The organism is Nocardioides sp. LHD-245 (assembly GCF_030929495.1).
Taxonomy (GTDB): Bacteria; Actinomycetota; Actinomycetes; order Propionibacteriales; family Nocardioidaceae; genus Nocardioides.
Window position 1 is genome coordinate 113,987 of sequence record NZ_JAVFWN010000017.1, and the last position, 52,074, is coordinate 166,060.

Below are 52,074 nucleotides of genomic sequence, written 5' to 3' on the forward strand. Positions count from 1 at the left end.
CGACGACGAGCTGGTCGAGCTGATGGGCTCGGCCGAGGTCGCGTGCGTCCCGTCCCTCTACGAGGGCTTCTCGCTGCCGACCGCGGAGATGATGGCCTGCGCGACGCCGCTCGTCGTCTCGCGGGCCGGCGCCATCCCCGAGGTCGTCGGTGCGGACGGCGAGTGCGCCGACCTGGTCGCCCCCGGCGATGTCGGCGAGCTGCTGCACGCGTTGGAGCGGATGCTCGACGACCCCGAGCGCCGCGCGCGGATGGGTGCGGCGGGCCGTCGGCGGGTCGAGGAGCAGTTCAGCTGGAAGGCCGTGGCCGTCAAGGTCGCCGCAGCGTACGACAAGGTCATCGCGGACTACGCCGCCGAGACCGCGGAGAAGGGGAACTGAGGATGCTGACCGTTGACTTCGACCGTCTCGGCCTGCGTGCCGGCGACCGCGTCCTCGACATGGGCGCCGGTGCCGGGCGGCACAGCTTCGAGATGTACCGCCGCGGCGCGGACGTGATCGCCTTCGACCTCGACGCCGAGGAGCTCGAGGGGGTCCGCGACCTGTTCGTCGCGATGAAGGAGGCCGGTGAGGTGCCCGCGGGCGCGGAGGCCGACGTCAAGCAGGGCGACGCGCTCGCCCTGCCCTTCGCCGACGGCGAGTTCGACCGGATCGTGTGCTCCGAGGTGCTCGAGCACATCCACGACGACGTCGCCGCGATCCGTGAGCTGATCCGGGTGCTGCGTCCGGGCGGCACCCTCGCGGTGACCGTGCCCCGTTGGCTGCCGGAGGTCGTCAACTGGAGCCTCTCGGCCGACTACCACAACGCCGAGGGCGGCCACATCAGGATCTACACCGATCACGAGCTGATCGACAAGGTCACCAAGGGCGGCCGGCCCAACGACGGTACGCCGGGTGAGGCGATGCTCTTCGAGGGCAAGAGCTACACCCACGGGCTGCACGCGCCGTACTGGTGGATCAAGTGCGCCGTCGGGGTCGAGAACGACACCCACCCACTCGCGAAGGCGTACCACAAGCTCCTGGTCTGGGAGATCATGAAGCAGCCCAAGGCGCTCCAACTCGCCGGCAAGGTCCTCGACCCGATGATCGGCAAGTCGATGGTCCTCTACTTCCGCAAGCCGGACCACGCATGACGGCGGTCCCCGAGGTCGCGCTCGCGCGGCTGCCGTACCTCGACGGCGTCCTCACGGCCCAGCAGGTCGCCGACACCGCAGCAGCCATCGCGGCGATGCAGGAGCCGTGGGGCGCCGTACCGTGGACCACCGGCGAGCACGTCGACATCTGGAACCACGTCGAGGCCGCCATGGCGATGCTCGTCGGCGGCCAGGTCGAGGCGGCCGAGCGCGCCTACGCCTGGGTGCCCACGATGCAGCGGGCCGACGGCTCCTGGCCGATGAAGATCGTCGGCGGCAGGCCCGCGGACGAGCGCGGCGAGGTCAACATGTCGGCGTACTTCGCGGTGGGCCTGTGGCACCACTGGCTGGTGCGCCGCGACATCCGCTTCGTCGAGCGCTACTGGCCCTCGGTGCGTGCCGGCCTCGACTTCGTCGTGTCCCTGCAGGACCCGTTCGGCGGCATCCGCTGGACGCCCGAGGACGACTTCTGCCTGCTCACCGGCAACTCCTCGATCTATCACTCGCTGCGTGCCGGCGTCGCGCTCGCGGACCTGATGGACGACCCGCAGCCCGAGTGGGAGCTCGCCGGCGGCCGGCTCGGTCATGCGGTGCGCACCCACGCCGACCGGTTCGCGGACAAGTCCACCTACTCGATGGACTGGTACTACCCGGTGCTCGGCGGCCCGGTCCGCGGCGATGCCGCGCGGGCGCTCCTGGCGCGCCGGTGGGACGACTTCGTCGTGCCCGGCCTCGGCATCCACTGCGTCGACACGAACCCGTGGGTGACCGGTGCGGAGACCTGCGAGCTCGCGATGGCCCTCGACGTCATCGGCGACCCGGAGTCGAGCCACCGGGCGCTGCGGCTCGTCGCCGACATGCAGCACCTGCGCGAGTCCGACGGTCGCTACTGGACGGGCTGGGTCTACGCCGACCCGAACCGCCCGGCGCCCGAGGGCGAGCCGCGCGACGTGCACTGGCCCCACGAGCACACGACGTACACCGCCGCCGCGGTCGTCCTCGCGGTCGACGCGCTCGGTGAGTCCTTCGGGCACGCGACCCCGGGCTCGGGGATCATGCGCGGCACGTCGGTGGCACCGCACTTCGAGGAGATCGCGCTCGAGTGCGAGTGCGCCTCACAGCGGGTCGCCCGCTGAGCCTCGCGTCCGCCGCAGGACCCGGAGCGAGCCCGTGTGGGCCACCTCGCTGAAGGAGCCGGACGCGAGAGCGGGCAGGTAGATCAGCTCGTAGGGCGGCCGCCCGCCGTCCGCGGGGTCCGGGAAGACGTCGTGGATGGCGAGGTAGCCGCCGGCCTGCACCCAGTGGGCCCACCCCCGGAAGTCGGCGCGTGCCGGCTCCTCGCCGTGGCCGCCGTCGATGAACAGCAGGGAGAGCGGCGTGCGCCAGTGGGCGGCGACGGTCGTGGACTGGCCGACGACCGCGATCACGTGCTCTTCGAGGCGGGCCCGGGCGATGTTCTTGCGGAACCGGCCCAGTGTGTCCATCAGGCCGAACTCGGGGTCGACGACGCTGGCGTCGTGGTGCTCCCATCCGGCCTGGTTCTCCTCGGAGCCGCGGTGGTGGTCGACGGTGAACACGACGGCGGTCGTCCCGGTCGCGCCGGACACCCGCTGCGCGGCCGCGCCGAGATAGATCCCCGACTTGCCGCAGTAGGTGCCGACCTCCAGGCCCGGTCCGTGGGGGAGCCGTTCGAGCGCGATCCGGAAGAGCAGGTCACCCTCGTCGGCGGGCATGAAGCCCTGCGCCGCGCGGGCGAGGTCCAGCAGGTCGGACGGCATCGGGGCCGGGACGGTGTCAGGCACCCCGCCACTCTAGTAGAGTTAGAACGCGTTCTAGTTTCGTACGGCAGGAGAGCATCAAATGTCGATCGGCATCACCGACGAGCAGGTCGAGCTCGCCGACAGCCTGCGCAAGTGGGCCGCGAGCCTGTCCCCGCTGGCGGCGGTGCGGGCCGCCGAGGGCGAGGCGGACGCGGACTTCGCCGCGGCCTGGTCGGCCGCCGAGGAGATGGGCGTCGCGGCGATCGCGGTCCCCGAGTCCGCGGGCGGCGGGGGCGGCACCCTGCTCGACCAGGCGGTCGCGCTCGAGGCGTGCGCCCACGAGCTGGTGCCCGGAGGGCTCCTCGGCGCCACGATCGGGGCCCTGCTGACCGGCCGCCCGGGCCGGTACGGCGTGCAGGTGCATCCCGCCGGTGCCGTGTGGGACGGCGGTGCGGCCGATGAGCTGCTCCTGCTCGACGCCGGGGATGGCGCCGGCGTCGACCCGCAGCGGGGCATCGATCTCAGCGCGAGGCACGCCCGCGTCACCGCGGCGACCGCGGGCGCGCCCGACGACCTGCGGCGCCGTCTCGCGGTCACCCTCGCCGCCTCCGAGGCCGCGGGCGTCACCCGCTGGTGCCTGGAGACCGCGGTCGACTATGCCAAGGTCCGCGAGCAGTTCGGCCAGCGGATCGGGGCCTTCCAGGCCATCAAGCACCTGTGCGCCCGGATGCTCGAGACGGCCGAGGCGGTGACCGCGGCCGCATGGGATGCCGCGGCGGCGGCGCCGGTGCCGGACGCGGGGACGGGGGACGAGGCCCAGTGGGCCTTCGCCGTCGACGTCGCGCAGGCGATCTGCTTCGATGGCGCCGTCGAGGTCGCGAAGGCGTGCATCCAGGTGCTCGGCGGGATCGGGTTCACCCACGAGCACGACGCCCACCTCTACCTCCGCCGCGCGCTGACCCTGCGCGCGCTCGTAGGCCCCTCCGAAGCGGCGGCCGAGCGGATCACCGCCGCGGCCGTGTCCGGCGTACGCCGCCGGGTCGACGTCGACCTCGAGGGCCGCGACGCCGCGGTCCGGCCCGAGGCCCGCGCCACCGCCGAGCGGATCGGAGCGCTGCCGGCCACCGAGCAGCGCGCGGCGCTGGTCGATGCCGGCTACCTGACTCCACACTGGCCGGCGCCCTACGGCCTGGGCGCCGACCCGACCCTGCAGATCGTCATCGACCAGGAGTTCGCCCGCGCCGGGGTCTCTCGCCCCGACCTGGTGATCGCGGGCTGGGCGGTCCCCACGATCCTCGCCCACGGCACCGACGCGCAGCGCGAGCGCTACGTGCGCCCGTCGCTGCTGGGCGAGCTCACCTGGTGCCAGCTTTTCTCCGAGCCCGGCTCCGGGTCCGACCTCGCCTCGCTGCGCACCCGCGCCACCCGGGTCGAGGGCGGCTGGTCGCTGACCGGGCAGAAGGTCTGGACCTCGGTGGCCGAGCGGGCCGACTGGGGGATCTGCCTGGCGCGCACCGACGCCGACGTCCCGCAGCACAAGGGCATCACCTACTTCCTCGTCGACATGCGCGCGGCGGGCATCGAGGTGCGCCCGCTGCGCGAGATCACCGGTGAGGCGCTGTTCAACGAGGTGTTCCTCGACGACGTCTTCGTCCCCGACGAGTGCGTCGTCGCCGAGCCCGGCGACGGCTGGCGACTGGCCCGCACCACCCTCGCCAACGAGCGCGTCGCGATGGCGAGCGCCCGGCTGACCAAGAGTGTCGAGCGGGCCGTCGAGCTCGCCGTCACCCGGGAGCTCGGGCCGGTCGAGCGGGTCGCGGTGGGGCACCAGGTCGCCCTCGCCACGGTGTGCGCCCTGCTCGGGGTCCGCACCACCCTGCGAGCCCTCGGCGGCCACGGCCCCGGCGCCGAGTCGAGCGTGGCGAAGCTCCTCGGCGTCCGCAGTCGCCAGGACTCCTCCGAGCTCGTGGTGCGGCTCCAGGGCGACGACCTCGCGCTGCTCGGCGCGATCGGCAAGGAGTCCGGCGATCCGCTGGCCGCCGACGTCTGGGAGCAGCTCAACACCCGCTGCCTCTCCATCGCCGGGGGGACCACGCAGATCCTGCGCAATGTCGTCGCCGAGCGGATCCTCGGCCTGCCGCGCTAGGTGCGGTCCGAGGTCGGGTACCTCGGCCTGCCGTCGAGCGCGCGGAGGGTGGCCTGGATTCGCTCGACCCGCTGATCGGCCTGGTCGAGTCGTCGGTAGTACTCGGCGAGGCGGCGCTCGCTCTCGAGAACGGCCGACAATGCTCGGGAACGATCGTCGAGGAGGCTGCTGTGCTCGAGCTGGATCTTGCTGCGATCGAGAAAGGCTGCCCGTCGCTCGTCGTAGAGCGCCTCGACCTCGTCGGCATCCATCGTCAGACCGCCGGCGGCAGACGCTTCAGGATCTCGGCGAGCTGTCGGCCATGCTCGATGAGGGTCTCATCGATCGTGGTGACCTTGTTCTCGATCGTGGTGACCTTGTTCTCGATCGTGGTGACCTTGTTCTCGATCGTGGTGACCTTGTTCTCGATCGTGGTGACCTTGTTCTCGATCGTCGTGACCTTGTCTTCGATTACGGCGATCCTGCGGTTCTGATCGGTCAGCAGGCCGTAGAGCGCGACGACGTCATTGGTGTTGCGCTCGACGCTGAGCTCGAGGTCGGGGTTGGGTGCGGGCATCGTTCCTCCGAGGGGTACGGGGTGCTGTGACCCTACGACGACTCGCCACCCCGATCCAGCGAGCCGGCGGCGCCTGTGGACAACCGCGCGCGCCGCCAGCCGTTCCAGTGCCAGTGCAGGAACCGGTCGGTGGCCCGGACCAGGTGCTGGGACCGGATCGACGGGAAGACGTCGAAGGCGTGCTGGGCGCCCGGCAGCTCGGCGTAGGTCACCGTGCGCGTCGAGGTCGCACGCAGTGCCGCGACGAAGGCCCGCGCCTGTCCCGGGTCGACCAGCGTGTCCTGCGACCCGTGGACGACGAAGAAGTCGGGCGCCTCGGGGGTGACCCGCAGCAGCGGGCTGGCCTCCTCGAAGACGGCGCGCTCCGCGCGCGGGGACCGCTTGAACACGATCGGAGCGAGGAACCGGTCCCGCATCAGCTCGGCGCTGCGCAGTCCGCTCGCGCCGGCGAGGTCGTAGACGCCGTAGTAGGGGACGGCCGCCTGCACGCTGGTGTCGGCGGACTCGAAGCCGGGCTGGAACTCCGGGGCGTTCGGCGTCACGGCCGCGAGCGCGGTGAGGTGCCCGCCGGCCGAGCCGCCGGTGATCGCGATGTAGTCGGGGTCGCCGCCGTACTCGGCGATGTGCGCCTTGATCCACGCGATCGCGGCCTTGACGTCGATGATCTGCGCCGGCCACGGGTCGCGGGGCGCGAGCCGGTAGTTGATCGCGACGCAGACCCAGCCCTTGGCGGCCAGGTGCTGCATGAGGGGCAGGCCCTGCTGGTCCTTGTTGCCGATCGTCCAGCCGCCGCCGTGCACCTGGAGCAGCACGGGCGCGCCGCCGGCGGGAGTGACCTCGGAGGTGTAGACGTCGAGCAGGCCCCGGCGCCCGTACGGCGCGAACGGGATGTTCCGGTGCACCTCGACCCCGGCCCTGCGGGCCGCGGCGCGGAAGGCGAACGGGTTGGCGACCCGGCGCCACGGTGTGGCCAGCTCGGCCGGGGTGGGCTTCGCGTCGAGCTGCTCGACGTAGTCCACGCCCAGTCCCTCCACCAGGGCGTCCTCGGCATCGGTGACGGCCTGCCGACTCTGCCGGATCAGGTGGACCAGCCCAGCGCTGGTCAGGCCGGCCAGTGCGAGTCCGCGCCAGTCGCGCCGCGAGCCGGTGGCGTGGGCCGCGGCGTCGGCCGCCGTGAGTCCCAGGAGGTGGGGCGCCAGCTCGCCGGTGATCCAGCCGGCGAAGAAGGCGGGGATCCCGGCCCGGAACCCGGGGAGCGGGCGGATGGCGTTGGCGGTCAGCGCCGCCGTGACGAGCTGGCGGCGTACGAATCCCATGACGCGAGAGTATCCGGATCGTTGTGAGAAACTGGTACTCGTTCTAGTTTTCCATGGGGGTTGGCGGATGGATCGGCTGTCGGGACTGGACGCGAGCTTCCTCTACCTGGAGACGCCCGCCCAGCTGATGCACGTGTGCGCGGTCATGGTGCTCGACCCGGCCACGATGACCGCGCCGTACTCCTTCGCCGCGATGCAGCGTGAGATCGACCTCCGGGTGCGTGACGTGCCGGGCTTCACGCGCAAGGTCCGCGGCGTGCCGCTCGGTCTCGACCACCCGGTGTGGGTGCGCGACAAGGACTTCGACATCGAGCGTCACGTGCACCGTCTGGCGCTGCCCACGCCCGGCGGGTACGCCGAGCTGATGGACCTGTGCGCCCATCTCGCGTCGCTGCCGCTCGACCGCTCGCGCCCGCTGTGGGAGATGTGGGTGATCGAGGGCTATCGGCCGGAGGGGAGCGACGACGAGAAGGTCGTCGTGTTCGCGAAGATGCACCACGCGACCGTGGACGGCGTCTCCGGCTCGAACCTGATCTCGCACCTGTGCTCCCTCGAGCCCGACGCGCCGCCGCTGGTCCCCGAGAACGCGCCGCACCCACGGGACCCGGGGCGTGGCGAGCTGCTGGGCCGGGCCGTCATCGGCACCGCCACCCGCCCGGTGACCCTGGTCAAGGTGCTCAAGCCCTCCGCGCAGCTGGTCACCCGCAGCATCGGCCGCGCCCGGCAGGGCACCGCCATGGCCGCGCCGTTCTCCGCGCCGCGCACCTCCTTCAACGGCACCATCACCTCGCACCGGTCGATCGCGGTGGTCGACCTCGACCTCGAGGAGATCCGCCGGATCAAGAAGGTCACCGGCACGACGGTCAACGACGTCGTGCTCGCCGTCTCCGGGGGCGCGCTGCGGGCCTACCTCGCCGAACGTGACGAGCTGCCCGAGTCCTCGCTGCTGGCCACGGTCCCCGTGAGCGTGCGCGACAGCTCGCGGCGCGCGACGGGCGCCAACAAGGTCTCCGCGCTGTTCACCAAGTTGGGCACCGACATCGAGGACCCACTGGAGCGGCTGCGGATGCTCGCCGAGCGCAACCAGCACGCCAAGGAGCACCACAACGCGATCAGCGCCGACGCCCTGCAGGACTGGGCGGAGTTCGCCGCGCCGCGGACCTTCGGTCTCGCGGTGCGCGCCTATGCCAACCTGCGCCTGGCCGAGCGACACCCGGTCGTGCACAACCTGGTGATCTCCAACGTGCCCGGACCGCCGATCCCGCTCTACTTCATGGGCGCCCGGATCGACGCCCTCTGCCCGCTGGGGCCGGTCTTCCACGGCGCCGGGCTCAACGTCACCGTGATGTCCAACGCGGGGCAGATGCACGTCGGCGCGATCGCGTGCCGCGAGTCGATGCCCGACACCGACGCGCTGGTCCGCCACTTCCCGGCCGAGCTCGAGCGGCTCAGCGCGGCGGTGGAGCATCTCGGCGGAAGTCCCGGCGCCGCGCGTTGACGGTCGCGGCGGCCTCGACGAAGCGCGGCACGAACCTCTCGGCGCCGAGGACGCACCCCGCGTGCCCGTCGTCGACCTCGTGCACGGTCGCGCCGGGGATCGCCCGGGCCAGCGCGAGCTGCCGCGAGGTCGGGATCACCCGGTCGCGCATCATCGCGACCACCGCGGTCGGTACGTCGATCCGGCCGAGCCAGGGCCGCGAGTGGTGCTGTCCCAGGGCGGCCAGTGCCTGCCCGACCGCCCAGGGGCTGGTCGAGCGGAACTCCCGCAGTGCCCACGCGTGCAGGTCCGAGGGCTCGAGGTCGACTCCGCGGGCCGCGGCCCGGGCGGCCCGGAGCGCGGTGCGGGACCGCGACACGCCGCGCAGCGCGAGCATCGTGGTGCCCATCCCGAGGAAGAAGCCGCGCTCGGCCGGGGTGAGCTGGAACCGGTCGGTCGTGGCGCCCAGCACCAGGCCGCGCACCTTCTCGGGGTGCTGGCGCCAGACCCGCTGGGCGACGATCGAGCCCATCGAGTAGCCGCCGACGATCACGTCCGGCAGATCGAGGACCTCGATCAGCGCGGCCACGTCGTCGGCGCAGTCGACGAGGCGGAACTCGGCGCTCTGGATGCCGCGACCGTGCCAGCGCTGGTCGAGCGTGACCACCCGGAAGCGCTCGGACAGTGGCGCGATCGCCGGGAACCAGGTGAGCAGCCCCGTCGTGCCCAGTGCGTGCAGCAGCACGATCGTGGGGGAGGTGAGGTGGGGTCCGGGCGTGTCGGTCACGAAGGTCGCGCCGCCCCGGCCCGGCAGCTCCACCATCCGTCCCGGAGGGATCGAGGTCGGCGGCAGCCGGACGCGGTGGCGTGCGACGTCGACGAGTGAGACGGCCCCCATGCGGACAACACTAGAACACGTTACAGTTTCACTGTGGATGCAGAGGCGATCAACGCAGTCCGCGCCGTCGTCGGCGAGGTCCTGGAGCGCGAGTCCGACGCCAGCGAGTGGTCCGCCTGGGCCGCCGCCGGGCTGACCTCGCTTCCCGTCCCCGAGGAGCACGGCGGCGAGGAACTCGGCCTCGCCGAGGTCTCCGTGCTGCTGCGCGAGACCGGGCGGGCCGCCGTCCGGGTCCCCGTGTGGGAGACGCTGTGCTGCGGCGCGCTCACCCTGGCCGACCACGGCACCGACGCCCAGCGCAAGGAGCTGCTGCCCGGCATCGCCGCGGGCGAGCTGGTCGTGACGCCCGCCCTGCGCGGCGAGGCGGCGTACGCCGACGGCGCGGTCTCCGGGCGCAAGCTCGCCGTGACCTTCGCGGACCGGGCCGCTCGGCTCCTGGTCACCGCGCGCGACGGGGACCGCGAGGTCGTCGTCCTGGTCGACCCCGCCGGGCCCGGTGTCACCCTGCTGTCCGCCAGCGCGTCCGGCGCCTCTCCACAGCACACGGTCGTCCTTGACGCAGCGCCCGCCGAGCCCCTCGCGGACGGGGCGGCGGCACGTCTGCATGACCTGGCCCGCGCCGGTCTCGCGGTCACCGCGGCGGGGGTGCTCGCCGGTGCCCGCGACCTGACCGCCGACTACGTCAAGGGCCGCCGGCAGTTCGGCCGCGCGCTCGCCGAGTTCCAGGCCGTCTCGCTGCAGATGGCCGACGTCTACGTCGCCTCGCGCACGCTCGACCTGGCTGCGGACAACGTCGTGTGGCGGGTCGCCGGGGGACTCCCGGCCGATGACGACCTCGCCGTCGCTGGCTACTGGGCCAGCCAGGTGGCGCCGTACGCCCTCCGCACCTGCCACCACCTCCACGGCGGCATGGGCGTCGACATCACCTACCCGCTCGTCGCGCTCACGACCTGGGGCACCGACCTCGCCCACGCGCTCGACACGACGGCCGCCGACGTGCCGGTCGAGAGCGCGGCGGCCAAGAACCGCGAGCTCACCGACGACCAGCGCGCCCTCAAGGCGCGGCTGCGCGCGTACTTCGGCGGCATCGCGGCCGAGTTCGACGGACTGCACGACCCCGATCCCGTCGAGGGAGCGTGGGACCGCCACGGTCCGACCTACGAGCGGCTGATCCGCCGTCTCGGGACCGACGGCTGGATGGGCGTCGGCTGGCCGGAGGAGTACGGCGGCCACGGGCTCGGCGAGATCGAGCAGACGATCTTCGCCAACGAGGCCCAGTACGCCGACGTGCACCTGCCGTCGGTCACCCTGCAGACCGTCGGCCCCACCCTGATCCGCTACGGCACGCAGAAGCAGAAGGACCTCTTCCTCGAGCGCATCCTCAGGGGCGACGTGCACTTCGCGATCGGCTACAGCGAGCCCGACGCGGGCACCGATCTCGCGTCGCTGCGCACCACCGCGCGGCTGGTCGAAAGCGACGGCGACCCGTACTACCTGGTCAACGGACAGAAGATGTGGACCACCGGCGGCCACCAGGCCGATTACCTGTGGCTCGCGGTGCGCACCGACCCGGACGCCCCCAAGCACAAGGGCATCTCGATCCTCATCGTGGACACGAAGGACCCCGGCTACAGCTGGACCCCGATCATCACCGCCGACGGCTCCCACCACGTCAACGCGACGTACTTCAACGACGTCCGGGTCCCCGTCGACATGCTGGTCGGCGAGGAGAACCAGGGCTGGAGGCTGATCACCACCCAGCTCAACCACGAGCGGGTCATGCTCGGCCCCGCCGGCCGGATCGAGGGCCTGCGCGACCGTGTCGTCCGTTGGGCAGGGGCGGCCGGCGTACTCGACCGTTCCGACGTGCGGGACGCGCTCGGCAGGGCGACGGCGGTCTTCCGCATCAACGAGCTCCTCAACTGGGAGGTCGCGCGCGCCGCGGCCGCCGGCGAGATCAAGGTCGCCGACGCGTCCTCCTCGAAGGTGTTCGCCTCCGACCAGGTGCAGCACCTGCTCGCCGACCTGATCTCGCTCGTGCACCGCCACGGTGACGCGGGGGAACAGGAGACGAAGAAGTTGCTCGACTACCTCGACGCGCAGGCCAAGCGGAACCTCGTGCTCACCTTCGGTGGCGGGGTCCAGGAGGTCCAGCGCGAGCTGATCTCGATGTTCGGCCTCGGCCTGCCGCGGGTGCCGCGATGAGCGCCCCCGTCGAGACCCAGGGGCTGGTCCCCTCCGACGTCCACGAGCACGTGCTCGCGGAGGCCGAGCGGATCAAGGGCTGGGGCGAGGCCGCCGAGCGGGTCGCGCGCGACGAGGTCAACCAGCCGACGATCAACAACTGGCTCGAGGCGATGGGGCTCGACAACCCGCGCTTCACGGCCGGCGAGGCGCCGCCGTCGATGGCCCAGGTCTGGACCATGTACGGCCTGGGAGGAAAACCGTCCGAGGACGACCCGCTGCACGCGATGATGCGGGTGCTGACCGACGCCGGCTTCACCGCCGTCCTCGGCACCAACTGCGAGCAGTCCTACGACCGCTACCTCGCGGTGGGTGAGCGAGTCCGGGTCACCACCGCGCTCGACTCCGTCGTCGGCCCGAAGGCCACCGGCATGGGCGTCGGCTACTTCGTCACGTCGCGCAACACCTGGTACGTCGACCACCCGGACGGACGCAGTGAGCGGGTCGCGACCATGCTGTTCCGGGTCCTGAAGTTCATCCCGAAGGCCAGCGAGGAGCAGGCATGAGCGGCCCGGTACGCCCGGTCGTCAACCGGGACAACGCCTACTTCTTCGAGGGCACTCGCGTCCGCGAGCTGCGGATCCAGAAGTGCAACGCCTGCGGCGTGCTGCGCCACCCGCCTGGCCCGGCCTGCCCGGACTGCGGCGCCTTCGACCGCGGCTACGTCGTCGCCGCCGGCACCGGCACCGTGTTCTCGTACCTCGTCCACCACGCCCCGCAGGTGCCCGGCAAGGAGCTGCCGCTGGTCGTCGCCCTGCTCGACCTCGACGAGGGGGTGCGGATGGTGGCCGAGATGACAGGTCCCGTCGAGATCGGCGACCGCGCAAGCGTCGGCTGGAACGTGGTCGACGACGACCTGACTCTCCCGATCTGGACGAAGGTGGGCCGATGACCAGCCCGATCACGGCAGGGGACAAGCTGCCCGAGTGGAAGCTCCCGATCACGCCGACCCTCGTGGTGTCGACGGCGATCGCGACCCGCGACTTCCAGGACGTCCACCACGACCGCGACATCGCGCAGGCGGCCGGCTCGAAGGACATCTTCGTCAACATCCTCACCTCGACCGCCCTGTGCGAGCGCTATGTCACCGACTGGGCGGGCCCGGACGTGCAGATCCGGGGGATCGCGATCCGGCTCGGCGCGCCGGCGTACCCCTACGACACGTTCACCTTCTCCGGCGAGGTGACCGAGGTCGACGACGGCATCGCCACCATCAAGGTGGTCGGTGCGGTCTCGCTCGGCGACCACGTCATCGGCACCGTGAAGGTGGCTGCCGCATGAGCGACCGCACCCTCTCCGGCAAGGCCGCCATCGCCGGCATCGGCGCGACAGAGTTCTCCAAGGAGTCCGGCCGCTCCGAGCTCCAGCTGTCCGTCGAGGCCGTCCGGCACGCCCTCGCCGACTGCGGGCTCACCCCCGCCGACGTCGACGGCCTGGTCACCTTCACGATGGACACGTCGTCCGAGATCGCCGTGGCGCGCGAGCTCGGCATCCCCGAGCTGCGCTTCTTCAGCCGGATCAACTACGGCGGCGGCGCGGCCTGTGCCACCGTCCAGCAGGCCGCCATGGCCGTCGCCACGGGAGTCGCCGACGTCGTCGTCGCCTACCGGGGCTTCAACGAGCGCTCCGGCGACCGCTTCGGCCAGGTGTCGGCGTGGGCGGCGCAACAGGTCAACACCAACGGCCTCGACAACGCCTGGACCTACCCGCTCGGCCTGTCCACCCCGGCCGCCACGGTCGCCATGCAGGCCCGCCGCTACATGCACGAGTACGGCGCGACGTCGGAGGACTTCGGCCGGGTCGCGGTCGCTGACCGCCGGCACGCCGCCACCAACCCGGCCGCCTTCTTCTACGGCAAGCCGATCACGCTCGAGGACCACCAGGCCTCCCGGATGATCGCCGACCCGCTGCACCTGCTCGACTGCTGTCAGGAGTCCGACGGAGCCGTCGCGCTCGTCGTGGTCTCGGCGGAGCGAGCGCGTGACCTGGCCCAGACGCCTGCGTACGTCGCGGCGGCCGCCCAGGGCTCGGGCCGCGACCAGTTCGTGATGACCTCCTACTACCGCGACGACATCGGCATCCCGGAGATCGGCGTCGTGGGGCGTGACCTGTGGAAGCAGTCCGGGCTCACCCCCGCCGACATCCCGATGGCGGTCCTCTACGACCACTTCACGCCGTATGTCCTCATGCAGCTGGAGGAGCTCGGCTTCTGCGGCCGGGGCGAGGCCAAGGACTTCGTCAAGGACGGCGCCATCGAGGTCGGCGGGCGACTGCCCGTCAACACCCACGGCGGCCAGCTCGGCGAGGCCTACATCCACGGCATGAACGGCATCGCCGAGGGCGTGCGCCAGATACGCGGCACGTCGGTCAACCCGGTCGCCGACGCCCACCATGTGCTGGTCACCGCCGGCACCGGCGTGCCGACGAGCGGGTTGATCCTCTCCGCCTGAGCCGGTCCGACCGCGAACACGCCTCGGACCCCGCCCGGAGGCGGGGTGTGGGGCGGGGTGGCTACTCGTCGGGTGGGTGGGTGGTCCGGATGGGGTGGGTGCCGCGGTGGTCGACCCGGAACCGGTGGCCGGTCGGGCTGGTCCACACATACGACCCCGGCATCACGATGTCGTAGCGCCAGGTGGAGTGGGTCTTCGCGCGATGGTGTCGTCGGCAGAGCGCGACCTCGTTGCACGGACAGGTCGGTCCGCCCTCGCCGTGGGGGCGGGTGTGGTCGAGGTCGCAACGGGTGGCGGGGCGGGTGCAGTGCGGGAACCGGCAGGTGTGGTCCCGCAGGATCACCCGGGTGCGGTGGCGGTCGGGGATCTCGTAGGAGCCGACCGGGAGATGGTCGGCCAGGTCGATCACCGGCCGCACGATGATCGTGGTGTCCTTGGTCCGCAGCCACTCGCGGATCTGCGCCGAGGTGATCGGGCAACGGCCCTCCTCCCACCGGCCGACGGGGTTCCCGAACGGGTTGTCCCCGGTGATCGTGGTGCCGGTGAATGGTGGTGTCGGTGATGTGCACGTTCAGCACGACCTTGCGTCCCGGGACCGTGTCCACGACCTCTCCGGTGTCGGGGTCGGGATCAGCAGGTCCAGGGCGAGGTCCTGGCGGGCGAGTTCGGCTGCGGCCTTGGACCGACGCACGTCCAGCGTCGAGTCGTCGCCGAGTCGGCCGAGGACCTCGGCTCGGCGGGCGACGGCTTGGTCGAGGTCGTGTCCGTCGGCGGCGTCCAGGAGCCCGTCGAGGTGGACCAGCCCGTGCTCGTCGACCTCCCCGACGTCGAAGCGCCGACCATCCGCAGCCTTCTGTCGCTCGACCTCGGCGCGTTCGGGGTCGAACCGGAGCACCGCCTCGGCCACGAGTCGTTCGAGTTGGGCCCACCCGACTCCGGAGGCGTCGAAGAGTTGTCGGTCCACGAACCCCGCCGCCTCGGCCGACAGGGGGTGGGTGAGGTCGGCGATCCGCTCGGCTCGCCACGGCGCCAACCGACCAGTGGTGACGGCGGCGTAGACGTGGGGGAGTCGCCACGCGCACTCGATCACCCGCCCGACATACGCCTTCCCACCATCCGGGGTGCGGCCCAGCACGGCGACGAGCTCCATCAACGCGAACTCTGAGACCAACGGCGCACCCGGCCCGGCGATCGGGACCCCGGTGTCGAGGTGGCCCTCGGTGATCGTCGCTGCACCCTCAGGACCGGCGATCACGTGGTCGCTGGCCCAGGTCGCGATGTCCTCCCACTCCTCGACCACGAGAGCGTCGCGGGAGCGGATCCGGTCGCCGACACGCGACAGCAACACTGCTGTCGAACGGGCGTCGGTGGCGAGATCCATGACTGGATTCTCCCACCCGCCCACGACACTTCAACGCGTCGGAAACCCGCTTGTGGACTAGGGAAACCCGAACGGCGGGGTGTGGACAATCGACGTCACGTTCAGCGACACAAGCGCCCGAAATGCCGACATGCGAACCGCAACCCGACCGCCGAACCCAGCCCCCTCCCCACCCCTCTCGTCGCTGCCGCTTGAAACGCAACCGACTACGCGGCCGAAGCCCACGGACAATTCCGGCAGCACCACCGGGGTCTCGTGACGGGCGCTGCGCGCCCCCTCGCCCGCCGGGGCCGCTGCGCGAGCTCCGCGCCGCCCCGAGCCGGCGACTACTCCTCGACCCACACGTTGTCGTGCTCCCGCATGAACGCGTCGTACTCCTCCGGCGTCCACTCCTCGCCCCGCGCGAGCCGGTCGAGGCCCTCGAAGTACGGCTCGCGGGGAGCGCCGGGAGCGAAGTGCAGCAACATCGACGCCGGGGCGCCCGACTCGTTGCGGAAGCCGTGCAGGCCGCCGGGTGGGACGTGGAGGAAGTCGCCGGGCCGTGCCGTCGTCCAGTCGTCGCCGGTATGGATCCGCACCTCGCCCTCGAGGATGTAGAAGGACTCGGCGATGGTGCGGTGGAAGTGCGGGCTCGGGCCGCTGACCGCCTCCGAGAACTCCCAGCGGTAGAGCCCGAACAGCCCGCCGGTGGCCTCGCCACGCGCGAGATAGTGCACGCGGTTGCCGTTGGGGTAGACGAGGTCGGGGCCGTCGCTGCCCGGTCGCACCCAAGCGGACACCTCGCCGTCGCCGTCGTAGAGAGGAGGGGGATACGACATGCGGCCACCCTATGGCGGCGCGGCGTAGCCTGCGGGGATGGACCTCGACCAGGCGGCCGCTCTCGCCCGCTCCCTGCCGGGTGCCGAGGAGGGCGAGCGGCGCGGTGCCCTGGCCTGGTCGGTCAACGGCAAGGTGTTCGCGTGGGAGCGGCCCTACACGAAGGCCGACATCAAGCGGTTCGGCGTCGAGCCGTACCCGCAGGAGCCGCTGGTCGCCGTACGCACGGCCGGGTTGGTGGAGAAGGAGGCACTGCTGGCGAGCAGTTCGCCGGCCGTCTTCACGATGGAGCACTTCGACGGGTTCGCCGCGGTGCTGGTCGAGCTCGGGCAGGTCGAGGCCGAGGAACTGCGGGAGGTCGTCGTCGACGGGTGGTCGGTGTACGCCTCGCCGGCCCAGCTCGCCGAGCAGGACACGGCGCCCGGCTCCCAGTGACCGGACCCACACGGCGCGGCCGGGCCCCGGTGTGCCACCATGGTCTCCAAGAGCTCGCGTGCTCTGGGGTCGGTGAAAATCCGAACCGGCGGTAACAGTCCGCGACCCGACCACAGCCAGTGGTCGGTTGACCAGGTGGAACTCCTGGACCGACGGTCAAAGTCCGGATGGGAAGTGCACGCACGAGTGTCCGACGGACGGCCGCCGCAGGCCCCGTCGCACGCCAGGCAAGCCCCGGAGTCCGCGTCGAGGACGACGAGAGGCGGTGGCCGATGGCGGAGACCTTCACCCGCGAGTACGACGCGATGCGTCGTGCGCTCGCCCTGGCGGCGACCCCGGGTGTGCCGCTGCACCCCAACCCGCGGGTCGGCTGCGTGCTGCTCGCGCCGGACGGGACGGTCGCCGGTGAGGGCTACCACCACGGCGCGGGCACGCCGCACGCCGAGGTCGAGGCACTCCGGGTGGCCGGTGACCGGGCACGAGGCGCGACCGCCGTGGTGACCCTGGAGCCGTGCAACCACACCGGGCGCACGGGTCCCTGCGCCCAGGCATTGGTCGCGGCGGGCGTCGCCCGGGTCGTGGTCGCCCAGCGCGATCCCAACCCCCGGGCCGCGGGCGGCCTGGAGACCCTGCGCGAGGCGGGCGTCGAGGTGGACGCCGGCCTGCTCGCCGAGGAGGCGGCAGAGGTGAACCGGGCGTGGACGTTCGCCCACCGCACCGGCCGCCCGTACGTCACCTGGAAGTTCGCGACCACCCTCGACGGACGCAGCGCCGCCAGCGACGGTACGTCGCGCTGGGTCTCGTCGCCGCCCGCCCGCCGCGACACCCACCTGCTGCGCGCGCTGTGCGACACGATGCTCGTCGGCACCAACACCGTCGAGGTCGACGACCCGCAGCTCACGGTCCGCGACGACGACGACCGGCCGCTGCCCCGCGAGGCCCAGCCCCTGCGCGTGGTCCTGGGGGAGCGCGATCTGCCCGCGGACCGCCGGGTCTTCGACGACGCGGCCCCGACGGTCCAGCTGCGCACGCGCGACCCCGAGGCCGCGCTCCGCGCGCTCTACGCCGAGCACGACCGGCACCACGTCTTCCTGGAGGGCGGGCCGACCCTGGCCGCGGCCTTCGTCAAGGCCGGCGTGGTCGACGAGGTCGTCACCTACGTCGCCCCGATGCTCCTCGGTGCCGGCCGTTCGGCCGTCGGGAAGCTCGGAATCCGCACCATCGCGGACGCGTTGCACCTCGAGCTCGTCGACAGCACGGTCGTCGGCCAGGGCGCCGAGGCGAACGTGCGGATGATCATGAGACCCACCAGTGAAGGAACGACCATGGGAGGAACGTCCTGATGTTCACCGGCATCGTCGAGGAGCTCGGCACCGTCACCGCCGTCGAGGACCAGGGGGACGCCGTCCGGCTCACCGTCGCCTCCGACCTGACGCTGTCCGACGCCGGCCTCGGGGACTCGATCGCCGTCAACGGCTGCTGCCTGACCGTCGCCGAGCGCACCGACACCACGTGGACCGCCGACGTGATGGCCGAGACGCTCGCCAAGACCAGCATCGGCGGCCTCGCCGTCGGCGACCGGGTCAACCTGGAGCGCGCGGTCACCGCCGAGAAGCGACTCGGTGGCCACATCGTGCAGGGCCACGTCGACGCGGTGGGCGAGGTGATCGCCCGGACCCCCAGCGAGGCCGGCCCCGACAAGCACTGGGAGATCGTCGAGATCGCGATGCCCGCACAGCTCGGCCGCTACCTCGTCGACAAGGGCTCCATCACCGTCGACGGCATCTCGCTGACCGTCGTCGAGGCCAAGGAAGCGAGCTTCACGCTCAGCCTGATCCCCGAGACCCTGGCCCGCACGACCCTCGGCTTCCGTGCCGTCGGCGACAAGGTCAACCTCGAGGTCGACGTCATCGCCAAGCACGTCGAGAAGCTCCTCGGCGCCTACACCAAGGAGACGAGCGCATGAGCGAGAAGGTCCGGCTGGACTCCGCCGAGCGCGCGATCGCCGACATCGCGGCGGGCAAGGCCGTCGTGGTCGTCGACGACGAGGATCGCGAGAACGAGGGCGACATCATCTTCGCCGCCAGCAAGGCGACGCCCGAGCTGATGGCGTTCACCATCCGCCACTCCAGTGGCGTCATCTGCGCCCCGATGCCCGGCGCGATGCTGGACCGGCTGGAGATCCCGCTGATGACACCCCACAACAAGGACGCCTACCGCACGGCGTACACGATCTCGGTCGACGCGCGCGACGGCGTCAGCACCGGCATCTCCGCCGCCGACCGCGCCCACACGGTGCGGGTCCTCGCCGACTCCGCGACCGAGCCCTGGGAGCTCACCCGGCCCGGCCACGTGTTCCCGCTGCGCTACCGGGAGGGCGGCGTCCTGGTCCGCCGGGGCCACACGGAGGCTGCGGTCGACCTGTGCCGCCTGGCCGGACTCACGCCCGCCGGCGTGCTGGTGGAGGTCGTGAACGACGACGGCACGATGAAGCGCGCCCCGGAGCTGCGCGCCTTCGCGGACGAGCACGGCCTGGCGATGATCTCGATCGAGGATCTGGTGCGCCACCGTCGCCGGGTCGAACGCCACGTCGTGCGTGAGGCCGAGACCCGGCTGCCCACCAGCCACGGCGACTTCACCGCGATCGGCTACACGATCACCGTCGACGGCAGCGAGCACGTCGCGCTCGTGTACGGCGACCCGGCCACGCTCGGCGACGACGGCCCGGTGCTCACCCGGGTCCACTCCGAGTGCCTGACCGGCGACGTCTTCGGCTCCAGCCGCTGCGACTGCGGCCCGCAGCTCAACGAGGCGATGGACCGCATCGTGCAGGAGGGCCGCGGCGTGGTGGTCTACCTGCGCGGCCACGAGGGCCGGGGGATCGGCTTGGTGGCGAAGCTGCAGGCCTACCAGCTCCAGGACGGCGGCCGCGACACCGTCGACGCCAACCTCGACCTGGGTCTGCCCGCCGACGCGCGCCACTACGGCGCGGCGACCCAGATCCTCAAGGACCTCGGTGTCGCCGAGGTGCGGCTGCTGACCAACAACCCCGACAAGGTCTCCTCGCTCGAGGACTACGGCGTCGCTGTCACCGAGCGGGTGCCGCTGACCCCGCACCCCAACGGCCACAACCTCGCCTACCTGCTGACCAAGCGGGACCGGATGGGTCACGACCTACCCGACCTGGACCTCGAAGGAGTCAACTGACATGGCCGGACACGGCGCCCCCGACATCGCTCCCGTCGACTGCCACGACCTCCGCGTCGTGGTCGTCGCGGCGAGCTGGCACACCCAGGTCATGGACGGTCTGATCGCCGGCGCGCAGCGGGCCTTCGCGGACCACCAGGTGGAGGCACCGGTCGTGGTCCGGGTGCCCGGCACCTTCGAGCTGCCCGTCACGGCAGCCGTGCTCGCGCCGTCGTACGACGCGGTGATCGCGCTCGGCGTGGTGATCCGGGGCGGCACCCCGCACTTCGAGTACGTCTGCAACGCCGCGACCGACGGCCTCACCCGGGTGTCCCTCGACCACCACACCCCGATCGGCTTCGGCGTGCTCACCTGCGACACCGAGGAGCAGGCGCTGGACCGGGCCGGCCTCGACGGCTCCCGCGAGGACAAGGGCTACGAGGCGGCCTCGGCCGCCCTGCAGACGGCGGCGACGCTCAAGCGGATCCGCAGCCGCGGCTACACGGGCTGAGACCGGCGGAGGTCGGCACCCGGCGACGCCGTAGGCTGACCTCCCGTGAAGACGTTCGACGAGCTGTTCGCAGAGCTCAGCGACAAGGCAGCCACGCGACCGGAGGGATCCGGCACCGTCCGGGCGCTCGACGCGGGCGTCCATGCGATCGGCAAGAAGCTGATCGAGGAGGCCGCCGAGTCCTGGATGGCCGCCGAGCACGAGGGCAAGGACGCCACGGCGCTGGAGATCAGCCAGCTGCTGTACCACGCCCAGGTCCTCATGATCGCGAGCGGACTCTCGCTCGACGACGTCTACGCACACCTCTGAGGCACGTCCTCACGTAGGAAGGCACCATGCTCAAGATCGCCGTCCCCAACAAGGGGGCCCTGTCCGAGTCTGCGTCGGGCATGCTGCGCGAAGCCGGCTACGCCCAGCGCTCCGACTCCAAGCAGCTCACCAAGATCGACCCCGACAACGAGGTCGAGTTCTTCTACCTGCGCCCGCGCGACATCGCGCTGTACGTCGGCGAGGGCACGCTCGACGCCGGCATCACCGGTCGTGACCTGCTCCTCGACTCCCACGCGACCGCCAACGAGGCGCTCCAACTGGGCTTCGGTCGCTCCAAGTTCCGGTTCGCCGCGCGCCCGGGCACGGCCGAGAAGGTCGAGGACCTGGCCGGCAAGCGGATCGCGACGTCGTACGACGGGGTGGTCAAGCGCTATCTCGTCGAGCGCGGCATCGACGCCTCCGTCGTCCGCCTCGACGGCGCCGTCGAGACCAGCATCCAGTTGGGCGTCGCCGACGTGATCGCCGACGTCGTCGAGACCGGCAGCACGCTGCGCAACGCCGGCCTCGAGGTCTTCGGCGACGTCATCCTCGAGTCCGAGGGCGTGATGATCACCCGCGACGGCGCCGACCCCGGCGCGCTGGAGGTCTTCACCCGCCGGCTGCAGGGCGTGCTCGTGGCCCGCGCGTACGTGATGATGGACTACGACATCCGTGCCGAGAAGGTCGAGCAGGCGATCGCGCTGACCCCCGGCATCGAGAGCCCGACGGTCAGCCCGCTCCACCGCGAGGGCTGGGTCGCCGTGCGCTCGATGGTGCCGCGGGCCACCGCCCAGCGGGTGATGGACGAGCTGTTCGCGCTGGGCGCACGCGCGATCCTCACCACCGACATCCACGCCTGCCGGCTCTGACGTGACCACCGACGACGGCGGGCTGCCCCCGTTGCCGCGAACCTGGCGCCCCCTCGGCCCGAGGATCGCCGCGGCCACCTTCGGGGTGGTCCTCATCGGGGCCTTCGCGTGGTTGTGGCTGCAGTTCGACGACGAGACCCGCGCCAAGGTCAACAACCTGGAGAAGGTGACGGTGATCCTCATCGTCCTGCTCGGCCTGCTCCTGCTCAACGGCCTGGCCCGCTCCCGGGTGGTGGCGCGTGCCGACGGGCTGACGGTCGTCAACGGCTACCGCACCCGCCGGCTCGCCTGGTCCGAGGTGGGCACCGTCCGGTTCCCTCAGGGCGCGCCGTGGCCGCACCTGCAGCGGGGCGAGGACGACCGGATCTCGCTGCTCGGCATCCATGCCTCCGATGGCCCCCGTGCCGCGACGGCGATCCGCGAGCTGCGCGCTCTCGTCGCGGCCCATCAGCCCTGAGCCTGGACCCGCGGATGCTCAGCGCAACCGCTTGCGCACCGTGACCGACGACGCCTGGAAGGTCGGGCCGCCGAGGTAGCTCGCCTGCACCCGGGCTCGGCGCGCCGGGAGGGTCCGCTCGGCGAGCTGGCACCGGCCGACGCCCTGGGCCAGGCTGATGGTGCAGCGCGTGCGGGCGCCGATCTTGATGGTGACCGTGCCGGTCGGCGCCACCGTCCCGAGCGTCGCCGGCAGGACCAGGACTGTGAAGCGCCGCTTCCAGGCACCGCGGACCTTGACCCGCTTGATGGTGAGGTGCGTCGTCGTCGCCACCACCGACGTGATGGGGACCTGCTGGTCGAGTGCGGCCAGCGTCACGGTCGTCGGCCCTGAGGCTGCCGGAGCGTAGGTGCCGTCGCCGGCCTTGACCGCGGTGACGGTGCACGTGCCGGCGGCGGTGGCGCCGAGGGCGCCGGAGGTGATGACGCATCCGGTGGCGGTACCGTCGGCGACCGTGTAGGTGACAGATCCGGTGCCGGAGCCACCCGAGGCGGTGAGGATCAGGGGCGTGCCGACGGTGCCGTTGGTCGACGTCACCGTGAGCACCACCTGGAACGCCTTCGCCAAGGTCACGGTGGTCGGCGTCGAGGAGATCGGCGAGTAGGTGCCGTCACCGGCCTTCGTCGCGGTGACCACGCAGGTGCCGGCGGTCGTGGCGTTGAGCACGCCGGAGGCGACGGCGCAGCCCGTCGCCGTGCCGTTGGTGGTGGCGAAGGTGAGCGAACCGGTGCCCGAGCCACCCGTGGTGGTCAGCGTCAGCGGCGTCAGCACGGTGCCGCTCGTCGACGTGACGTTCAGCGGTACCTGCGGGTTCGACGCGAAGGTCACGGTCGTCTGCGCCGACGACTTCGCGAGGTAGTTGGCATCGCTCGCCTTGGTCGCGGTGACGAAGCAGGTGCCCGAACCCGTGACGTTCAGGGTGTACGGCGAGCTCGGGCTCACCGTGCAGCCGGTCGCCGTGCCGTTCACGGCGACGAAGGTCACCGCACCGGTGCCCGAGCCACCCGACGTGGTGAGCGTCCGTGGTGACCCGGTCGTGCCGCTGACGGACGTGACGGCGAGCGCGGCCTGGACCGCCTTCGCGAGCGTCACCGTCGTGGGGGCCGATTCGGCGGCCAGGTACGTCGTGTCGCCGGCTTTGTGGGCGGTCACGAAGCAGGTGCCGGCGCCGGTGCTGCTGAGCTTGCCGCCGGCGACGTTGCAGCCGCTCGCGGTGCCGTTGGCGGCGGTGTAGGTGACCGGGCCGGTGCCGCTGCCCCCCGCGATGGTCAAGGTCAGGGGTGTCGCGAAGGTGCCGCTGGTCGAGGTCACGGTGAGGGTCGCCTGGGGCGAGCTGAAGGTGACCGCGGTGGGGGACGACGACCTCGGCGCATAGGTCGCGTCACCTGCCTTGGTCGCGGTCACGATGCACGTGCCGGCCGACGACGCCGCGACGTTCGTGCCGACCAGGGCGCAGTCGGTCGCAGTGCCGTCCGTGACGGTGTAGCTCAGCGCCCCGGTGCCCGAGCCGCCCGCGGTGGTCAGAGGTAGGAGGCTGCCGGTGGGCGCGCTCGACGAGGTGATCGTCAACGGTGTCTGGGGCAACCGGAACGTGACGGCCGTCGGTGAGGAGGACCGCGCGTTGTATGTCGAGTCCTGTGCCTTGGTGGCCGTGACGATGCAGGTGCCGCCCGTGCTGGCGTTCAGGCTCCCCGAGTTGATGACGCAGCCGGTGGCGCTGCCGTTGGTGACGCCGTAGGCGACGAGGCCCGTGCCGGTGCCTCCACTGCTGGTGAGCGGGAGCGGCGTGCCGACGACGCCGGTGAGCGAGGTGATGGTGAGCGTGGCCTGGTTGAGTCGCATCGTGACCGCGGTCGGCGCCGACGAGCGGGCCTTCCAGGTCGCGTCCTGGCCCTTGGTGGCCGTGACGATGCAGGTGCCGGGGCTCGTGGTGGACAGTGCGAGGGCGGCGATGGCGCAGCCGGTCGCGGTTCCGTTCGCGACGGTGTAGGTGACGGCGCCGGTGCCGGAGCCGCCGGTGACCGTCAGCGGCATCGGCGTGCCGACGGTGCCGTTGAGTGAGGTGACGACGAGCGGCGCCTGCGTCTGGCGGAGGGTCACCGTCGTGGGTGGGGACGAGATGGCCAGGTAGGTCGGATCCGTGGCCTTGGTGACGGTCACGGTGCAGGTGCCCGCTGTGGTGCTGGTGGTCGTGAGCTGGCCGGAGGTGACGGTGCAACCGGTTGCGGTGCCGTTCGTCGCGGAGTAGGTGACGGCTCCCGTGCCGGACCCGCCGCTGCTGGTCAAGGTCAGCGGGGTTCCGGCCGTTCCGTTGAGTGAGGTCAGGGCCAGGGCCGCCTGGCCGGCCTTGGCGACCGTCAGCGTGAAGGGTTGGCTGACGGTGCCGCCGATGCTGTTGGTGGCGGTGATCGTGAAGTGATAGGTGCCGGGGCCCGGTGCCGGCCCGCCGATCGTGCCGGCGCCGTCGCGGTTGTCGGTGAAGGTCACGCCGGCAGGCAGGGGAGTGCCGGCCGAGACCGCGAGGGTGGGCGTGGCTCCGCTGGTGGTGACCGCGATGTTCAGGGTGGTCAGGGTCGCTCGTGTCGCGCCGGCCGGACTGGTGAACGCCGGCGCCGTGCCGGCGCCGGGCTCGGCCGCACCGGCGGCGCACAGGGTCTGGCCGGCCGCCGGACCGGGCATGCCACGCTGGTCCTTGCGTGCGCACAGAGCGGTCCCGAAGACCGTCGTGCCGACCGGGACCTTGGCGAGTGCTGGGCTGCCGGCGGTGGGCAGCCGGGTCTGCGTCGGGCCTCCGTTTCCGGCCAGTGCGGCAAGGCTCGGTGCGGCGGTGACGGTGTCCGTCCCGGCCGACGCGCAACTGCCGCCCACGACGTTGTAGCCGCCCGAGACGTATCTCCCGGGGGCGGCGTTGCAGTCGTCGCCGTTGCCCGAGATGATCGACCCGGCCACCTGCCAGCCGCCGGCGTTGAAGGCCCCGAGGCCGATGCCTGCGTTGCCGGTGATCGTCGTGCCCGTCAAGGTCGAGGTGCCGGTGCCGGTGGTCTGGATCGCCGAGCTGTTGCCCGTGAACGTCGAGTTCCGGACGACGCCGTTCGCCGTGCCCGGGACCTCGATGGCACCCCCACCGAACGCGCTGGCGGTGTTCCCGGTGAACGTGCTGCCCGAGATGGTGTAGTCGGTCACCAGGCCCCCGCCGCGGACCGAGATGGCCCCGCCGCCGCCACTGCCGAGGGCGGTGTTGCCGGTGAAGGTGCTCCTCGCGACCGCCAGCGTGCCGAAGTTGACATAGATCCCGCCGCCCTGGCTGTTGATGCAGGAGCCGTCGAGGCACGGATAGGCGGCGACATTGTTGCTGATCGTGCTGTCGATGAGGGTGAGATTGCTGTTGCTCGAGATGCCGCCGCCTCGGGACACGGACCGGTTGGCGCTCACCGCGACCCGGTCGAGCAGGACCGTGGGGCCGTCGACCATCAACCCGCCGCCGCCGCCGAGATCAGGGGCGTGGCCGTGGGTGATGGTGAGTCCGCGCAAGGTCAGCGCAAAGCTGCTGTAGATCACCCGATCGAGGTAGCCGCCATCGATCACCGCCGGGCTGGCGGCGCCCAGGCCGGTGATGGTGAGCGGCACGCCGGGCTCGATGTTGTCGAAGATGGTGCCGGAGAGGTGGACGGTCGGATTCGATCCGGCCACCGTCAGGGCGTACGTGATCGTCGCGCACGGCGTCGCCTTCGTCTGGCAGTTGTTGCCGGCGTTGGTACCTCCCTGGGCCACGTAGAGCGTGTTGTCGTCGGCGGCAGCCGGCGGTGCCTGAGTGACGGTGAGCCCGGTCAGGCCCGCCAGCGCGAGCGCGCCGACCAGGAGGGAGGGGAGGGCACGTCGAGAACCGCGAGAGCTGCGCATGGGCGACCTTTGGGGGGAGCAGGAAAGGTGTGGGGAGCACGCCTGCCTCGCAACCTAGGGGCCTTTACCCTCCGCCGTGGCCGTTCGGGGGAACTGGTGGTGCGGGCCGCGGAACTCAGAGTGCGCGGATCCCCCACGAGGCGGCGTAGGTCGCCCCGGGCGCCAGCACGACCAGGTCGTCGCCGGAGTTGAACGCGTCGGGCGGCGCCGTCATCGGCTCGACCGCCACGCTCACCCGCGGCGTCCCTGTGTCGTCGCCGGTGTAGACCTGCAGCCAGCGGTGCCGCTCGTCGACCCACAGGGCCACGCCGGACCCGCCCGAGCGCAGCGTCACCGTCGCCCGGCCGTCCGCGTCGCGAGCGAGGTCGGTGACCGCGTGGTTGAGGACGGTGCCGCCGAGCGGCGAGGCGATCAGCCCGGCCGCCGAGGTCCGTCCGGTCGGCAGCAGCCGCTCGGGGTCCACCTCCAGAACCGTCGCCGCGTCCAGCTCGACCTCCCAGTCGTCGCACGGCCCGGGCCCGGCGAGCAGGTACGGGTGGGCCCCCGACGCGTACGGCGCCGCCGTGGTGGCCAGGTTCGTCGCCGCCTGCGTCACCGTCAGCCCCTCGCCCCCCAGTCGGTAGGTCGTCGTCAGCGCCAGCGCCCACGGGTAGCCCGTCTGCGCCGGCAGGAAGTAGGACAGCTCCACCCGATCCTCGGCGGCCGACGTGAGCGTCCAGGACACCCACCGCACCAGGCCGTGCGAGGCGCTGCCCCGCTTCGGCTCGGTCAGCGCGAGCTGCTGCGTGGTGCCCTCGAAGGCGTAGCGCCCGTCCCGGATCCGGTTCGGCCACGGCACCAGCAGCTGGCCCCGGCCGCCGGTCGGCATCGCGTGCTCCGCGAAGCCGTCGACGAGCTCGCGGTCGTCGTACGTCAGGGAGCGCAGCGCCCCGCAGCCCTGGGTCACGACGGCGCGGTAGCCGTGGGAGGTGAGGACGTGCTGCTCGCCGGTGGGTGCACTCACGTCGCCGAGCCTAGATGTCAGGTCCGCACGACCAGATCCGCCCGGGCCCGGGTGTTCTCGCGCCGATGCAGTGCCTCCTCGTCGGCCAGCCACGCGGCCCAGTGTGGCCGCATGTCCTCACCGTCGCGCTCAAGCCACCGGGCCAGGCGGACGTCGAGGTCCGCCTCGACCCAGACCAGCAGCGTCACCAGATCGTCGTACGCCGACGCGGCGCTGCCCACGCCCTCGAGCACGAGCAGCGGTCCGGGCGTGACCGTCTGGGTCCCGTCCCACCGGTCCGCGTACCAGTCCCAGCGCCGCCAGTGCCCCGGCCGGGCGGCGGCGAGCGGGCGCAGCAACGCCTCGATGGAGCCGCCCAGCCCCGGCAGGCCGCGCCAGCCCTCGAGCATCTCGTCGGTGCCGAGCACGACCGCCTCCGGAGCCAGCGCGGCCAACGCGCGGGCGAGGGTGGTCTTGCCGGACCCCGCGAGCCCGTCGACGCAGATCAGCCGGCCCGTGCCCAGCGTCGGCGGTCGCGACAGTGCGGCGGCCAGGACCTCAGAAGGCGAGACCGTGACCACGATAGGTCGGGACCTCCTCGACGAACCGGTCGCCCTGGAGGAGCAGCACGCTCCGACCGTGCTCGAAGGGCTCACCGGACTTGGCGTGCCGGAACCACACCAGATCGCCGACTCTGAGGCCTCTGGCGGCGGTGCCGACGAGCGGGGTCTGCACCTCGCCCGCTCCCTCCAGTCCGGTCAGGCCGAGCCCGGCCGGAGCCCACGGCGTCGGCGCCCGGTCGGCGCCGGTCGGCCCGGAGGCGATCAGTCCGCCGCCGTGCACCGTCGCCACGGTCGCCGACGGCCGCCGGGTCACCGGCAGGCCGAAGAACGCGGCCGGCGTGGGGGAGAAGACCTCATAGTGGTCGAACAGGGTCGGCGCGAGCAGGCCGGAGCCGGCGGTCACCTCGGTGACGACCGGGTCGCTCGCCGAGGACTCGATCGAGCCGGACCCACCGGCGTTCCAGAACTCCAGGCCCGTGAAGTCGCCTCGCTCCTCGAGCGCGCCCAGCGCCTCGCCGATGGCGGTACGGCGGACGTGGAGCTGGGTCACGGAGAGCTGCTTGAGCTTGCGCACGATCGCCGACTTCGCGCGCTGGTGCGGGACGGCGTCCGGGACGCCGGCGACCTGACCCTCGTAGGTCATCACGCCGACCAGCTGGAACCCGGCCCGCTCGACGACCGCGCGCGCCAGCGACGAGACCGCGCCGACGTCGTACAGCGGTGAGCGCTTCGGGCCGACGGCCTGGCCGCCCCAGCGCAGGCCGGCGTCGACGTCGATCGCGACCCGGACCGGCACGGCGGTCGACGCGCGCAGGCTGTCGACGAGATCGAGGTGGGCGATGTCGTCGACCATGATCGTCACCCGCGACGCGGCGCGCGGCGAGGCGACGAGGGCGGACAGCGCGCCGCGGTCGACGCTCGGGTAGGCGACCACGATGTCGTCGCAGACGTCGTGGTCGGCCAGCCACAGGGCCTCGGCGAGGGTGTAGGCCAGGACGCCGGCGAACCCGTCCGCGGCCAGCGCCCGCCCGACCAGGGACGGGACCCGGATCGACTTGGACGCGACCCGGATCGGCGTGCCTCCCGCCCGACGGGCCAGGTCGGCCGCGTTGGCGTCGAAGGCGTCGAGATCGACGACGAACACCGGCGTGGACAGGGGCTCCGGCCAGGCCGCGACGGCCTCCCGCAGGCGCGCCGCGAGGCGGTTGCGCGCGATGGACGACTGGTGCTGCACCGCGCCATCGTTCCACGGATGGGATGATCGATCCGTGACCGCATCGCCGAACGAGCGTCCCGACGCCCGCCGTCTCCAGGGCTCGAAGTACGTCGACGACAGCGGCGCCGCCGACACCGCACTGGCGCGCGCGCTGCAGGCCCACGCCACCGGCGCGGCGTCGTACCCGGAGGTGCTGGCCGCGCTGGGCCCGGCCCGACTGCTGGTGCCGGTGGTCGCGATCCTCGGAGAGGTCGAGGTCGGTGACGACGGCCTCGCCCGCGACAAGTCCAGCGACATGGCGGCCGTCCTGCTCACCGGCGCCGACGGCAGGATGGCGTTGCTCGCCTTCACCGACCTCGCCGCGCTGGCCGCCTGGGACCCACAGGCGCGACCGGTGCCGGTCGCCGCCCATCTCGCCGCCGCGACCGCCGTCCAGGAGGGAGCCCACGCGCTCGTCGTCGACGTCGCCGGACCGCACACCTTCGTCCTCGCCGACGACGACCTGCACCGGGTCGCCGCCCGGTGGACGCCCGTCCGGATCGAGGACGGCGGCTGGGGCTGGCTCGGCACCGAGGACGGAGCCGCGGATTAGGACGTCCGGGAACAATCCGGGTAGCATCCTGCGTTGACCGATCCGTCATGCCTGCATGACAGATCCACAAGCGGGGACCAGCACCATCGTCTCCCACCCGCAGCGGCCGCCAGGCCGTCGGGTCCGGTCCATGGAGAGTCCCGCCGGGGCCGTCGTACGACGACACCGGGGTTCGGGACTCGTGACTGGCTTCCGCTTGGACTAGCGGGAGCCTCTTCTCATTTTGCAGGTTCGAAGGCCTCCCGACCGACCGAGTTTGGAGGACATATCAGCACCGAGCTGCGCATCAACGACCGGATCCGGGTTCCCGAGGTCCGGCTCGTGGGACCCAACGGAGAGACCGTCGGCATCGTCCCCACCGACCAGGCACTCAAGCTCGCGCAGGAGGCCGACCTGGACCTGGTGGAGATCGCGCCGATGGGGAAGCCCCCTGTCTGCAAGCTCATGGACTACGGGAAGTTCAAGTACGAGAACGCCCAGAAGGCCCGTGAGGCGCGACGGAACCAGACCAACGTCATCATCAAGGAGATGAAGCTCCGGCCCAAGATCGACGCGCACGACTACGAGACCAAGAAGGGTCACGTCGTTCGCTTCCTCAAGGCCGGCGACAAGGTCAAGATCACGATCATGTTCCGTGGTCGGGAGCAGCACCGCCCCGAGCTGGGCTACCGCCTGCTGCAGAAGCTGGCCGAGGACGTGCAGGAGCTGGGCTTCGTGGAGTCCAATCCCAAGCAGGACGGCCGCAACATGACCATGGTCATCGGCCCGCACAAGAAGAAGGCCGAGGCCAAGGCCGAGGTGAAGGCGGCCAAGGAGGAGCGTCGCGCCGAGCGTGAGGCCGAGGCCGCCCTCGACGCCGCCGCCCAGGCCGAGCGGGTCGCCCAGAAGCCGGCCGCACAGAAGAAGGAGCGGGGTCGCTCGGAGAACCTCGATCCCGAGATCGACGCCTGAGACCGACGCGAAGGAATAGGAAGAGACGAGATGCCGAAGAACAAGACGCACTCCGGTGCCAGCAAGCGGTTCAAGGTCACGGGCAGCGGCAAGATCCTTCGCGAGAAGGCCGGCAAGCGCCACAACCTCGAGAAGAAGGCCTCCAAGGTCACCCGTCGCCTGACCGGCACGGTCGAGGTCGCCAAGAACGACGTCCCGCGCGCGAAGAAGATGCTCGGTCTCTGACCGGCCGTCGTCCGCACCTGAGCTAGCAACAAGGAGTTAGAAGATGGCACGCGTCAAGCGCGCAGTGAACGCGGCGAAGAAGCGTCGTACCACCCTCGAGCGGGCCAGCGGCTACCGCGGCCAGCGCTCGCGGCTGTACCGCAAGGCCAAGGAGCAGGTCACCCACTCCCTGGTCTACAGCTACAACGACCGCAAGAAGAACAAGGGCAACTTCCGCCGCCTGTGGATCCAGCGGATCAACGCGGCCGCCCGCGCCGAGGGCCTGACCTACAACCGGTTCATCCAGGGGCTCAACCTGGCCGGTATCGAGGTCGACCGCAAGATCCTCGCCGACCTCGCGGTCAACGACCCGGCCGCGTTCTCCGCGATCGTGGCGCAGGCCAAGGCCGCGCTGCCCGAGGACGTCAACGCGCCCAAGGTCTCTGCCTGATCCAGGACTGATCCCATGGTTCCGCTGACTGCTGGCAACACCAGGGTCAAGGAAGCACGGAAACTGCACCGCCGCTCGGAGCGTTCCGAGCGGCGGTGTTTCCTTGCCGACGGCCCGAAGGCAGTCGAGGGCGCCCTCGCGACGGTGCTCGGTTCGGGGCAGGACTGCGTCGTCGAGGTCTTCGCGACGCCCGCGGCCGCGACGGAGTACGCCGACCTGCTCGGCGCCGCGCCCGTCACGCTGGTCGACGACCGGGCGATGAGCGGCCTGAGCGACAGCGTCAACCCGGCCGGCCTGGTCGCCGTGTGCCGGTTCCTGGACGGCGGGCTGCCCCCCGCCCCCCGGCTGCTCACGATCTGCGCCGACGTGCGCGACCCCGGCAACGCCGGCACCGTCATCCGCACCAGCGACGCCGCCGGCGCCGAGGGCGTCGTCCTGGCGGGCGACGCGGTCGACGCCTACAACCCCAAGACGGTCCGGGCCAGCGTGGGCAGCCTGTTCCACCTCCCGGTCGTCCTCGAGCGGGACCCGGCCGCGGCCGTGCGCCGGGCCCAGCGCTCCGGCCTCACCGTCCTCGCCGCCGACGGCGCGGGAGAGGTCGACCTCTTCGCCGCCGACGAGCTGCTCACCCGGCCCACGGCCTGGCTGTTCGGCAACGAGGCATGGGGTCTGCCCGACGAGCTGGCGGCACTCGCCGACCATCGGGTCCGGATCCCGATCCTCGGCGCGGCCGAGTCGCTCAACCTCGCCACCGCGGCGGCGGTCTGTCTCTACGCCAGCGCTCGCGCCATGATGAGGGCATGAGCACCCCACGGCGTTCTTCTCCTCTGCTTCGCTCCCACGAGCAACGCCGCAAGGACCCCGCGTGACCGACACCCTCGACCTCCTGCCCGACGGTGTCGTCGTCGCGGGCGCCGACGGCAGGGTGAGTGCCGTCAACGCGGTGGCGGCGGCGATGCTGGGCCTCGGTCCCGCCCCCGCGCTGGTCGGCCGTCCGCTCGGCGAGGTGCTGGCCCTCACCGACCACGACGCGCGGACCTGGACCGACGCGAACGCGCCGTACGCCGGGCTGTCCACCCGCACCGGCGTCCCCGAGCAGTCCTGGCTGCTTCCCGACGGCACCGAGGTGCTGGTCACCGCGCGCCTGCACCGCGTCGAGCGCAACGGGGCGGTGAGCGCCGTCGCCGTCGACCTCCGCTCGGGCCGGGGCCGGGCCCGCCTCGACCGGGACCGCTCCGACCTCGTCGCCACCCTGGCCCACGAGCTGCGCTCACCGCTGACCGGCGTGAAGGGCTTCGTCCAGGCGCTCCTCAACCGCTGGGACAAGCTCAGCGACGAGCAGAAGCGGCTGATGCTCACGACGGCGAGTGCCGACGCCGAGCGGCTCAGCCGCCTGATCGCCGAGCTGCTCGACGTCGCCCGGATCGACACCGGCCGGCTCCAGCTGCATCGCCGCCCCACGGACCTGGGGCGCAAGACCGAGCTGGTCCATCGGTCGATCACCGTGGTCACCTCGACCCCGATCGAGCTCGAGGTCGAGCCCGACCTGCCGCCGGTCGACGCCGATCCCGACAAGGTGATGCAGGTGCTCACCAATGTCGTCGAGAACGCAGTGCGGCACGGCAGCGGCACCGTGCGCGTCCACGTCGGGCGCTGGCGCGAGGACGACGACCACTTGGCGGTCACGGTCAGCGACGAGGGCAACGGCATCGCCCCGGAGCTGCGGCAGCGCATCTTCACGAAGTTCTGGACCGAGGGCACCGGCGGTGGCTCCGGCCTCGGCCTCTACATCGTCCGCGGTCTGGTCCGTGCCCACGGAGGCGCCATCGTGGTCGATGACCGCCCCGGGGGCGGCGCGCGCATCGTCACGACCTGGCCGGTCGCGCGGACCGTGGCAGCATGACCCCATGACCGAGGCCGACCAGCCCGTCGACGTGCTCCGCCACTACCTCAGGGCTGCCCGCGAGGCACTGCTCTGGAAGCTCGAGGGCCTGGGGGAGCGGCAGCTGCGGCTGCCGCGCACCCCCACCGGTACCTCCTTCCTGGGCACGGTGCTGCACTGCGCCAACGTCGAGATCGGCTACTTCGGTCCGACCTTCGGCCGGGTCTGGCCCGAGCCCGACCATCCCGCGGTGATCCCGCTGGACGCCTACGACTCCGATCCGCAGGCGGACTGGACGGTGCCCGCGGAGATCCCGGCCGCCGAGCTGATCGCGTTCTACGGCCGGGTCGGCGCCTTCGCCGATGCTGCCCTGGCCGAGCTTCCGCTCGACGCTCCCGGCCGGGTGCCGTGGTGGCCCGGCGAGGGCGCGGAGACCACGTTGCACTACATCGCCGTCCACGTCCTGTGCGACCTCCACCGGCACGCCGGCCAGCTCGACATCCTCCGCGAGCAGCTCGACGGGGCCGCCGGGCTGCGCCCCTCGGTGACCAACGTCCCTGACGGCGTCGACTGGCCGTCGTACGTCGCCCGGCTGACCTCGATCGCCCAGCAGTTCCCGGTGTAGTGCCCACGGGCGAATACCGGTTCGCGGGGGAGCGGCCCGGGTTCCTAGACTGGCGCCGATATGTCTGGCCCGAACAGTGACTACGACCCCGTGGAGGTCGCCGCCGTGAGCCCTGCCGAGCTCGAGGCGGCGCGCGACGCCGCCCTGGCCGCGATCGCCGCCGCCACCGACCTGGAGCAGCTCAAGGCGGTGCGCAGCGACCACGCCGGTGACCGCTCGCCGCTCGCCCTCGCCAACCGCGAGATCGGCGCGCTGCCGCCCCAGGCCCGCAAGGAGGCCGGCCAGCGGGTCGGCCAGGCCCGCGGAGCGGTCAGCAAGGCGCTCGCCGCGCGCGAGGAGGTGCTCGCGGCCGAGCACGAGGCGCGGATCCTCGTCGAGGAGGCCGTCGACGTGACGCTGCCCACCGACGAGGTCCCGCTCGGCGCCCGGCACCCGCTGACCACCGGTGCCGAGCTGATCGCCGACATCTTCGTCGCGATGGGCTGGGAGGTCGCCGAAGGCCCCGTCATCGAGGCCGAGTGGCTCAACTTCGACGCGCTCAACCTCGGCCCGGACCACCCGGCGCGGACCATGCAGGACACCTTCTGGACCGAGCCCGCCGAGCACCACGTCGTGCTGCGCACGCACACCAGCCCGGTCCAGGCGCGCACCATGCTGACCCGCGGTGTCACCGAGGACGCCCCGATCTACGTCGTGTGTCCGGGCCGCGTCTTCCGCACCGACGAGTACGACGCCACCCACTCGCCGATGTTCCACCAGGTCGAGGGGCTGGCGATCGACGAGGGCATCTCGATGGCCCACCTCAAGGGCACCCTCGACCACTTCGCCGGCCAGATGTTCGGCGAGGGCATCACGACCCGCTTCCGGCCGTCGTACTTCCCCTTCACCGAGCCGTCGGCCGAGGTCGACCTCACCTGCTTCGTGTGCCGTGGGACCGGTCTCAAGGGCGACGGCCCCGACACCTGCCGCACGTGCCGTGGCGAGGGCTGGATCGAGTGGGGCGGTTGCGGCATCGTCAACCCACGGGTGCTCCAGGCCTGCGGCATCGACTCCGAGCGCTACTCGGGCTTCGCGTTCGGCATGGGCATCGACCGGACCCTGATGTTCCGGCACGGTCTGGAGGACCTGCGCACCCTCTTCGAGGGCGACGTGCGCTTCACGACGGCATTCGGGAGTGAACTGTGAAGGCCCCTGTCTCCTGGATCCGGGAGCTCGTCGACCTGCCCGCCGAGGTCACCACCGAGGTGCTCACCGACCGGTTGACCGCGCTCGGCCTCAAGCTCGAGGGCATCCACGCCGCCGGCGCGGAGATCCGTGGCCCGCTGGTGATCGGCGAGGTGCTCACGATGGAGCCCGAGCCGCAGAAGAACGGCAAGACGATCAACTGGTGCACCGTCGACGTCGGTGACGCCAACGGCACGGGCGAACCCCAGGGCATCGTGTGCGGCGCCCATAACTTCGCGCCCGGCGACCTCGTGGTGGTCATCCTCCCGGGCGGCGTGCTGCCGGGTGACCAAGGATCCGGTGCCGTTGAGATCTCCGCCCGCAAGACCTACGGCCACGTCTCGGCCGGCATGATCTGCTCGGTCCGCGAGCTCGGCATCGGCGATGACCACGACGGCATCCTGGTGCTGCCGCCCGACGCCGGAGCCCCCGGCGACGACGCCTTCGGTCTGCTCGGGCTCGACGACGAGGTCATCGAGTTCGAGATCAACCCCGACCGCGCCTACGCCCTCTCCCTGCGCGGCGTCGCCCGCGAGGCGGCGCTGGGGTTCGGCGTGCCCTTCGCCGACCCGGCTGAGCGCGAGCTCCCCGAGTCCGACGGCAAGGCCTGGGAGGTCGTCGTCGACGACGCGATCGGCTGCCCGGTCTTCGCCGCCCGCCTCGTCAGCGGCTTCGACCCGGCCGCCCCGACGCCGGAGTTCGTCAAGCGCCGCGTCGAGCAGGCCGGCATGCGCTCCATCTCGCTGGCCGTCGACGTGACCAACTACGTCATGCTCGAGCTCGGCCAGCCGATCCACGGCTACGACGCCGACAAGGTGGCGGGAGCCCTCGGGGTCCGCCGGGCCCGGGAGGGCGAGCGGCTCACCACGCTCGACGACACGGTCCGCGAGCTGTCGATCGAGGACCTCGTCATCACCGACGACTCCGGCCCGATCGGCCTCGCCGGCGTGATGGGCGGCGCGACGACCGAGATGTCGGAGACCACCACCCGGATCCTGATCGAGGCGGCCCACTGGGACGCCGTCTCCATGTTCCGCACCGGCAAGCGTCACAAGCTGACCTCCGAGGCCGGCAAGCGCAACGAGCGCGGCGTCGACCCGCTGCTGCCGGGCGCCGCCGCCGACCGCGTGGTCGAGCTGCTCGTCGAGTACGGCGGCGCGACGGCGGAGCCGGGATTCACCCTCGTCGGTGTCGCCCCACGACGTCCCGTCGTCACCATCGCGACCGACCTCCCCGCTCGGCTGAGCGGCATCGACATCACCGCGATGACCACCGTCGAGAGCCTGCGGGCCATCGGCGCCACCGTCGTCGAGCAGGATGCCGACACCATCGAGGTCACCCCGCCGACCTGGCGTCCCGACATCAACGACCCCTACGACCTGGTCGAGGAGGTCGTCCGCATCGTGGGCTACGACCAGGTGCCGAGCGTGCTGCCGCGCCGCGCGACCGGGCGTGGCCTGACCCGCACCCAGCGGCTGCGCCGCCGGATCGGCCGCACCCTCGCCGGCGCCGGTCTGGTCGAGGTCGTCAGCTTCCCGTTCGTCGGCGAGGCGACCTTCGACAAGCTCGGCCTCCCCGCGGACGACCCGCTTCGGGTGACCGTGGGACTGGCGAACCCGCTGTCCAGCGAGGAGCCGGCCTACACCACGACGTTGCTGCCCGGACTGCTCGAGGCCGCCTCCCGCAACGTCGGCCGCGGAGCGCCGGGCGTCGCCCTGTTCGAGACCGGCACCGTCGCCTTCCCCGCCGACAACGGCCCTGCGCCGATCTACGGCGTGCACACCCGGCCGTCCGCGGCCGAGCTCGACAAGCTGGTCGAGGCGCTGCCCGTGCAGCCGCAGCACGTCGCCGTCGTCCTCGCGGGCGAGCGCCGCCGGGCCGGCTGGTGGGGCCCCGGCACCGACGCCGGCTGGAGCGACGCGCTGGCCGTCGTACGACGCCTCGCGGCCGATCTCGGTGTGCGGGTCGATGTCGCCTCGTCCTCCCGGATGCCCTGGCATCCCGGCCGGTGCGCGCTGATCAGTGTCGACGGCGTCCAGCTCGGCCACGCGGGCGAGCTGCATCCGAGCGTGTGCACGGCCTACGGCCTCCCGGCCCGCAGCGCTGCGGTCGAGCTGGACCTCGACGCGCTGATGGCGGCGGCCGCCGACGTCACCCTGGGCCCGGACTTCTCGACCATGCCCGTCGCCAAGGAGGACGTCGCTCTCGTCGTCGACGCCGGCGTCACGGTCGCGGCGGTCGAGGCGGCTCTGCGCGAGGGTGCCGGCGACCTGCTGGAGTCGATCCGACTGTTCGACGTCTACACCGGCGCGCAGATCGAGGAGGGCCAGAAGTCGCTGGCCTTCGCGCTGCGCTTCCGGGCACCGGACCGGACCCTCACCGAGGCCGAGACCGGCGCCGCACGTGCCGCGGCCGTGGCCCGCGCCGCCGAGCTGACCGGAGCGGTCCAACGCTGAGTCCGGGGCGGTGGTGAGGCCGGGGCCGCGACTGCGGCTGGCCGGCGAGGTCACCTGGGCCGGTGCGGCCGTCCCAGGTGAGCGCACCCGCGCTCTGCTCGCGGTGCTCGCCGACGCCCGCGGGAAGACAGTGGGCGAGGAGCGCCTGATCGAGGAGATCTGGGGCGACGAGCCGCCGGCCAACCCGACCAAGGCCTTGCAGGTGGTCGTCTCCCGAGCTCGGTCCGCGACCGCGCCGGGGGTCGTCGAGCGCGCCGGTCACGGCTACCGACTCACTCTCGGCACGGCGGACGTCGACGTCTGGATCCGCGACCATGCGGTCGACGCGGCCCGCCGGGCCGCCGCGGCCGGCACGTGGAGCGAGGCGGTCGCGCAGCTGGACCACCTCGACGGCGAGCCGGCCTTGGCCGGCCGGATCCTCTCGGCGCTGGGCCGCCACGACGAGGCGCTCCCGCTGCTGGAGGCGATCGGTGCCGAGCGCGACGACGCCTGCCTCGCGGCGCTGCTGCGCAGCGAGGCAGCCGTCCGCGGCGTGCCCGCCGCGCTCGCCCGCTACGAGACCTACCGCGAGAGTCTGGCCGACCGGCTCGGTGTCGATCCCGCCCCGGAGCTCCAGGCCCTGCACGGCGAGCTGCTGCAGCGTGACCGGCCGGTCCGCTCCGGCTTGAGCCACTACGCCAGCAGCCTGGTCGGCCGCGATGACGACCTGGCCCGGCTGCGTGCGCTCGTCCGGACCCACCGGGTCGTCTCGATCGTCGGACCCGGCGGCCTGGGCAAGACCCGGCTCGCCCAGCTCGTCGCTGCCGAGGCCGAGCAACCGGTGGTCCACGTGGTCGAGCTCGTCGGCATCGTCGACCCGGCTGACGTCGTCGCCGAGGTGGGCTCGGTTCTCGGCGTCCGCGACTCCGTGCACGGCCGCAAGGTGCTGACCTCCGCGCAGCAGCGGGACGTCCGGTCCCGGATCGCCCAGCAGCTCGACCAGGCGCCGGCTCTGCTGGTGCTCGACAACTGCGAGCACCTGGTCGAGGCGGTCGCCGACCTGGTCGCCTTCCTGGTCGCGGTGACGCCGTCGCTGCGCGTGCTCACCACGACCCGCGCGCCACTGGCGATCACCGCCGAGCACGTCTTCGAGCTGAGTCGCCTCGGTGCGGCCGACGCGAGCGACCTGTTCCGGCAGCGTGCGCTCGCCGCGCGGCCGGGCGTCGCGCTGCCCGACGCCGCGGTCGCCGAGATCGCTGAGCGCCTCGACGGCCTGCCCCTCGCCATCGAGCTGGCCGCGGTCAAGGTCCGCGCCATGTCGGTCGACGACATCGCGCTCCGGCTCGAGAACCGGTTCGCGCTGCTGCGCGGCGGCGACCGCAGCGCGCCCGACCGGCACCAGACCCTGCTGGCCGTCATCGACTGGTCCTGGAACCTGCTCGCCGACCGCGATCGCCGCGCGCTGCGGCGGCTCTCGGTCTTCCACGACGGCTTCACCCTCGCCGCCGCCGAGGCGATGCTGGGTGAGGACGCGCTCGTCAGCGTCGAGGAGCTCGTCGCCCAGTCGTTGCTGACCCTGATCGACGGCGGGGCCGGGGCGACGCTGCGCTACCGGATGCTCGAGACCGTGCGCGAGTTCGGCCGGATGCGGCTGGTCGATGCGGGCGAGGAGAGCGTCGCCCAGCGCGATCACCGCGACTGGGCGATCACTCTCGCCGACCGGCTCGGGGCGCAGCTGTTCACCCGCGACCAGGTCGCCGCCGTCGACGCGGTCGCGATCGAGGAGAACAACCTCGCCGACGCCCTGCGCCGGGCCCTGGCCGCGCCGGACCCCGACGCGGTCGCCGCGCTGATGGCGACCCTCGGCGGCTTCTGGAGCATCCGAGGCGAGCACGCCCGCGTGATCATGCTCTGCGAGCCGGTCGCCGGCGTCCTGGTCGACGCGCCGGCCGCGCCGGAGCGGGCCGACCAGACCCGGGCGGCGCTGTGCCTGACCCTGGTCAACTCGTGGATCGCCCAGCTCGACGTCCTCGACGACCTGCTCGGCGAGCTCGCCCGCCTCGGCCCCGGTACGACGAGCCCGCGCGTCGCCGCGATGACCACCGTGGTCCTCGGCGCGAACGCCCCGGCGGCCAGCCCCCTGCTCTCGCCCTCCGACGCGCTGGTCCACGACCCGGACCCGATGGTCCGCGCGGTCGCACTCCAGTGGCGCAGCCACGAGCGCGAGAACATCGGCGACCCCGACGCGGCGATCGCGGCCGCCGAGGCCGCGCTGGTGCTCGCCACCGACGACGGCGGGCCCTGGACGCGCGCGGTGCTCCACGCCCAGCTGGCCGGGCTCTACAGCCAGGTCGGGCGCCTCGGTGACGCCGAGCCCCACGCGCGGGCCGCCGTACCGATCCTGGTCCGGCTCGGCGCCCACGAGGACGCGCTCCAGGCGATGACGGTCTCGGCGGTCGCCTGGATCGAGCGCGGCGATCCCGACGCCGCCGAGCGGGCTCTCGACGAGGTGGTCGCCCGCACCGACCTGGCCTCCGGCGGCGGTGGCTACAGCGCCCGCGGCACGCTCCTGGTCACCCAGGCCGAGATCGCTTTCGCCCGCGGCGACGTGGACAAGGGCTGCCGGATCGTCCAGCAGGCCGCCGAGGCGATGGCGGAGGTCCGCTTTCCGGGCCTGGGTGCCGACGCCGACATCGCGCCGTGGCGGATCTATGGCAACACCGTCGCGATCCTGGCGTTCGCCCTCCACGATCGGCCGGCCCAGGGGCGCGAGCTCTACCGCTGGCTCGTCGGGGCGCTGCCGCGCGTCATCGACCGCGAGCGCATCTTCGTCGACGTGCCGGTCGTCGGCCTGATGCTCTTCGCGCTCGGTACCTGGGCCCTGCGCTACGGCACGCTGCGGCCCGCCGAGGCGATCCGGCTGCTGGCACTGGCCGAGCGGCTGTCGTACCCGCGCTTCGTGCCGTCCCTCTCGTGGGACCGGGCCGTGGCCCGTTGCGAGGAGGCGGCGCCGGGCGAGCTGGCCCTTCTCGCCGCCGAGTACGGCGAACGCCGCGGGCACGCCCTGATGGACGAGACCCGCGACGTCGTCGCACGGCTGCTGGGCTAGTTCGGTCAGAGCTTCCGCGAGTACGACCGCACGGCCAGCGGCGCGAAGATCGCGACCACGGCGGCGCAGCCGAGCAGCGCCCAGCCGACCTCCGCGGTGACCTGGCCCTCGTTGATCAGGTCGCGGCACGCGGTGACCACGTGCGAGACCGGGTTGACCTTCACGAACGCCTCGAGCCAGCCCGGCAGCGACTCGGCCGGGACGAAGGCGTTGGACAGGAACGTCAACGGGAACATGATCATCATGGAGATGCCCTGCACCGCCTGCGCGGAGCGGGCCACGGTGCCGAGCCAGGTGAAGATCCAGGCCAGCGACCAGGCCGCGACGATGGTCAGCAGCCAGCCGCCCAGTGTGCCGAGGACGCCGCCGCCGGGCCGGTAACCCATCGCGATGCCGACCAGGATGGTCAGGGTCGCCGCGATCGTGTAGCGGATGACGTCGGCCAGCGCGGGCCCGGCCAGTGGAGCGATCCGGGCGATCGGCAGCGAGCGGAAGCGGTCGAAGACGCCCTTGTCCATGTCCTCGCGCAGCTGGGTACCCATCGCCATGCAGGTCGTGAGCGCGGTCTGAGCCAGGATGCCGGGGATGATCAGCGGCAGGTAGTCCTTGACGCTGCCAGAGATCGCGCCGCCGAAGATGTAGGCGAACATCGCGGTGAACAGCAGCGGCTGGATGGTCACGTCGAAGAACTGCTCCGGGTTGCGGCGCATCTTCTTCGTCGCGCGCCAGGCCATCGCCAGGGTCTGGTCGACGGTCTCGCGCAGGGACGGCCGGCTCGCCAGGTCCTCCGGTACGACGGCCGCGCGGACCGCCGGGGGAGCCTGCGGGCTCTCGGTGACTGCGGTCATCAGGCGACCTCCTCGGTCTCGTGGTCGTTCTGGTGGTCGTTCTCGGTGGGTTCGCTGTGGTGCCCGGTCAGGGCGAGGAAGACCTCGTCCAGCGTCGGCTGGCGCACGGTCGCCGTCGTGATGGACAGCTCGGCCTGGCGCAGCGCGATGAGCACGTCGCCGGCGCCGTCGGCGTTGGCGAGCGGGACGTTGAGCCCGCCGGCCTCCGGGGTGAGCACCGGCGCCTCGCCGAGTGCGCGCTCGACCACGGCGGCCGCCGCAGCGGTCTGGGTCCGGTCGGTGAGCCGCAGGTGCAGGGTCGAGGAGCCGACGCCGGCCTTGAGCTCCTCGGGCGTCCCTTCGGCGACCTTGCGACCGGCGTCGATGACCGCGATCCGGTCGGCCAGCTGGTCGGCCTCGTCGAGGTACTGCGTGGTCAGCAGGATCGTCGAGCCCTGCGCGACCAGCTCCCGGATGGTGTCCCACATCTGGCCACGGGTGCGCGGGTCGAGGCCGGTGGTCGGCTCGTCGAGGAAGATCAGCGGCGGACGCGAGATCAGCGACGCGGCGAGGTCGAGCCGGCGCCGCATGCCGCCGGAGAAGTTCTTGATCTGCCGGGTCGCCGCCTCGGTGAGGCCGAAGCGCTCGAGCAGGTCGGCCGCGATCGTGCGCGCGGCCGGCCATCGGTGGCCCAGCAGCCGGGCGAAGAGCACGAGGTTCTCGGTCGCCGTGAGGTTCTCGTCGACCGAGGCGTACTGGCCGGTGACACCGAGCAGCTGCCGGACCCGGTGCGGCTGGTCCACGACGTCGACACCGAAGATGGAGGCGCGCCCACCGTCGATGGGCAGCAGGGTCGCGAGCATGGAGAGCATGGTGGTCTTGCCGGCGCCGTTGGGGCCGAGCACGCCGAAGACCTCGCCGCGGACGACCTGGAGGTCGACGCCGTCGACGGCGCGGAAAACACTGGACCCTGGGCGACCGAAGGTCTTGACCAGGCCCGTCGCGTCGACGGCGAGGTCGTCGCGGGGCGTCGGAGAGGGGAGGGTGTCGTTCATGGACCCCAGCCTGGGAGGATCGGGTTTCAGTTCGGCTTCACCGGACCGGCCCGCGGTTTCAGTCGCCCCCAATAGCGGTTTCATGCAGGACCCTGTATGTTTATGCATATGAGCAAGGTGAAGGTCGCCGTCGCCGGCGCCAGTGGGTACGCCGGAGGCGAGGTGCTGCGCCTGCTGCTGGGTCACCCCGGCGTCGAGGTCGGCGCCATCACCGCGGGCAGCAACGCGGGGGAGCGGCTCGGAGCGCTGCAGCCCCACCTGTTGCCGCTGGCGGAGCGGGTGCTCGAGGCGACCACCGTCGACGTCCTCGCCGGTCACGACGTCGTCTTCCTCGGACTGCCGCACGGACAGTCCGGCGCGCTCGCCGAGAAGCTCGCCGCCCACGACCCGGACGTCGTCGTCATCGACTGCGGCGCCGACTTCCGGCTGGAGGACGCCGTGGCGTGGGAGCGCTTCTACGGCAGCCCCCATGCCGGGACCTGGCCCTACGGCCTGCCCGAGCTGCCCGGCGGCCGGGACGCGCTGCGCGGCGCGAAGCGGGTGGCGGTCCCCGGTTGCTACCCGACGATCTCCTCGCTCACCCTCGCCCCGGCCGTGGCCGCCGGACTCGTCGTCCCCGACGTCGTGGTCGTGGCCGCCTCCGGCACGAGTGGAGCTGGCAAGGCCGCGAAGGCGCACCTGCTCGGCAGCGAGGTGATGGGCAACGCGAGCGCCTACGGCGTGGGCGGGGTCCACCGGCACACGCCCGAGATCGTCCAGAACCTCGGCAGGCTCGTGGCCGGGGGTCCGGAGAGCGTCAAGGTCAGCTTCACTCCGCTGCTGGTCCCGATGCCACGAGGCATCCTCGCCACCTGCTCGGCTCCTCTCGCCGGCCCGGCGAGCGCCGAGGAGGCCCACGCGGTCTACGCCAAGGCGTACGCCGACGAGCCGTTCGTCCACATGCTGCCGGCGGGCCAGTGGCCGCAGACCCAGGCGGTGCTCGGCTCCAACGCCGTGCACCTGCAGGTGACCGTCGACGAGGCGGCCGGCCGGCTGGTGGCCGTCGGCGCGGTCGACAACCTGGCCAAGGGCACCGCCGGCGCCGCCGTGCAGTGCATGAACCTCGCCCTCGGTCTCGACGAGACCACGGGCCTCACGACGGTGGGACTGGCGCCATGACCGAGCAGACGTACTCCCTCTCCCGCTATCCCGAGACGCTGGCCGTCGTCCGGCTGCCGGCCGGGGCCGAGATTCCGCTGTGGGCGGAGTCGTCGTCGGTCTTCTCGATCACCGCGACGGCAGCCGAGACCTCGCTGGTGTGTGCCGGCCGGAGCGTGCCGAAGAAGGCCCGCCACCAGAAGCCGTTCACCGCGTTCTGCGTCGACGGCGAGCTCGACCTGGGTGCCGTCGGCGTCCTGGCCGGCTTGTTGACACCGCTCGCCGAGGCCGAGATCCCGGTCTTCACGCTCTCCACCTTCACCACGGACTGGATCCTGGTGCCGACCGGCATGGCCGACCGCGCTGAGGATGTCTGGCGACGATCGGGGCACACCGTCGCCCCCGCCGTCCCCGCCTGACCCTCCGCACCGAAGGAACACCACCACCCATGAGCGTCACCCATCCCGCCGGATTCGTCGCCGCCGGCGCCGCGATCGGCCTGAAGTCGACCGGGAAGAAGGACTTCGCCCTGGTCGTCAACCAGGGCCCCACGTTCGACTCCGCCTCGGTCTTCACCAGCAACCGCTGCAAGGCCAACCCCGTGCTGTGGAGCGAGCAGGTCGTCAAGGACGGCGTCGTGCGCGCCGTCGTCCTCAACTCCGGAGGGGCCAACTGCTACACCGGCCCCGAGGGCTTCCAGACCACCCACCAGGTCGCCGAGAAGGTCGGCGAGCTCGTCGGTGTCGCCGCCGGTGACGTCGTCGTCTGCTCCACCGGCCTGATCGGGCTGGTCAACGACCGACAGCTCCTCCTCGACGGCGTCGGCACCCTCCACGCCCGGCTCTCCGCCGACGGCGGTGACGACGCGGCCGAGGCGATCATGACGACCGACACGGTCAGCAAGCAGGTCGTCGTCACCGGTCCGGACGGGGCCGCCTGGTCGATCGGCGGCATGGCCAAGGGCGCCGGCATGCTCGCACCGGCCCTCGCGACGATGCTCGTGGTCATCACGACCGACGCCGTCGTACCCGCCGCCGATCTGGACGCCGCGCTCCGCGCCGCCACCCGGGTCAGCTTCGACCGGCTCGACTCCGACGGCTGCCAGTCCACCAACGACACGGTCACCCTGATGGCCAGCGGTGCCTCCGGCGTGGCCCCCGGCCTGGCCGACTTCACCGCCGCGCTCACCGAGGTCTGCACGTCGCTGGCGGTCAAGCTGCTCGCCGACGCGGAGGGCGCCGACCACGAGATCGCCATCACGACGATCAACGCGGCCAGCGAGGACGAGGCCGTCGAGGTCGGCCGCAGTGTCGCGCGGAGCAACCTGTTCAAGGCCGCCGTGTTCGGTAAGGACCCCAACTGGGGCCGCGTCCTCGCCTCCGTCGGCACGACGCGGGCCGAGTTCGACCCGGCCGACCTCGACGTCGCGATGAACGGCGTGTGGGTCTGCCGCAACAGCGCCCCCGCGGAGGACCCGTCGCTGGTCGACCTGTCCGCCCGCAAGGTCACCGTCACCATCGACCTCAAGGCCGGCGACGCCGAGGCGACCGTGTGGACCAACGACCTGACCCATGCCTACGTCCACGAGAACAGCGCGTACTCCTCATGAGCGACATCGAGACCCACGAGCCCGGCAAGCCCGACCAGTTCAAGGCCCACACCCTCGCCGGGGCGCTGCCCTGGCTGAAGGCCTACCACGGCAAGGTCGTCGTGATTAAGTACGGCGGCAATGCCATGACCGACGACACCCTCAAGCGGGCCTTCGCCGAGGACATCGCGTTCCTGCGCTTCGCGGGGTTCCGCCCGGTCGTCGTCCACGGCGGCGGTCCGCAGATCTCCACCATGCTCGACCGGCTCGGCATCGAGTCGGAGTTCCGTGGCGGCCTGCGGGTCACCACGCCCGAGGCGATGGACGTCGTGCGGATGGTGCTCGTCGGTCAGGTCCAGCGCGAGCTGGTCGGCCTGATCAACGAGCACGGCCCGCTCGCGGTCGGGCTGTCCGGCGAGGACGCCGGGCTGTTCACCGCCGAGCAGACCGGCACGGTGGTCGACGGCGAGGAGGTCGACCTCGGCCTGGTCGGCGAGGTCGCCCAGGTCCGTCCCGAGGCGGTCCTCGACCTGATCGAGGCCGGCCGGATCCCGGTCGTCTCCAGCGTCGCACCCGACATCGACGGTGTCGTCCACAACGTCAACGCCGACTCCGCGGCCGCCTCGCTCGCCGCCGCCCTCGGTGCCGAGAAGCTCCTCGTCCTCACCGACGTCGAGGGCCTCTACCTCGACTGGCCCGATCCCGAGGAGGTCATCGGCGAGATCAGCCCGGAGGCGCTGGAGGAGATCCTCCCGTCGCTCGCCAGCGGCATGATCCCCAAGATGAGCGCCTGCCTCCAGGCGGTGCGCGACGGCGTGAAGCGCGCGACGGTCGTCGACGGGCGCCAGGCCCACGCCGTCCTGCTCGAGCTGTTCACCGACGAGGGCGTCGGCACCCAGGTGCTGCCCGGCGTCACCACCAAGACCCGCAAGGCCCGGGAGGCCCTGAAGTGACGACGACCCCGACCCCGAGCACGACCGAGTGGACCGAGCGCTACGCCGGCGCGCTCATGAACACCTTCGGCCCGCCCAAGACGGTCCTGGTCAAGGGTGAGGGCGCCCACGTGTGGGACGCCGACGGCCGTGAGTACGTCGACCTGCTCGGCGGCATCGCCGTCAACGCGCTCGGTCACGCCCACCCGCGTCTCGTGGCCGCCGTGACCGAGCAGCTGCAGACCCTCGGTCACATCTCGAACTTCTTCGCCAGCGCACCGCAGATCACCCTCGCCGAGCGCCTGGTCGGGCTGCTCGGGGCCGACGCTCGGGTGTTCTTCACCAACTCGGGCTCCGAGGCCAACGAGACGGCGTTCAAGCTGACCCGGCGCACCGGACGGACCAAGATCGTCGCCACCGAGGGCTCCTTCCACGGCCGCACTCTGGGGGCGCTCGCGCTGACCTCCAAGGAGGCCTACCGGGCACCCTTCGAGCCGCTGCCCGGCGACGTCGTGTTCGTGCCCTACGGCGACGAGGCCGCTCTCGCCGCCGCCGTCGACGTCGATACCGCCGCGGTGCTCGTCGAGCCGATCCAGGGGGAGGCCGGGGTGATCGTGCCGGCGCGCGGCTACCTGCCCGCCGCCCAGCGGATCGCCCACGAGCACGGCGCGCTGCTCTGGCTCGACGAGATCCAGACCGGCGTCGGCCGGACCGGCGCCTGGTTCGCCCACCAGAACCCGGCGCTCGTCGACGCGCCGGTCACGCCCGACATCGTCACGGTCGCCAAGGGCCTCGCCGGCGGTATCCCCATCGGCGCCTGCCTGGCGACCCACGGCTCCGGCAAGCTGTTCGACCCGGGCAACCACGGCACCACCTTCGGCGGCAACCCGGTCGCGGCGGCGGCCGCGCTCGCTGTCCTCGACGTGCTCACCGAGGACGACCTGCTGGCGCGCGCAACCGCGATCGGTGCTCGGCTCCGTGCGGGCGTCGGCACCGATGCCCGCGTGCGGGAGACCAGGGGAGCGGGCCTGCTCGTCGGGCTCACCCTGGTCGAGCCGAAGGCGGCCGAGGTCGTCGCCGCCGCGCAGGACGCCGGCTTCATCGTCAATGCCGCCACCCCCGAGCGGATCCGGATCGCGCCCCCTCTCGTTCTCACCGACGCGGACGCCGAAGCGTTCCTCGCCGCGTGGCCCCGCATCCTCGACCACGCAGGGCTCGACCAGACGGGAGTGACACCGTGACCCGCTCGTTCCTCCGCGACGACGACCTGACCCCGGCCGAGCAGGCCGAGGTGCTCGACCTGGCCGCGGACCTCAAGGCGCACCCCTACGACAGCAAGCCGCTCGCCGGGCCCCGCACCGTCGCGATGATCTTCGACAAGCCGACGCTGCGGACCCAGGCGTCCTTCGCCGCCGGCATCGCCGAGCTCGGCGGCCACCCGATGCTCGTCGACGGCACCCTGGCCGGCATCGGCAAGCGCGAGTCGGTCGCCGACGTCGCCCGGGTGCTCGGCCGCCAGGCCGCGCAGATCGTGTGGCGCACCTACGCGCAGGCCAGCCTCGACGAGATGGCCGCGTACGCCGGTGTCCCGGTCGTCAACGCGCTGACCGACGACTTCCACCCGTGCCAGCTGCTCGCCGACCTGCTCACGATCCGGGAGCGCAAGGGCGAGCTGGCGGGCCTGACCGCGACCTTCCTCGGCGACGGCGCCTGCAACATGGGCAACTCGTGGCTGCTCGCCGGCGCCACCGCCGGGATGCACGTGCGGATCAGTGGCCCCAGCGGCTACGTCCCCGCGCCCGCGATGTTCGATCGGGCCGGCGAGATCGGAGCCGCCACCGGCGGATCCGGCACGGCTGTCGCCGACCCGCGCGACGCGGTCGCCGGCGCCGACATCGTGATCACCGACACCTGGGTGTCGATGGGCAAGGAGGACGAGGCGTCCGAGCGGCGCGCGGTCTTCGGCCCCTGGTCGGTGACGCCCGACCTGGTCGCCGCCGCGAAGTCCGACGCCATGGTGTTGCACTGCCTGCCGGCGTACCGCGGGATGGAGATCGCCGCCGAGGTCCTCGACGGCCCGCGCAGCGTCGTGTGGGACGAGGCCGAGAACCGTCGTCACGCGCAGAAGGCGATCCTGACCTGGCTCGAGGGCCGGCGGTCCTGACATGAACGAGCACGCCCTGACCCCGATGACGAAGAGTGCCCGACTGGCGCTCGTCGTCGAGCTCCTGGAGACCCGCGAGGTGCGCTCCCAGCCCGAGCTCGCCGACCTCCTCGGCGGCCGGGGCGTGCACGTCACCCAGGCCACGCTCAGCCGCGACCTCGTCGAGCTCGACGCGGTCCGGGTCCGCTCGGCGAGCGGCGCCCTCGTCTACGCGGTCCCCGCCGAGGGCGGCGACCGCTCACCTGTCACGGGGGAGAGCGCCGCCTCCCAGCACCGGCTGTCCCGGCTGGCCTCCGAGCTGCTGGTCAGCGCCGAGGCCAGCGCCAACCTGGTCGTCCTGCGCACTCCGCCGGGTGCGGCGCAGTTCCTGGCCAGCGCGATCGACAAGGTGGAGCTCTCCGATGTGCTCGGGACCATCGCGGGCGACGACACTGTGCTCGTGATCGGGCGCGATCCTGCCGGGGGAGACGCCCTGGCCCACAAGTTCACCGCACTCGCCGAGGGCGACACCCGAAAGGAACCATGAGTTGAGCAAGGTCCTGACCTCCCTTCCCCAGGGGGAGCGCGTCGGCATCGCCTTCTCCGGCGGCCTCGACACCTCCGTGGCCGTGGCGTGGATGCGCGACAAGGGTGCGATCCCGTGCACCTACACGGCCGACATCGGTCAGCCCGACGAGCCCGACATCGCCGGCGTCCCCGTCCGGGCCCGCGAGTACGGCGCCGAGATCGCCCGCGCTGTCGACATCAAGCCCCAGCTGGTCGAGGAGGGCCTCGCCGCCCTGGCGTGCGGCGCCTTCCACATCCGCTCGGGCGCCAAGGCCTACTTCAACACGACCCCGCTCGGCCGCGCCGTCACCGGCACCATGCTCGTGCGCGCCATGCAGGCCGACGACGTCAACATCTGGGGCGACGGCTCGACCTACAAGGGCAATGACATCGAGCGGTTCTACCGCTACGGCCTGATGGCCAACCCCGAGCTGCGCATCTACAAGCCGTGGCTCGACGCCGACTTCGTCGCCGAGCTCGGCGGCCGCCACGAGATGAGCGAGTGGCTCGTCGCGCACGGCCTGCCCTACCGGGACTCCACCGAGAAGGCCTACTCCACCGACGCCAACATCTGGGGTGCGACGCACGAGGCCAAGACCCTCGAGCACCTCGACGTCTCGCTCGAGATCGTCGAGCCGATCATGGGCGTGAAGTTCTGGGACCCGTCCGTCGCGATCGAGACCGAGGACGTGTCGATCACGTTCGAGGCCGGCCGGCCGGTCGCCGTCAACGGCCGTCGGTACGACGACCCGGTCGCCCTGGTCGTCGAGGCCAACGCGATCGGGGGTCGCCACGGCCTGGGCATGTCCGACCAGATCGAGAACCGGATCATCGAGGCGAAGTCCCGCGGCATCTACGAGGCGCCCGGCATGGCGCTGCTGTTCGCGGCGTACGAGCGGCTGCTCAACGCGATCCACAACGAGGACACCCTCGCCAACTACCACCTGGAGGGCCGCAAGCTCGGCCGCCTGCTCTACGAGGGCCGCTGGCTCGACCCGCAGGCGCTGATGCTGCGGGAGTCGATCCAGCGCTGGATCGCCTCGCTCGTCACCGGCACGGTGACGCTGCGGCTGCGTCGTGGCGACGACTACACGATCCTGCGCACCGAGGGCGAGAACTTCTCCTACCACCCGGAGAAGCTCTCGATGGAGCGCGTCGAGAACGCCGCCTTCGGCCCGACCGACCGCATCGGCCAGCTCACCATGCGCAACCTCGACATCGCCGACTCGCGCGCGAAGCTCGAGGCGTACGCCGCCCAGCCCCTCGACCAGGGCACGGTCCTGGTCGAGCACGGCACCTTGTTCGGCGAGCTGCCGGCAGGCGGCTACGATCAGATCACCGCCAACCCCGACGGCGGCGACGAGGGCGAGGCGATCCTCGAGGAGGCCGCCATGGAGCTCGGGACCGACTGAGGTGCACCACGAGCCGACCCGGCGCACGGTGGCGCGGGTGCTGCCGGTCAGCAGCGAGGGCAAGGTCCTCCTGCTGCTCGGCTGCGACCCGGCGGTGCCGGAGGTGCGCTACTGGTTCACCGTCGGGGGAGCCGCCGACGAGGGGGAGACCCTCGCCCGGGCCGCCGCCCGCGAGCTGCGGGAGGAGACGGGCATCGTCGTCGACCCCGCCGAGCTCGGTGCGCCGTTCGGCACGTTCGAGGTGGAGTTCTCCTGGGACGGGCGCGCCTACGTCAACGACTCGACGCTGTTCGCGCTCGCCCTCGACGAGACGCCCATCAGCTTCGACGGTCTCGACCGGCTGGAGTCGCAGTCGATCTTCGACGCCGCCTGGTGGACCCCTGAGGATCTCGACGACGACGGCCGCGCGGTCGACCCGCGGCTGATCGACCAGATGCGGGCGGCCATCGCGCACGTCCGGGGAGGAACTTCATGAACGACGCGAGCACCGCTGGGCAGACGCAGGGCGGCAAGCTGTGGGGCGGCCGCTTCGCGGGCGGTCCGTCGCCGGAGCTCGAGGCGCTGTCCCGCTCGACCCACTTCGACTGGCGCCTGGGGCTGTACGACATCGCCGGGTCGCACGCGCACGCCAAGGCGCTCGGCGCGGCCGGCCTGCTCACCGCCGACGAGGAGACCGAGCTCCACCGCGGGCTCGACGCCTTGGCCCGCCGGTTCGCCGACGGCTCGCTGCGGCCGGACCCCTCCGACGAGGACGTCCACGGCGCGCTCGAGCGGCTCCTCATCGAGGAGGTCGGCACCGAGGTGGGCGGCAAGCTGCGGGCCGGACGCTCGCGCAACGACCAGATCGCGACGCTGTTCCGGTGCTACCTGCTCGACCACTCGGTCGCCGTCGCCGAACTGGTCCTCGACCTGGTCGACGCGCTCGCCGGTCAGGCCGAGCAGCACCTGACCTCGGTGGGCGGGGGACCCGCGATCATGCCGGGCCGCACCCACCTGCAGCACGCCCAGCCCGTCCTGCTGTCCCACCACCTGCTCGCGCACGCGTGGGCCCTGCTCCGTGACGTCGACCGGCTCGCCGACTGGCGACGCCGGGTGGCCGGCGACTCGCCGTACGGCTCCGGGGCCCTGGCCGGCCAGAGCCTCGGGCTCGACCCGGAGCTGGTCGCCCGGGAACTCGGGTTCACCGGCTCGACGGCCAACTCGATCGACGGGACGGCGTCGCGCGACTTCGTCGCCGAGTTCGCATTCGTCGCCGCCCAGATCGGCGTCGACATCAGCCGGATAGCCGAGGAGATCATCCTCTGGGCGACCAAGGAGTTCGGCTTCGCGACGCTCCACGACTCGTGGTCGACGGGCTCGAGCATCATGCCGCAGAAGAAGAACCCGGACATCTCCGAGCTCGCCCGCGGCAAGGCGGGCCGCCTGGTCGGCAACCTGACCGGGCTGCTCACGACCCTCAAGGCCCTCCCGCTCGCCTACAACCGCGATCTGCAGGAGGACAAGGAGCCGGTCTTCGACTCCGTCGACACCCTCGAGGTGCTCCTGCCAGCGTTCACCGGCCAGGTGGCGACCCTGGTGTTCGACACGGACCGGATGGGCGAGCTCGCGCCCCAGGGTTTCTCGCTCGCCACCGACATCGCGGAGTGGCTCGTGAAGCAGGGAGTCCCGTTCCGCGTCGCCCACGAGCTCGCCGGCGCCTGCGTGCGCGCGTGCGAGGGTCGCGGCATCGAGCTCGACGAGCTCACCGACGACCAGTTCGCGGCCATCTCGCCCCACCTCACGCCCGATGTCCGCTCCGTCCTGACGGTCGAGGGATCGGTCGCGTCGCGTGACGGCCGGGGCGGCACCGCACCGGCGCGCGTCGCCGAACAGCTCGCTGACCTGCGCAAACGCGTCCAGGAGACCCGCGCCGGCCGCTGAGGGCCACCCCGATTTGCAACGAGGGGGACAGGTGCTGTTAATGTTCATCTCGTTGCGGGGAACGCAGCAAGACCTCCGGGGCAAGGCCTCAAACAAGAGGGCTTCGCTACGTCCGCACACCGTCTCGACGGTGTCTGCAACACGGTTCAGACCCGGCTCTGAGACTCCAGAAGACCGGAGTTGACGAGCGGGATCCGAACCAGTAACGTTTCACAGGTTGCCCCGCGACCGAAGGCCCAACAGGGTCGGAGGCGCGAGTGCGTGTGATGTTTGAGAACTCAACAGTGTGTCATGCATAGATTGTTGTGACGTTTGTGTGCACTCGGATCTTGATGGTTTGGGTGTGTGTTTTCGGCAATGATGATTCTGATGACAGTT

The 52,074-nt window shown here is 72.1% G+C and carries 52 protein-coding genes and 1 riboswitch (1 of these 53 running past the window's edge); of the genes, 38 read left to right on the forward strand and 14 right to left on the reverse strand.

The window, feature by feature from the left end:
• The 3 genes in view from RB608_RS23280 to RB608_RS23290 are tightly spaced (at most 2 nt apart) and all read left to right on the forward strand, a layout consistent with a single transcriptional unit that may run on beyond the window.
• A protein-coding gene (locus RB608_RS23280) for a glycosyltransferase family 4 protein (RefSeq protein ID WP_308090456.1) crosses the window boundary here: on the forward strand, nt 1–379 show its final stretch. The gene continues 878 nt to the left of window position 1, outside the view; only the last 379 of its 1,257 coding nucleotides appear in the window; its start codon lies off the left edge, out of view; the stop codon is at nt 377–379.
• A 2-nt stretch (nt 380–381) separates the two neighbouring features.
• The gene (locus RB608_RS23285; protein ID WP_308090457.1) at nt 382–1,131 is read left to right on the forward strand and encodes a class I SAM-dependent methyltransferase; all 750 of its coding nucleotides are present in this window, start codon (nt 382–384) and stop codon (nt 1,129–1,131) included.
• Nucleotides 1,128–2,267 (forward strand): prenyltransferase, encoded by a 1,140-nt coding sequence (locus RB608_RS23290; RefSeq protein ID WP_308090458.1) that lies wholly within the window; start codon nt 1,128–1,130, stop codon nt 2,265–2,267. The genes RB608_RS23285 and RB608_RS23290 overlap by 4 nt, the downstream gene beginning before the upstream one ends.
• Here RB608_RS23290 and RB608_RS23295 read toward each other — a convergent pair.
• The gene (locus tag RB608_RS23295) at nt 2,247–2,933 is read right to left on the reverse strand and encodes a class I SAM-dependent methyltransferase (RefSeq protein WP_308090459.1); all 687 of its coding nucleotides are present in this window, start codon (nt 2,931–2,933) and stop codon (nt 2,247–2,249) included. The genes RB608_RS23290 and RB608_RS23295 overlap by 21 nt on opposite strands.
• 58 nt (nt 2,934–2,991) lie before the next feature.
• Here RB608_RS23295 and RB608_RS23300 point away from each other — a divergent pair, with 58 nt between their 5' ends.
• Entirely contained in the window at nt 2,992–5,037 is a 2,046-nt protein-coding gene (locus RB608_RS23300; protein ID WP_308090460.1) for an acyl-CoA dehydrogenase, read from the forward strand.
• Here RB608_RS23300 and RB608_RS23305 read toward each other — a convergent pair.
• From RB608_RS23305 to RB608_RS23315, 3 genes are read right to left on the reverse strand one after another with little or no spacing between them, the layout of a single operon-like run.
• Nucleotides 5,034–5,288, reverse strand: a complete 255-nt coding sequence (locus RB608_RS23305) for a hypothetical protein (RefSeq protein WP_308090461.1) — start codon at nt 5,286–5,288, stop codon at nt 5,034–5,036. The two genes, RB608_RS23300 and RB608_RS23305, sit on opposite strands and share 4 nt — an antisense overlap.
• A 2-nt stretch (nt 5,289–5,290) precedes the next feature.
• Complete coding sequence (locus tag RB608_RS23310; RefSeq protein WP_308090462.1) at nt 5,291–5,593, reverse strand: hypothetical protein; 303 nt, start codon at nt 5,591–5,593, stop codon at nt 5,291–5,293.
• A 32-nt stretch (nt 5,594–5,625) separates the two neighbouring features.
• Nucleotides 5,626–6,909, reverse strand: a complete 1,284-nt coding sequence (locus RB608_RS23315; protein ID WP_308090463.1) for an alpha/beta hydrolase — start codon at nt 6,907–6,909, stop codon at nt 5,626–5,628.
• A gap of 67 nt (nt 6,910–6,976) precedes the next feature.
• On the opposite strand from RB608_RS23315, the gene RB608_RS23320 reads away from it, so the two are divergent.
• Complete coding sequence (locus tag RB608_RS23320; RefSeq protein WP_308090464.1) at nt 6,977–8,407, forward strand: wax ester/triacylglycerol synthase family O-acyltransferase; 1,431 nt, start codon at nt 6,977–6,979, stop codon at nt 8,405–8,407.
• Here the strand turns inward: RB608_RS23320 and RB608_RS23325 are convergent.
• Entirely contained in the window at nt 8,358–9,284 is a 927-nt protein-coding gene (locus tag RB608_RS23325; protein ID WP_308090465.1) for an alpha/beta hydrolase, read from the reverse strand. The genes RB608_RS23320 and RB608_RS23325 overlap by 50 nt on opposite strands.
• A 33-nt stretch (nt 9,285–9,317) precedes the next feature.
• Here RB608_RS23325 and RB608_RS23330 point away from each other — a divergent pair, with 33 nt between their 5' ends.
• Genes RB608_RS23330 through RB608_RS23350 form a run of 5 tightly spaced genes read left to right on the forward strand, consistent with a single transcriptional unit; the run spans nt 9,318 to nt 13,978 of the window.
• Nucleotides 9,318–11,489: an acyl-CoA dehydrogenase gene (locus tag RB608_RS23330; protein WP_308090466.1), complete on the forward strand. Its 2,172-nt coding sequence runs from the start codon at nt 9,318–9,320 to the stop codon at nt 11,487–11,489.
• The gene (locus RB608_RS23335; RefSeq protein WP_308090467.1) at nt 11,486–12,034 is read left to right on the forward strand and encodes a MaoC family dehydratase N-terminal domain-containing protein; all 549 of its coding nucleotides are present in this window, start codon (nt 11,486–11,488) and stop codon (nt 12,032–12,034) included. The genes RB608_RS23330 and RB608_RS23335 overlap by 4 nt, the downstream gene beginning before the upstream one ends.
• Nucleotides 12,031–12,420, forward strand: a complete 390-nt coding sequence (locus RB608_RS23340; protein ID WP_308090468.1) for an OB-fold domain-containing protein — start codon at nt 12,031–12,033, stop codon at nt 12,418–12,420. Before RB608_RS23335 ends, RB608_RS23340 begins: the two co-directional genes overlap by 4 nt.
• Nucleotides 12,417–12,809: a MaoC family dehydratase gene (locus tag RB608_RS23345; RefSeq protein WP_308090469.1), complete on the forward strand. Its 393-nt coding sequence runs from the start codon at nt 12,417–12,419 to the stop codon at nt 12,807–12,809. Before RB608_RS23340 ends, RB608_RS23345 begins: the two co-directional genes overlap by 4 nt.
• Nucleotides 12,806–13,978 carry a lipid-transfer protein gene (locus RB608_RS23350; RefSeq protein WP_308090470.1) on the forward strand — a complete coding sequence of 391 codons (1,173 nt, stop codon included), beginning with the start codon at nt 12,806–12,808 and terminating at the stop codon, nt 13,976–13,978. The genes RB608_RS23345 and RB608_RS23350 overlap by 4 nt, the downstream gene beginning before the upstream one ends.
• A gap of 61 nt (nt 13,979–14,039) precedes the next feature.
• Here the strand turns inward: RB608_RS23350 and RB608_RS23355 are convergent, their stop codons facing one another.
• From RB608_RS23355 to RB608_RS23365, 3 genes are all read right to left on the reverse strand, one after another.
• On the reverse strand, nt 14,040–14,387 hold the full coding sequence (locus RB608_RS23355; RefSeq protein ID WP_308090471.1) for an HNH endonuclease signature motif containing protein: 348 nt from the start codon (nt 14,385–14,387) through the stop codon (nt 14,040–14,042).
• A 162-nt stretch (nt 14,388–14,549) separates the two neighbouring features.
• Nucleotides 14,550–15,359, reverse strand: coding sequence for a DUF222 domain-containing protein (locus RB608_RS23360; RefSeq protein WP_308090472.1), 810 nt, complete (start codon nt 15,357–15,359; stop codon nt 14,550–14,552).
• Nucleotides 15,360–15,685: 326 nt separating this feature from the next.
• Nucleotides 15,686–16,177, reverse strand: a complete 492-nt coding sequence (locus tag RB608_RS23365; RefSeq protein ID WP_308090473.1) for a cupin domain-containing protein — start codon at nt 16,175–16,177, stop codon at nt 15,686–15,688.
• A gap of 37 nt (nt 16,178–16,214) precedes the next feature.
• Here RB608_RS23365 and RB608_RS23370 point away from each other — a divergent pair, with 37 nt between their 5' ends.
• The 8 genes from RB608_RS23370 (at nt 16,215) to RB608_RS23405 (ending at nt 21,942) form a co-directional block, all read left to right on the forward strand.
• Nucleotides 16,215–16,610 carry an MmcQ/YjbR family DNA-binding protein gene (locus RB608_RS23370; protein WP_308090474.1) on the forward strand — a complete coding sequence of 132 codons (396 nt, stop codon included), beginning with the start codon at nt 16,215–16,217 and terminating at the stop codon, nt 16,608–16,610.
• Between the two features lie 54 nt (nt 16,611–16,664).
• A riboswitch (FMN riboswitch) is annotated at nt 16,665–16,794 on the forward strand.
• Between the two features lie 88 nt (nt 16,795–16,882).
• Nucleotides 16,883–17,953, forward strand: a complete 1,071-nt coding sequence (gene ribD / locus RB608_RS23375; RefSeq protein WP_308090475.1) for a bifunctional diaminohydroxyphosphoribosylaminopyrimidine deaminase/5-amino-6-(5-phosphoribosylamino)uracil reductase RibD — start codon at nt 16,883–16,885, stop codon at nt 17,951–17,953.
• A complete protein-coding gene (locus RB608_RS23380) occupies nt 17,953–18,576 on the forward strand; it encodes a riboflavin synthase (RefSeq protein WP_308090476.1) in 624 nt (207 codons plus the stop codon). The genes ribD and RB608_RS23380 overlap by 1 nt, the downstream gene beginning before the upstream one ends.
• The gene (locus RB608_RS23385) at nt 18,573–19,817 is read left to right on the forward strand and encodes a bifunctional 3,4-dihydroxy-2-butanone-4-phosphate synthase/GTP cyclohydrolase II (protein ID WP_308090477.1); all 1,245 of its coding nucleotides are present in this window, start codon (nt 18,573–18,575) and stop codon (nt 19,815–19,817) included. The genes RB608_RS23380 and RB608_RS23385 overlap by 4 nt, the downstream gene beginning before the upstream one ends.
• Before the next feature lies 1 nt (nt 19,818).
• On the forward strand, nt 19,819–20,307 hold the full coding sequence (gene ribH / locus RB608_RS23390; protein WP_308090478.1) for a 6,7-dimethyl-8-ribityllumazine synthase: 489 nt from the start codon (nt 19,819–19,821) through the stop codon (nt 20,305–20,307).
• A gap of 45 nt (nt 20,308–20,352) precedes the next feature.
• On the forward strand, nt 20,353–20,616 hold the full coding sequence (locus tag RB608_RS23395; RefSeq protein ID WP_282399740.1) for a phosphoribosyl-ATP diphosphatase: 264 nt from the start codon (nt 20,353–20,355) through the stop codon (nt 20,614–20,616).
• 26 nt (nt 20,617–20,642) lie between these two features.
• Nucleotides 20,643–21,485, forward strand: coding sequence for an ATP phosphoribosyltransferase (hisG, locus tag RB608_RS23400; protein WP_308090479.1), 843 nt, complete (start codon nt 20,643–20,645; stop codon nt 21,483–21,485).
• A gap of 1 nt (nt 21,486) precedes the next feature.
• A complete protein-coding gene (locus RB608_RS23405; protein ID WP_308090480.1) occupies nt 21,487–21,942 on the forward strand; it encodes a PH domain-containing protein in 456 nt (151 codons plus the stop codon).
• Nucleotides 21,943–21,960: 18 nt separating this feature from the next.
• Here the strand turns inward: RB608_RS23405 and RB608_RS23410 are convergent, their stop codons facing one another.
• From RB608_RS23410 to RB608_RS23425, 4 genes are all read right to left on the reverse strand, one after another.
• Nucleotides 21,961–25,881: a right-handed parallel beta-helix repeat-containing protein gene (locus tag RB608_RS23410; RefSeq protein ID WP_308090481.1), complete on the reverse strand. Its 3,921-nt coding sequence runs from the start codon at nt 25,879–25,881 to the stop codon at nt 21,961–21,963.
• A 115-nt stretch (nt 25,882–25,996) separates the two neighbouring features.
• Nucleotides 25,997–26,884 (reverse strand): aldose 1-epimerase family protein, encoded by an 888-nt coding sequence (locus RB608_RS23415; RefSeq protein WP_308090482.1) that lies wholly within the window; start codon nt 26,882–26,884, stop codon nt 25,997–25,999.
• A 17-nt stretch (nt 26,885–26,901) separates the two neighbouring features.
• On the reverse strand, nt 26,902–27,444 hold the full coding sequence (locus RB608_RS23420; RefSeq protein ID WP_308090483.1) for a 4-amino-4-deoxy-L-arabinose transferase: 543 nt from the start codon (nt 27,442–27,444) through the stop codon (nt 26,902–26,904).
• Nucleotides 27,422–28,660 carry an amino acid deaminase/aldolase gene (locus tag RB608_RS23425; RefSeq protein ID WP_308090484.1) on the reverse strand — a complete coding sequence of 413 codons (1,239 nt, stop codon included), beginning with the start codon at nt 28,658–28,660 and terminating at the stop codon, nt 27,422–27,424. Before RB608_RS23425 ends, RB608_RS23420 begins: the two co-directional genes overlap by 23 nt.
• A 34-nt stretch (nt 28,661–28,694) precedes the next feature.
• On the opposite strand from RB608_RS23425, the gene RB608_RS23430 reads away from it, so the two are divergent.
• The 10 genes from RB608_RS23430 (at nt 28,695) to RB608_RS23475 (ending at nt 40,115) form a co-directional block, all read left to right on the forward strand.
• Nucleotides 28,695–29,234: an SseB family protein gene (locus RB608_RS23430; protein WP_308090485.1), complete on the forward strand. Its 540-nt coding sequence runs from the start codon at nt 28,695–28,697 to the stop codon at nt 29,232–29,234.
• Nucleotides 29,235–29,555: 321 nt separating this feature from the next.
• Nucleotides 29,556–30,185, forward strand: coding sequence for a translation initiation factor IF-3 (gene infC / locus RB608_RS23435; protein WP_235319263.1), 630 nt, complete (start codon nt 29,556–29,558; stop codon nt 30,183–30,185).
• A gap of 30 nt (nt 30,186–30,215) precedes the next feature.
• The gene (rpmI, locus tag RB608_RS23440; protein ID WP_028654205.1) at nt 30,216–30,410 is read left to right on the forward strand and encodes a 50S ribosomal protein L35; all 195 of its coding nucleotides are present in this window, start codon (nt 30,216–30,218) and stop codon (nt 30,408–30,410) included.
• Between the two features lie 43 nt (nt 30,411–30,453).
• On the forward strand, nt 30,454–30,840 hold the full coding sequence (rplT, locus tag RB608_RS23445) for a 50S ribosomal protein L20 (protein ID WP_308090486.1): 387 nt from the start codon (nt 30,454–30,456) through the stop codon (nt 30,838–30,840).
• A gap of 15 nt (nt 30,841–30,855) precedes the next feature.
• Nucleotides 30,856–31,644, forward strand: coding sequence for an RNA methyltransferase (locus RB608_RS23450; protein ID WP_308090488.1), 789 nt, complete (start codon nt 30,856–30,858; stop codon nt 31,642–31,644).
• Between the two features lie 61 nt (nt 31,645–31,705).
• Entirely contained in the window at nt 31,706–32,743 is a 1,038-nt protein-coding gene (locus tag RB608_RS23455) for an ATP-binding protein (RefSeq protein WP_308090489.1), read from the forward strand.
• Nucleotides 32,744–32,747: 4 nt separating this feature from the next.
• Nucleotides 32,748–33,347, forward strand: a complete 600-nt coding sequence (locus tag RB608_RS23460) for a DinB family protein (RefSeq protein ID WP_308090490.1) — start codon at nt 32,748–32,750, stop codon at nt 33,345–33,347.
• A gap of 60 nt (nt 33,348–33,407) precedes the next feature.
• Nucleotides 33,408–34,532 carry a phenylalanine--tRNA ligase subunit alpha gene (pheS, locus tag RB608_RS23465; RefSeq protein WP_308090491.1) on the forward strand — a complete coding sequence of 375 codons (1,125 nt, stop codon included), beginning with the start codon at nt 33,408–33,410 and terminating at the stop codon, nt 34,530–34,532.
• On the forward strand, nt 34,529–37,027 hold the full coding sequence (pheT, locus tag RB608_RS23470) for a phenylalanine--tRNA ligase subunit beta (RefSeq protein WP_308090492.1): 2,499 nt from the start codon (nt 34,529–34,531) through the stop codon (nt 37,025–37,027). Before pheS ends, pheT begins: the two co-directional genes overlap by 4 nt.
• Before the next feature lie 10 nt (nt 37,028–37,037).
• The gene (locus RB608_RS23475; protein ID WP_308090493.1) at nt 37,038–40,115 is read left to right on the forward strand and encodes a BTAD domain-containing putative transcriptional regulator; all 3,078 of its coding nucleotides are present in this window, start codon (nt 37,038–37,040) and stop codon (nt 40,113–40,115) included.
• Between the two features lie 5 nt (nt 40,116–40,120).
• Here RB608_RS23475 and RB608_RS23480 read toward each other — a convergent pair whose 3' ends face one another.
• Nucleotides 40,121–40,963 carry an ABC transporter permease gene (locus RB608_RS23480; RefSeq protein WP_308090494.1) on the reverse strand — a complete coding sequence of 281 codons (843 nt, stop codon included), beginning with the start codon at nt 40,961–40,963 and terminating at the stop codon, nt 40,121–40,123.
• Complete coding sequence (locus RB608_RS23485; protein ID WP_308090495.1) at nt 40,963–41,997, reverse strand: ATP-binding cassette domain-containing protein; 1,035 nt, start codon at nt 41,995–41,997, stop codon at nt 40,963–40,965. Before RB608_RS23485 ends, RB608_RS23480 begins: the two co-directional genes overlap by 1 nt.
• A gap of 102 nt (nt 41,998–42,099) precedes the next feature.
• Between RB608_RS23485 and argC the strand changes: the two genes are divergently transcribed.
• The 10 genes from argC to argH are packed head-to-tail and all read left to right on the forward strand — an operon-like array spanning nt 42,100 to nt 51,696.
• The gene (gene argC, locus RB608_RS23490) at nt 42,100–43,155 is read left to right on the forward strand and encodes an N-acetyl-gamma-glutamyl-phosphate reductase (protein WP_308090496.1); all 1,056 of its coding nucleotides are present in this window, start codon (nt 42,100–42,102) and stop codon (nt 43,153–43,155) included.
• Nucleotides 43,152–43,553: an ACT domain-containing protein gene (locus RB608_RS23495; RefSeq protein ID WP_308090497.1), complete on the forward strand. Its 402-nt coding sequence runs from the start codon at nt 43,152–43,154 to the stop codon at nt 43,551–43,553. Before argC ends, RB608_RS23495 begins: the two co-directional genes overlap by 4 nt.
• 29 nt (nt 43,554–43,582) lie before the next feature.
• Nucleotides 43,583–44,743 (forward strand): bifunctional glutamate N-acetyltransferase/amino-acid acetyltransferase ArgJ, encoded by a 1,161-nt coding sequence (gene argJ / locus RB608_RS23500; RefSeq protein ID WP_308090498.1) that lies wholly within the window; start codon nt 43,583–43,585, stop codon nt 44,741–44,743.
• The gene (argB, locus tag RB608_RS23505; protein WP_308090499.1) at nt 44,740–45,675 is read left to right on the forward strand and encodes an acetylglutamate kinase; all 936 of its coding nucleotides are present in this window, start codon (nt 44,740–44,742) and stop codon (nt 45,673–45,675) included. The genes argJ and argB overlap by 4 nt, the downstream gene beginning before the upstream one ends.
• Nucleotides 45,672–46,895: an acetylornithine transaminase gene (locus RB608_RS23510; RefSeq protein WP_308090500.1), complete on the forward strand. Its 1,224-nt coding sequence runs from the start codon at nt 45,672–45,674 to the stop codon at nt 46,893–46,895. The genes argB and RB608_RS23510 overlap by 4 nt, the downstream gene beginning before the upstream one ends.
• Nucleotides 46,892–47,818 carry an ornithine carbamoyltransferase gene (argF, locus tag RB608_RS23515; RefSeq protein ID WP_308090502.1) on the forward strand — a complete coding sequence of 309 codons (927 nt, stop codon included), beginning with the start codon at nt 46,892–46,894 and terminating at the stop codon, nt 47,816–47,818. The genes RB608_RS23510 and argF overlap by 4 nt, the downstream gene beginning before the upstream one ends.
• 1 nt (nt 47,819) lies before the next feature.
• Entirely contained in the window at nt 47,820–48,344 is a 525-nt protein-coding gene (locus tag RB608_RS23520; RefSeq protein WP_308090503.1) for an arginine repressor, read from the forward strand.
• Nucleotide 48,345: 1 nt separating this feature from the next.
• Nucleotides 48,346–49,776 (forward strand): argininosuccinate synthase, encoded by a 1,431-nt coding sequence (gene argG / locus RB608_RS23525; protein WP_308090504.1) that lies wholly within the window; start codon nt 48,346–48,348, stop codon nt 49,774–49,776.
• A 1-nt stretch (nt 49,777) separates the two neighbouring features.
• The gene (locus RB608_RS23530; protein ID WP_308090505.1) at nt 49,778–50,251 is read left to right on the forward strand and encodes an NUDIX domain-containing protein; all 474 of its coding nucleotides are present in this window, start codon (nt 49,778–49,780) and stop codon (nt 50,249–50,251) included.
• A complete protein-coding gene (argH, locus tag RB608_RS23535; protein WP_308090506.1) occupies nt 50,248–51,696 on the forward strand; it encodes an argininosuccinate lyase in 1,449 nt (482 codons plus the stop codon). The genes RB608_RS23530 and argH overlap by 4 nt, the downstream gene beginning before the upstream one ends.
• Nucleotides 51,697–52,074: the final 378 nt, after the last annotated feature.

What these genes read in the sequence shown, in the direction of transcription:
- ribH (WP_308090478.1), top strand. Translation starts at nt 19,819, where the DNA reads ATGGCCGGACACGGCGCCCCCGACATCGCTCCCGTCGACTGCCACGAC.
- RB608_RS23385 (WP_308090477.1), top strand. Translation starts at nt 18,573, where the DNA reads ATGAGCGAGAAGGTCCGGCTGGACTCCGCCGAGCGCGCGATCGCCGAC.
- RB608_RS23340 (WP_308090468.1), top strand. Translation starts at nt 12,031, where the DNA reads ATGAGCGGCCCGGTACGCCCGGTCGTCAACCGGGACAACGCCTACTTC.
- RB608_RS23305 (WP_308090461.1), bottom strand. Translation starts at nt 5,288, where the DNA reads ATGGATGCCGACGAGGTCGAGGCGCTCTACGACGAGCGACGGGCAGCC.
- RB608_RS23520 (WP_308090503.1), top strand. Translation starts at nt 47,820, where the DNA reads ATGAACGAGCACGCCCTGACCCCGATGACGAAGAGTGCCCGACTGGCG.
- RB608_RS23450 (WP_308090488.1), top strand. Translation starts at nt 30,856, where the DNA reads ATGGTTCCGCTGACTGCTGGCAACACCAGGGTCAAGGAAGCACGGAAA.
- RB608_RS23310 (WP_308090462.1), bottom strand. Translation starts at nt 5,593, where the DNA reads ATGCCCGCACCCAACCCCGACCTCGAGCTCAGCGTCGAGCGCAACACC.
- RB608_RS23410 (WP_308090481.1), bottom strand. Translation starts at nt 25,881, where the DNA reads ATGCGCAGCTCTCGCGGTTCTCGACGTGCCCTCCCCTCCCTCCTGGTC.
- RB608_RS23300 (WP_308090460.1), top strand. Translation starts at nt 2,992, where the DNA reads ATGTCGATCGGCATCACCGACGAGCAGGTCGAGCTCGCCGACAGCCTG.
- RB608_RS23495 (WP_308090497.1), top strand. Translation starts at nt 43,152, where the DNA reads ATGACCGAGCAGACGTACTCCCTCTCCCGCTATCCCGAGACGCTGGCC.
- argJ (WP_308090498.1), top strand. Translation starts at nt 43,583, where the DNA reads ATGAGCGTCACCCATCCCGCCGGATTCGTCGCCGCCGGCGCCGCGATC.
- RB608_RS23335 (WP_308090467.1), top strand. Translation starts at nt 11,486, where the DNA reads ATGAGCGCCCCCGTCGAGACCCAGGGGCTGGTCCCCTCCGACGTCCAC.
- RB608_RS23365 (WP_308090473.1), bottom strand. Translation starts at nt 16,177, where the DNA reads ATGTCGTATCCCCCTCCTCTCTACGACGGCGACGGCGAGGTGTCCGCT.
- hisG (WP_308090479.1), top strand. Translation starts at nt 20,643, where the DNA reads ATGCTCAAGATCGCCGTCCCCAACAAGGGGGCCCTGTCCGAGTCTGCG.
- RB608_RS23315 (WP_308090463.1), bottom strand. Translation starts at nt 6,909, where the DNA reads ATGGGATTCGTACGCCGCCAGCTCGTCACGGCGGCGCTGACCGCCAAC.
- argH (WP_308090506.1), top strand. Translation starts at nt 50,248, where the DNA reads ATGAACGACGCGAGCACCGCTGGGCAGACGCAGGGCGGCAAGCTGTGG.
- RB608_RS23325 (WP_308090465.1), bottom strand. Translation starts at nt 9,284, where the DNA reads ATGGGGGCCGTCTCACTCGTCGACGTCGCACGCCACCGCGTCCGGCTG.
- RB608_RS23370 (WP_308090474.1), top strand. Translation starts at nt 16,215, where the DNA reads ATGGACCTCGACCAGGCGGCCGCTCTCGCCCGCTCCCTGCCGGGTGCC.
- RB608_RS23320 (WP_308090464.1), top strand. Translation starts at nt 6,977, where the DNA reads ATGGATCGGCTGTCGGGACTGGACGCGAGCTTCCTCTACCTGGAGACG.
- ribD (WP_308090475.1), top strand. Translation starts at nt 16,883, where the DNA reads ATGGCGGAGACCTTCACCCGCGAGTACGACGCGATGCGTCGTGCGCTC.
- RB608_RS23480 (WP_308090494.1), bottom strand. Translation starts at nt 40,963, where the DNA reads ATGACCGCAGTCACCGAGAGCCCGCAGGCTCCCCCGGCGGTCCGCGCG.
- RB608_RS23485 (WP_308090495.1), bottom strand. Translation starts at nt 41,997, where the DNA reads ATGAACGACACCCTCCCCTCTCCGACGCCCCGCGACGACCTCGCCGTC.
- argB (WP_308090499.1), top strand. Translation starts at nt 44,740, where the DNA reads ATGAGCGACATCGAGACCCACGAGCCCGGCAAGCCCGACCAGTTCAAG.
- RB608_RS23360 (WP_308090472.1), bottom strand. Translation starts at nt 15,359, where the DNA reads ATGGATCTCGCCACCGACGCCCGTTCGACAGCAGTGTTGCTGTCGCGT.
- RB608_RS23345 (WP_308090469.1), top strand. Translation starts at nt 12,417, where the DNA reads ATGACCAGCCCGATCACGGCAGGGGACAAGCTGCCCGAGTGGAAGCTC.
- RB608_RS23290 (WP_308090458.1), top strand. Translation starts at nt 1,128, where the DNA reads ATGACGGCGGTCCCCGAGGTCGCGCTCGCGCGGCTGCCGTACCTCGAC.
- RB608_RS23285 (WP_308090457.1), top strand. Translation starts at nt 382, where the DNA reads ATGCTGACCGTTGACTTCGACCGTCTCGGCCTGCGTGCCGGCGACCGC.
- RB608_RS23350 (WP_308090470.1), top strand. Translation starts at nt 12,806, where the DNA reads ATGAGCGACCGCACCCTCTCCGGCAAGGCCGCCATCGCCGGCATCGGC.
- pheS (WP_308090491.1), top strand. Translation starts at nt 33,408, where the DNA reads ATGTCTGGCCCGAACAGTGACTACGACCCCGTGGAGGTCGCCGCCGTG.
- RB608_RS23380 (WP_308090476.1), top strand. Translation starts at nt 17,953, where the DNA reads ATGTTCACCGGCATCGTCGAGGAGCTCGGCACCGTCACCGCCGTCGAG.
- rpmI (WP_028654205.1), top strand. Translation starts at nt 30,216, where the DNA reads ATGCCGAAGAACAAGACGCACTCCGGTGCCAGCAAGCGGTTCAAGGTC.
- argC (WP_308090496.1), top strand. Translation starts at nt 42,100, where the DNA reads ATGCATATGAGCAAGGTGAAGGTCGCCGTCGCCGGCGCCAGTGGGTAC.
- rplT (WP_308090486.1), top strand. Translation starts at nt 30,454, where the DNA reads ATGGCACGCGTCAAGCGCGCAGTGAACGCGGCGAAGAAGCGTCGTACC.
- RB608_RS23460 (WP_308090490.1), top strand. Translation starts at nt 32,748, where the DNA reads ATGACCGAGGCCGACCAGCCCGTCGACGTGCTCCGCCACTACCTCAGG.